Origin of the sequence: Streptococcus nasisuis (genome assembly GCF_040836615.1) — a bacterium.
Taxonomy (GTDB): domain Bacteria; phylum Bacillota; class Bacilli; order Lactobacillales; family Streptococcaceae; genus Streptococcus; species Streptococcus suis_V.
The window spans coordinates 2,359,978-2,417,648 of the sequence record NZ_CP162268.1 but is presented as its reverse complement, the minus strand read 5'-3'; the positions used below and the strand labels follow the sequence as shown (position 1 = coordinate 2,417,648).

The following is a 57,671-nucleotide window of genomic DNA, read 5'->3' as shown; positions in this document are numbered from 1 at the left end:
AGTTGTTTATCCTTATGCACCTAATGCTGTACTGATTGGATTCATTTCAAGTTTTGCAGGTGGCCTTGTTAGTATGGTGATTATGGCGTTTACTGGCGGTGTAGTTATCTTGCCTGGTGTAGTCCCTCACTTCTTCTGTGGTGCTACTGCAGGTGTTATGGGAAATGCTTCAGGTGGTGTCCGTGGCGCTGTTGCAGGTGCCTTTATGCAAGGTGTCCTTATTAGCTTCTTGCCAGTTTTCTTGTTACCGGTCTTGGGAGATCTAGGCTTTGCTGGTTCAACGTTCTCAGATGCAGACTTTGGACTTGCTGGTATTTTCCTCGGAACCTTGGCAAATAATGGCGGAGTTCTTACAGTATCAATTGGGATCTTTGCTGTCTTGGCAGGCATGATTGGACTATCTCTTGTGAAGAAAAATCAGAAAGAGGCTTAATATGACGCATAAGAGTCTAGAACTGAAGCAATTTGCGACAGATATTCGACGAAATATTCTAGAAACCTTAAACCAGCTAGGTTTTGGTCATTATGGTGGATCGTTATCAATTGTTGAAGTTTTAGCAGCTCTATATGGGGAAGTTCTGGATATTACTGTCCAGAATTTCTCATCTAAAGAGCGCGATCACTTCATATTATCAAAAGGTCATGCAGGCCCAGCGCTGTATAGCACCCTATATCTAAAAGGATTCTTTGATCATGACTTCTTGTGGTCGTTAAACAAAAATGGGACACGACTTCCATCGCATCCGGATAGAAATTTGACTCCGGGAATTGATATGACTACAGGTTCACTCGGGCAGGGAATTAGTGTAGCAACGGGTGTAGCCTATGCTAAAAAAATTCAAGATTCTCCTTACTTTACTTATACATTAGTTGGAGATGGTGAACTAAACGAGGGACAATGTTGGGAAGCTGTCCAATTTGCGGCGCACCAAGAATTATCTCATCTTATTACATTTGTTGATGATAATAAGAAACAGCTAGATGGGACAACTGCTGAGATTAGTAGAACATTTGACTTTGTTGATAAGTTTGCTGCCTTTGGTTGGGAGGCAGTTCGAGTAGATGGATCGGATATTGAAGCCATTATTGAAGCGATTCAAACTTTTAAAAATAGCTCGTCTAACCGTCCGAAATGTATTGTTTTAGATACTATCAAAGGACAAGGTGTTGATTTCCTAGAAACAATGGAGAGTAACCATCATCTGCGTTTGGATGCTGATTTGCGTGCACAATTAGAAGCTAGTGTCCATTCCTTAAAGCATAAGGAGGAGGTGTAGGATGAGACAAACGACAGAAATGCGTAAGGTTTATAGCCAATTTTTAGCTGAGGTTGGTCAAGTGAATCAAGAGATAGCAGCAGTGGAGGCAGATTTATCTAGCTCTATGTCTACCAACAAGTTGAACGAAGTTATCGGAAAACGGTATGTTAATGTTGGTATCATGGAACAGGAAATGGTGGGAGTTGCAGCTGGCTTGTCCTTGATGGGCTATCGGCCTTATGTCCATACATTTGGTCCATTTGCAAGTCGTCGTGTCTTTGACCAAGTCTTTATTTCTTTGGGATATGCCCAGTTGAATGCAACGATTATTGGTTCGGATGCCGGGGTCTCTGCTGAAATGAATGGCGGTACACATATGCCTTTTGAGGATTTGGGACTGATGCGTTTAATTCCTACAGCTCGCGTATATGAAGTGAGCGATGATGTTCAATTTAGAGCAGTTTTGGAAGAAACTCTTACTGTTGATGGTTTTAAATATATCCGAACAATCCGTAAGGCACCGACCGCCATCTATGAAGGTGGCGAGGATTTCAGTAAAGGTTATCGAGTAGTTCGTGAGGGCGACGAAGCTATAATTGTAGCGAGTGGAATTATGGTGGAGCAAGCCTTACTGGCAGCTGAAAGGTTAGCAGAAGAAGGAATTTCAGTCGGTGTTATAGACTTGTTTAGAGTTAAGCCAATTCACGAAGATATTCCTAAGCTATTATCTGGAAAAGTTGTAGTGACTGCAGAAAACCATAATAGAGTGGGCGGTCTAGGAAGCAGTATTTGTGAGTTGATGGCTACAGACCCTAGCACTGTGGTTCATCGAATTGGTGTTGATGAATCTTTTGGACAAGTCGGGCAACAAAATTACCTAATGGGTGTTTATGGTCTTACAGCTCATGATATTGTTGCTAAGGTTAAAGATAGTATATAGAAAGCTGGGTCCCTCCAGCTTTTTATCTTGTCGCCTTCTCACCTGACTTGGCTTGAAAAATTCCTTGAAATATGGGACACTAGGTCTATGGATAGAATACGTCGTGAATTTCAAAAGGTTTATTATAATCTGGATAAAATCCTGCTCTTGTTTTTTGTCTCCTTTACTGTTATGGAGTTTGTATGGATTCCGCTCAATTCCTGGTTGGCAGAATTTCTTCTGTCGCTGACAGGCCATGCCTACCTATCTCCAACAAATATCCTCCAAGTCCTATCTAGCAATCTTTTTGTTACTATTCTTTTTGCTCTGCTGGTCATTCTAAATATCTTGGTTGCCTATCTGGAAATTGCCCTCATCTTTACTGGGGTTAGGCAGTTGTTGGACAGTCGGGTCAAGCATTTGAGAGATTATATTAAGGATGTTGGACGGGATATGGTGGGGATTATTGGCCATGCCAGTCTCGCTAAAATTAGCTTTCTCCTATGCTATGCAACGGTGTTATTGCCCTTTTTGCGTAGGATTTTGAATATTTATTATTTTAATAAGCTAGTCATTCCTCAATTTGTGTTGGATTATCTTGAAAAGAACAATCTTGTAGCCTTAGTGATTGCTCTAAGTTTGTTGGTCTTTTCTTGGTTATCTGCTAGGCTCATGTATGCTATACCTAAGATTTATTTTGAACACCGTGGGGTCAAGGAATCAGTAGCCCATTCCTGGCATCAAACCCGGGGGCGGCAGCAGTTGGTAGCCTACGCCCGCCTCTTGTGGACAATGACCTTGCCTGGTCTGGTTATACTTGGTGTTGGGCTCACCCTCTATCTGTTCCAGCTTTTGGTGGACAAGACTCTGCCTTCCCTGGCCTATCCCCTGGCCTTGCTGAGCTTCATCCTCTTCAGGCTGACCTACTATGGGGCTATTGCCATGTTTATGACCAAGTTTGTGACTCTCTTGACTGGTCAGCATTTACCAAGCTACCGACGAAAGCGCCTGCGTCACCGCCTCCGTTTGCTGATTGTGGTAAGCTCTGCCTTACTCTTTGGTTTGGATGGGGCTCTCAGCCTTTATTATCCCTTTGAAAGCCTGCCAGTGACCATTTCTCACCGAGGTGTGGATGATGAAAATGGTGTCCAAAACACCCTTGAATCTCTGGAGTTAACTGCCCAGCTCAGGCCGGATTTTGTGGAGATGGACATTCAGGAGACCAAGGACGGTCAGTTTGTCGTCATGCATGATACGAATTTGTTGGCTTTGACGGGAAATACCGGAGGTACGCACGATTATAGCTTGCAGGAGTTGACCTCCATGACCGCCTCGGAAAACGGTCAGTCTGCACCAGTTCCGTCTTTCGACGCCTATCTGGATAAGGCAGACCAATTGGGTCAGAAACTCCTGGTCGAAATCAAGGAGACCAAGCAAGATAGTCCTGATTTAGCTAAGAATTTTGTCAAAAAATATGGGAAACGCCTCTTGGCCAAGGGACATCAGTTTCATTCGCTAGATTATCAGACCATTGTAGAAATCGAGAAGGTTCTGCCCCAGCTAAAAACCTATCTGATTTTGCCCTTTAACAGTATCTATCCTCAGACAGTAGCGGATGGCTACACCATGGAATATACTTCTCTGGACCAAAATTTCATGATGAAGTCTTGGTTACGCGGCAAGTCGGTCTATGTCTGGACGCCCAATTATGAGGACGAAATGACACGGATGGCTATGTTTCAGGTGGATGGGATTATCACCGACCAGCTTGAGAGCTTGCAGAGGGTTGAAGACAGTCTGCGGTCAACCACCCGCTATGCAGATTTGTTCCTCTTGCAGGTCGAGTCTTTGTTATATGGATTGTAAAAAACGTGAGTTCGGATGGAACCCACGTTTTTAATGTGAAATGGGAAGGAATTCCCATCAAAAGCAAGTTTTGAGAGCTTCATACTAGCCTAGGAGTTATGCCATTCTTCTCTGAGAATGCCGTATTTGACAGAGTCATAGTAGTATCCCTGCCAGTAGCGAACCTTGCGAATTTGTCCTTCTTTTCGCATGCCAATCTTTTCAGCTACCCGCATCATGCCAGGATTACCAGACCAGGTGGTCAGTCCGATGTGTTCCAGTTCTGGCATGCTTGTGAAAATCTGACGAATCCATTTCTGGAGGGCTAGAGTTGCGAATCCTTTTCCCCATTGGTTCTCATTATAGATTTCGATACCAACTTCTAGCCAGCGTGTGGCTTGATTTTCCCAATAATAACTAACCATTCCGATTGGCTCTCCATCTACCAAGATGCCTCGAACTTCTTCTGTTTGAAACCAAGGATAGCGCGGTGATTCTTGGAAATTGGTGAAGTCTTTATAAGCCTGATAGTCATCGAAATAGGGTGCTGCGAATTCTTTCCAGTAGGGTTTGTCGTCAGAGAAGCCTATTTTCCAAATAGTTAGGAGTGCTTGCTCTGTAAGAGGGAGGAGTTCTAGGTTGGACATGGGAGTACTCCTTTTTAAAATGGCAATTTCCCTGCGAAGGCACCGAGTTTCTTCTTGGTTGCCTCATCAATTTGTTCCAGCGCTGCATTAACCGCCTGAATGGTCATATCCTGCAAGGTTTCGATGTCGTCAGCGTCAACAACTTCAGGTTTGAAGTCGATGGCAACCAATTTCTTGTCGCCTGTCAAAGTTGCGGTGACCAAGTCTTGTGCAGAAGTGCCTGTAAACTGGGTTGCAGCCAGTTCAGCCTGGCTTTGCTCCATTTGCTTTTGCAATTTCTGGGCCTGTTTCATCATTTGTTGCATGTTCATCATAGTGTCTTTCCTCCAAAAGTATTCTGTAAGTATTATAGCATGAAAAGCGCCGAATTGAGTAGGAAAAAAAGTTAGACAAAATTAAAATATTAACCTACTTTAAGTTGACTTTGTGGAAAAAATCGCTTATAATAAAAGAAAAACTGGTTATAACCAGATAAAACAAGGAGGACCTATGTTCCGTTTAGCAAAAGAAGAACTTGAAAAGTTGGGTGCCCATATTACAGCGGGTGAGATTTTCCAACAGCCTGGACTCTGGCGCGAGGCCTACCAGCTCTATCTCGATAAGCTTGAAGTCATAGAGCGCTTTGTGGCTGACATCAAGGAGAAACATGATTTTGTCCATGTCATTTTGACAGGGGCAGGGACATCTGACTTCGTTGGTCAGAGCATCGCCAACTACCTCAATAATGTCAATGACTTGAAACGCATTCGCTTCTCAGCCATTGGTACGGTAGAATTGGTTGGTCGTCCGCATGATTATCTTCAGGCTGATGTACCGACTATCCTGGTATCCTTTGCCCGTTCTGGAAATTCTCCAGAGAGTGTGGCAGCGGTGGAAATTGCCAAGACACTGGTTGACACCCTTTACCAAGTAACCATTACCTGTGCACCTGAAGGGAAATTGGCTCAAGCGGCAGAGGGAGATGCAGACAATCTCTTGCTCTTGCAACCAGCCGGCTCCAACGATAAGGGCTTTGCCATGACAGGTTCTTACAGCTGTATGTCCTTGACGGCCCTGCTTGTCTTCTCGCCAGCTAGCCAAGAAGAAAAAGCTGCATGGGTCGACACCATTGCTCGCCTTGGCCAGGATGTCTTAGACCGTGAGGACTTCATCCAAGAGATCATTGATCTGGATTTTGAGCGCGTGATTTACCTGGGAGCAGGCGGTTTCTACGGGGTTGCCCACGAGGCTCAGCTGAAGATTTTGGAATTGACCGCTGGTAAGATTGCGACCATGTACGAGTCTCCGCTCGGTTTCCGTCATGGACCAAAATCCTTCATCAACGACAAGACCTTGATTTTCCAATTTGTCTCAAATGATGCTTATACACGCCAGTACGATGTGGACCTCTTGAATGAGGTGCATGGAGATGCAATAGCAGAGCGAATTGTTGCCCTTTCTGCATCGAAATTGGAAGGCACTGAGGCACCAAATTTCGTCCTCGCGGAAGGCGGAGCAGAGCTACCAGACGTCTTCTTGACCTTCCCATACGTGGTCTTTGCCCAAACGGTGTCTATCATGGCAGCCATCAAGTGCAAGAACTTGCCAGACACTCCGTCGCCAACCGGAACGGTGAATCGAGTGGTGCAGGGTGTGATTATCCATCCATTGGAGAAATAATTTTTATCGAAATAGACAGTCAAAAAACGAGTTGCGGTGGGCAGCTCGTTTTCTGGTTTATACGTACGGTAAATGTAGCTTGGACTGTGCCAAGTCCACTGTGATGCGATAGTCTGTGTTGTCGCGTACGGTGATTTCAAAGTCGGTCGTATAGAGGACCAGGCGGAGTTTATCGCCTTTTTTCAGCTTGTAAATGGTTGGCTGGAGTTCCCAGGCCAGGTTCATCCACTCATCTGGTGTGACGGACTCAACGGTCATCAAGTCACTGCGATTTTGCAGGTTAAGATAGCCTTTGGTGATGATTCGTTGTGGGCTTTCTTTGAATGGCAATTCGGTCAAATTTTCCTGAGCGTGGTAGCGACCGTTGTCTAAGCTAAGGCGAGCTAGCGGTGCTGGGATTGGTGCCAAGCGTTTTGCTGGTCCAAAGTCCAATACCTGGGCAGACAAGAGCCCTTTGGCTAGATTGGATTTGACACGGAGTTCTAAGCAGGCTCTACCGTTGAGCTGGACATCCTGGTCCAGTTCAATGTCCACCGTAATCTGATTGGCCTTGTCCGCAAACAAGTCTTGGTGGAAACTTGGATAGGATTTGCCGTATTTAGCAAAGGTTTCCTCATCATAGTTGTTTTGAATAGCTGTCTCAGCCTGTCCCAGACCCAAGCTGATTTGCTGGTCTCCGCCAAAGGTTTCCAGTGTGGTCCAGCTTTGCTCGCCAGTATTTTCCTGCCAAATGACGGTCGGAAGTTGGTAGGCATTGTCGTGGCCAAGGAGTTTTTGGCTGAGCAGGGCGTTCATGCTTTCACGGAAATCAATGGATTGCCAATTATTGATGTAAACGTGGGCACCGTTGTGGAAAAAGAGGTGCTTGTTAATGTGGGCTGGCAGAGCGTGGAACATATTCCAGACATGAATAGGCTTGACATTCCAATCCTGCGAGCCGTGGGTAAAAACGACCTCACACTTGACCTTGTCGGCATTGAGTAAATAATTGCGGTCCTGCCAATACTGATTGTAATCGCCTGTCTGACGGTCAAGGGCAGAGCGCTCAGCAGCCAATCCCTTCTCGTAGTCAGCCTTGTTGCGCAGGAAGTCACCTGCCTGCAAACTCTTGGAGTAGGTCAGAGCGGTCAGGCTGTCCAAGTCTTCTCCCGGATAACCACCGGGGCTGGTCACCAAACCATTTTCACGGTAGTAGTCATACCAAGACGAAATACCTGCCTCGGCGATAATTACCTCAAGTCCGTCAACACCTGTTGTCGCAAGGGCATTGGACATGGTACCTAGGTAAGACAAGCCAGTCGTCGCAACCTTGCCATTGGCCCAATCAGCCTTGACCTGCACGGTGCGCGTGTGGTCTGTGTAGGCTTTGGTGCGACCGTTCAGCCAATCAATCACTGCCTTGTACCCCTCGACCTGCTGGTAATCACCAGACGTCATATAGCCTGTAGAACCCAGTGTGCCGACACCAGAGATGTGGAGGCTGGCAAAACCGCGTGATAGGAAGTAGTCATTGAGTGAATAAGAGCCGATATGTCCCAGTTTTTCAGTCGCTGAGCTCGTCGGCAAGTCACGCTGGTCTAGCTCAAGGGTCTTGTAGCTTGGTGTGCCCACCTCAATTTTGCCGGGAGTCTTTTTAGCCAGCTCTGTTTCCATTTTGTGAAGAGCCTTATCGCTTGCGACATCATTGGTTCCTTGGTGATAAGGGCTATTGGTAATGATAGCGGGAATGCCCCCCTCGTGGTGAGGACGTAAAATAGAAACCTTGACAATGTCCGTCTGCCCAGTTCCTGCTGTGTCCACAGGCGTTTCAACATAGACGACCTCGCGAATGAGATTCTTGGTCGAGAAGGTCGCAAGGGCTTTGCCATTGAAGAAATGATACGCATTATCTTCAGGAATCAAATCATCCGCTACCAGCTGGTCAATCAAGGTATTGCCTGACTTGGTGCGCGTATTGAGCAGCTGATAGAGATTTTCAATGATGTCGCCAAAGACAATTGGGAAATTGGTTTTCTCGGCAAAAGCTGCAACATCAGTATAGTCAAAGTTTGGTACAAAGCCTAGCAATTGAAAGGCTACTTGGTAGAAAACTTCCGCAGTGACTTGGCGGTCCGACTGAAAGAAGGTCAAGAGGTCTGTCTCCCAGTCTGCAATCATATTAGACAGGGCAAAGTCTGTGTTGGTTGTCAGAAAATGACAGGTTCTTACGAAGATTTCCAGGATTTCTTTTATTTCTGCTTGACTATCGACCGCAAAGCCGATAGAATGGAGTTCGTTTACAATGGTTTCCCGATTTTGTGGGATGTATGAAAATTGATTAAAACGCATAGGAGCTCCTTATTTTCTGAAATTATCTACCTTCCATTATAGCGGAAAAGGGGCAAATTTGTCTAAGAATAGTTAGAAATTCTGTAAGGAAAAATGTCGAAATCTACGGGAAATCATTTGTAAAATTAAGTAATATTCTATATAATATCTAGGAATGATATTAGGAGGGAAATGATTGTGTTAAGGGAAAATCAAGCCGTAGTACCTGTGCTGCGGGTCAATAATAGAAGTGTTAATCAAGCCTTCCTAGAAGATAATTTGGGGATGAAAACCAAGCTGGAAGACGGCCCATTTGCGGAATTTGCTGGTCATCAAGACAGCGAGATTAAGCTGGTTTTGCAGGAATCGCCAGGCAATCGTAGCCGGGCTATTCGTGGACTGAAGAAGCTCAATAAAATCATTATCAAGGTCGAGAAGGTTCACGAAATTGAGGCTCTGTTGGCTAATGGAACGGTTTACAGCAAGCTCTACAAGGGGCACAATGGCTATGGTTTTGAGGCAGTATCGCCTGAGGGGGATACTTTTTTGCTCCACAGTGAGGCAAGCATCGATGATTTAACAGCTATTCTGCCACCAGTTCCTTTTAAGGGGGATGCTGATTTCGCTGGTTTAAGTCATTTTGAGGTGGAGTCTGTTTGGATTAACAGCCCTCATCCAGTAGTTAGCCAGGATTTTTATGAGACTATCTTGCCCAACCAGGTCTTTTTGCGTTTTGTTGGGGCAGAGGGTGAGGATTTACTGACACCAGCAGAAGAAATCTGGGACTTGGACAGCCTCCGTTTTGCGGTAGAGAGTGATTATGATTGGTCTGATTTGGAGAGCAAGCTAGATGTTCCATTTTTCAAAGACAAGAAAGCGATCTTTATCCAAACAACAGACCCAAGCGGTATTGGATTGTGGTTTGAAAAATGAGACAAGCAATTTTAGACAAGGTTTCAGAGCAGATTGGGCAGGGGGTCTATCCTGGTGCCAGTCTGGCTCTTTTTTCTAAGGGTCAGTGGCAGGAGTATTATCTGGGGACCCAGGACCATGTGACCCCAGTAGTAGCGGGTCTGACCTATGATTTGGCCTCCGTTTCTAAGGTCGTCGGTGCTGGCACCTTGGCTATTTTTTTGGTCAATAGCGGAGCTTTGGAGTTGGATAGGAGCTTGCAGTCTTATCTGCCTGCTTTTGCGGATAGCCATGTGACCATTCGCCAATTGCTGACCCATACCAGTGGCATCGATCCCTTTATTCCCAATCGTGACAGTCTGACAGCTGACCAACTCAAGGAGGCTATTCTGAAGATTGGTGTGACAGAAGATAAGTCTTTTTTCTATACGGATATCAATTTTCTGCTCTTGGGATTTTTGCTGGAGGAAATGCTGGGGGACAGTCTGGACCAGCTCATTAAACGCCGTATCCTAGAGCCCTTTGGCATGTCCCAAACCAGCTACGGACCAGTTAGCGAGGCAGTGCCAACCCTTAAAGGCGTCAAGGCTGGGCTGGTGCACGATCCTAAGGCGCGTGTCTTGGGGCGACATGCTGGAAGTGCTGGTCTTTTTTCGACGGTCGAGGACCTAGAAATCTTTTTGGACCAGTATTTGACGGCGGATTTTGCAGGTCAATTGACCCAAGATTATGGCTTTGATGCCAATCGTAGCCGTTCACTGGCTTGGGATAAGAAGGGGGATTGGCTCAGTCATACGGGCTATACAGGCACCTTCATCATGTACAATCGTCCCTTGCAGCTGGCGGCTATTTTCCTGTCTAATCGGACTTACGATAAGGACGAGCGGGCTCAGTGGAAGTTGGACCGCAATCAGGTCATGAAATTGATAAAACAGGTTTTGGAGGAGGAAGTATCGTGAGATATGTCTTATTACTGCGGGGCATCAATGTTGGCGGACGCAATAAGGTAGTCATGGCGGAGCTCCGCCAGCAGGTAGAGGCCATGTGCTACACAGATGTTGAGACCTATATCAATTCTGGGAATTTATTTTTCTCGTCGACCCATAGCAGAGCGGATATCGTGGCGGACTTTGACCAGTTTTTTGCGGCGAATTATCCTTTTGTTGAGACCTTTGCTCTTCTGAGCGAAGAAGATTACGGGGCGGAGCTAGCCCAATTACCAGCTTGGTGGCAGGAAGATTATTTCCGAAAGAATGTTCTCTTCTTTACAGAGAAACTTGAGTTTGACAAATTGAAAAACTATTTGGCAGACCTTGTGCTTGGAGCTGAGATTTTCCAGCTGACGGACCGGGCTATTTATTGGGCGGTGACTTCTGAGGAAGGCTACCATGGTACGGCCTATCATAAAAAATTAGCTGGTTCTCCCTTTTACAAGCAATTGACCATCCGAAATGATAAGACTTTTGAGAAATTGGGGCCTTATCTGAATCAGTAATGCATACAATTAGTTGACAGCTAGTCGCTTTTTTAGTAGACTAGTAAAAATTGTTAATAGCTTTAACTGTGTCCTGTGAGGCATAAAAGTGAATCAATGAGAGATGGAAAGGGTGTTTTTTCCACATTATTTTAATGCACTTTTAAGAGCAGGGACGGTAGTTCCTGTTTTTGTTTGAGCTTTTCTCAATTTTTAATAAAGGTGGTCTGTGAGCCACCATTAAAAAGGAGAATTATCTATGTTGGGTTTGAAACTCGATAAAAATAATCAGCGTGCCTTAGCGGCGGCCATTGTGGCTTCTGGAACAGACGATTTAAATGTCATGTTCCTGTCATTTTCTATGGCTAATATCATAGCAGAGCTGGGCATTTCTGGAGCCCAGGCTGGCTGGATTGCGACCATCACCAATCTGGGTATGCTACTGGGTGGATTAGTATTCGGTGTCCTTGCTGACCGCTACAATAAATTTAAGGTTTTCAAGTGGACCATTGTCATCTTTGCAGTTGCCACGGGACTCATCTACTTTACCAATAGCCTGCCTTACCTTTACCTCATGCGTTTTATTGCCGGCATCGGGGTCGGTGGTGAGTATGGTGTTGCTATTGCTATTATGGCAGGTATTGTCCCCAAGGAAAAGATGGGACGAATTTCTTCCCTCAATGGTATAGCGGGCCAGATTGGTTCTATCAGCTCGGCTCTCTTGGCAGGCTGGTTGGCTCCAAGTTTAGGTTGGAAGGGGCTCTTCCTCTTTGGACTCTTGCCTCTCCTTCTGGTCTTATGGATGCAAGTGGCTATAAAAGATGATGCTATCTTAGACCATTCTCCAGGCCAGGACAAGGAAGATACGGCAGTCGCTCATGTTAGTCAATTGTTCAAAACGCCTGCTTTGACAGCCCAGACACTGGCATTGATGGTTATGACAACGGTGCAAATCGCAGGCTACTTCGGTATGATGAATTGGTTGCCGACCATTATTCAAACCAGTCTAAATATTAGTGTCAAAGATTCTTCTTTGTGGATGGTTACTACCATTCTTGGCATGTGTATCGGTATGCTGGTTTTCGGCCATATCCTGGATAAATTTGGTCCTCGGCCAGTCTACAGTGCCTTTCTCCTTGCCTCGGCCGTCTGTGTCTATCTCTTCCAGTTTGCCAATTCCCAAGTGAATATGATTCTGGGTGGTATGATTGTTGGTTTCTTTGTAAATGGGATGTTCGCAGGCTATGGGGCTATGATTACCCGACTTTATCCACATCACATCCGCTCTACAGCCAATAACGTTATCCTAAACGTCGGTCGGGCAGTAGGAGGCTTCTCCTCTGTCATTATCGGTATGATTCTGGATGCTTCCAGCCCAGCCACTGTCATGGTCTTCTTATCTAGTCTTTACCTGATTAGCTTTGTAGCCATGCTCTCCATTCAAAATTTGAAGAAAGAACGGTATAGCCAATTTCAGTAGATGAAGAGAATTTGGTTGCTGAATGTGATTGATTTTTAGAATTACTATTCTACCGATTTCAGTCTGATTTTGACGATCTGTTATTCTATCAAAGTTGTTATGTTATCCATATCCTTCCGAAAATCCTCTCCCTATCCTTCCGTTTTTCACCTATCCTTCCGCCCCTCCGTGAGACAGGTATGGTCTTGCGCGGTTTGACCATTGACCAGAAACCTTTGAAAGGTCACCTTGAAGCCATTGGTCACAGGGAAGCTTTTGAGTATGTGCAGACCCTGGTGGCAGAGGGTGCACCCTTGACGGAGCAGGTCGTGAAGGATATTCACTCTCTGGTATTATCGGATAAAAAAGACGATAGGGGCGTCTATCGAAAAGTGCCGGTACGTATCATGGGAGCTGCAAATAAAACTGCCCAGCCTTTTATGGAGCAATGGCTGGTGGACTATGCTCAAAGTCAGGAAGACATCGTGACTAAGATGGCTCGTTTTAACATCGCCTTTGAAAGTATCCATCCCTTTATTGGATATAAAATTCTCAGATCGACTAGCTTACTACAAGGCCTTTGATGACTTTCATGCCAAAGGAAGTTTGTCAGCAATGGAAGATGTGTTTGTCCGTTATTTGAATGAGAGATTAGATATGTATTTATCTATCCTATCTCTTGATCATGTGGAATAGTTGCTAGAAAAAATATGGAGTGCCTATGGCTCGGTAGTATCTTCTTAATGATGCGGTGACGGAAACGAATAATTAACAAGGGAGCCCGTTGTTTCTTCAAAAGAAAAATTCTTATACAGCAAAAAGGACCTGCATTGCAAGTCCTTTTCAGTTTGTTTTGATTAAGCATTCACACCTGAAACTTCAGCTGCGTGGTCGTCCATTGAGAGAACTTCGTGGAAGACACGTTGGGTCAATTCCATTTTTTGCTCTTTAGTGAGGTATTTAGTGTTTACGCAGTATCCAGAGATACGAACGATAACGTCCTCACCAGCCATGATTTTCTCATAAACGTCGTTCAAGTCCATAACGTTCAAGTTAACGTGCTGACCCCCTTGTTCGAAGTAACCGTCAAGGATTGTCACCAAGTTTGTTACTTGCTCATCGAAGGTCTTACCAAGCGCTTTTGGAGAAACCTGAGTTGTCAATGAGATACCGTCGTTGGCATGGTTGAAGTCCAATTTAGAAAGGGTATTCAAGTTTTGCAACCAACCACCACGAGCTTTAGAAGTTGGGTTCGCACCTGGTGGGAAGAATTCTACTTTAGAAGTGTTGACTGAGCCATCTTCGTTGAGGAATACCCCACGGTGAACTGGTGAGTTACCAGTTTGCTTAGAGTAGGCAACGTTTGAAGTGATAGTCAAGATAGACACGGCAGCTTCCGCATTCTTATAGAGTTTCTTGCTTGCAAGACGAGTATAGAATGCTTCCATGAGCCATTTAGCAATATCATCTACACGGTCATCGTCCTCACCGTAGCGTGGGAAATCACCGATTACTTCATAGTCATAGATAAAGCCATCTTCGTCACGGATTGGTTTAACTTGTGCATATTTGATTGCTGACAATGAGTCGACTGTATTAGCAAATCCACAGATACCGAAGCCCATGTTTGCACGAAGGTGAGTTGGCAAGAAGGCCATTTGAACAGCTTCGTAGTTGTACTTGTCTGTCATGAAGTGGATAATATTCATGGCATCTACATAAGTATCTGTCAACCAGTCAAGGGCAGTTTCAAAGTCTTTGATGACACGGTCGTAGGTGAAGATTTCTTCTTGGTTTGGCTCAACACCGTCAAATACCTTGTATTCTTTGTGGACATCATCGTAACCAGCGTTCCAGCTTGAAAGAAGACCTTTCAAAACGTTGACACGAGCACCGAAGTACTGGATGTTGTGGCGTTTGTCTTCGCTTTCTGGGTCAAGTGGTGACACACAGCAAGAGATACAAGACATTTCGCCGTAGCCGTCTTTGGCCATGGTTGTTACACCTTCGTATTGGATAGAAGAGTGCTTGTGGCTCATAGCCATACAGTAGCGACGGAAGGCATACGGCAATTTGTCAGACCAGAGAACGGTCAAGTTTGGTTCTGGTGAGTTGCCGATATTGTCAAGCGTGTTGAGGAAACGGTAGTCCATCTTGGTAACACGGTGGCGACCGTCATTACCCATACCTGCCATAGAAGTGGTCAAGAAGGTAGGGTCACCAGAGTAGATTTCGTCGAATGATTTTGTACGAGCAAACTTAACGGTACGAAGTTTCAATACGAAATCGTCAACAAATTCTTGGATTTCTGATTCTGTAAATGTTCCGCGAGCCAAGTCACGTTCTGCATAGATATCAAGAACGATTGGTACACGACCGAGGGAAGTTGCAGCACCGTTGATGACACGACATACTGCCATGAAGGCGATGTTGGTCCACTGGATAGCTTCCTTGGTGTTCATGGCTGGTTTACGGACGTCAACGCCGTAGTGGTCACCCAAGCGAACAACTTGTTGGAGAGCTTGATACTGCATGTTGACTTCTTCGCGGAGACGGATGGATTCTTCATCAATCTCAGTGATAGCATTCCAGTCGGCTACCTTTTCTTCCATGAGGTAGTCAGCCCCGTAAAGTGCCAAACGTGCGTACATACCGATGATGCGACCACGAGAATAAGCATCTGGCAGACCAGAAACGTGGTGTGAGTGGCGGGCGCGGCGGATGTTAGCTGTATAGGCACGGAAGATACCGTCGTTTACAGTGGTTGCGTGTTTGGTGTAAATTTCATGCAAGAGTGGATCTGGAGTGTAGCCGTTTTCGATGAGAGTAGTCTCAGCCATACGGATACCGCCTTTTGGCATGAAGTTAAGCTTGAAGAGTTCATCATTTTGGATACCAAAGATGAGCTCATTTTCTTTATCGATGAAGCCAGGGCCAATATCAGCGATAGAAGTTGCACGGTCGATATCCATAGGGAAACGAGTGTCTTCGTAGCCTGCTTTTGTCTCCTCGATAATTTTTTTAATATGTAGTGAACGCTCAGTTGGGCCTGCAAGGAAGCTTTCATCACCATCATATGGCGTGTAGTTGGCTTGTACGAAACGAGTTACACTAGCCTTATCTTGCCAGTCGGTACCTTTGAAGCCTTCCCAGGCTTGGGCGAAAATGTCTTCAGTAACGTTTTTAGTTTTTACTTTTGTTGACATGAGGGTTCTCCTTTAGGATAGTTTTGTTTTTCACATATTTTAGTATATCATATGTAAGCACTTTCTGCAAGGTCAAAATACTTGAAAATAATTGAAAAATGTGGTAAATGGTTACAAAAAATGTGAAAAAATTATTAAACTTTCATAGAAAAAGATTTTTATCAAAAAAAAAAAACAAAAACAAAAACATGTTAACATATTGACATTGTGTAAGCGTTTTTGTAAAATAAAGCTGTATAAACCAATTTTCTCAACATATCATAAGGAGGTAAACAATGAGAAATTATTCGAAAGATTTGTTTTCTAAGAAAAATCACTACTCAATTAGAAAACTAACCGTTGGTGCAGCATCGGTCATTGTTGGAATGAGCCTGTTTTCTGGTGCTCAAATCAAGGCTGATGAAATAACTGTAGCAGAAGGTGCTACCAGAGAAGCTGTTCTGGCCCCTACGGAGGAAGCTGCGGCTGAAGAGGAGGTCGAAGAGAGAGCTGCGACAGAAACTGCAGAGGCAGCAGTAACTCCAGAACTCAACCTTGCGCCAGCAACAAACACAACGGAAGAAGTTGCAGCGGAGTGGACAGCTAGCTCCAATCCAGCAGGTACTGTTGAAGTTCGTGAAGAAGATGGTGTTCGTTACAACCGTTTGTCTTCTGTTAGTGGCCAAGATAACGGTGCTTCAACAGGTACATTTACTAGCCCTGATTTGAAAATGAATGCAGATGGTAGCGCGGCTATTTCTCTAGATCTTATTGAACGTTCAGATGCTGAAAAAGGTCGCTTCGGTGTCTATTTGAACCATACTGATGCTTCTAAACATATTTTAGTTGGCTATGATAATTTGGGATGGTTCTGGGAGTACAAGTCTCCTGCGGCAGCTAATGGCGGAACCTGGTATAGTGGAACTCGTGTCAATGAACCAGCAAAAGATACTGCTTATCGACTCAATGTCAACTTGACAACAGGAGGACAATTGTCTGCTTCGATCGTGTCTGCAGAGAATCAAGAAACAGCACTTTTCAATGCCATTCAAATTCCGGCAGAAGTATTGGCAGATCTTCGGACTAGCAATGCAGCCAAACTCAAAGTAACAAGCTATGGTGCAGATCGGACTATAGTAGATGTTAAGGCAACTAACCAGACTGGTCTCAATAGCGATGAAGCAAATACTGATGAACAACCGGTTGAAGAAACCCCAACACCAGCTGATATCCAGCCAGACTGGACATCTACTTCTGCCATCAAAGGAACTGTAGCCATCAAGGAAGAAGGCGGGGTTCGTTACAATGCACTTTCTTCAACGGCACAAAACAATAATGGAGATAGCATTGCCATCTTTGAAAAAGCTGGATTGGAAGCAAGCCCAGAAGGCAATGTCAATGTAAATTTGGAATTTGTAGAGCGTTCCGAAGACAACCAAGGCCGTTTTGGAGTCTTTGTCAAATACAAAGATGTTAACAACTTCCTCTTTGTTGGATATGATAATTTAGGATGGTTCTGGGAGTACAAGGTTAACGGTACAGGAAACTGGCTACGTGAACGGACAGTCACTACATCTCCTGTAAAAGATAGTAAAAATACTCTATCGATTTCATACAAATCAGATGGGCAGTTGAATGCTACTAACAATGATGTACAGTTGTTTGATACACTAAACTTGGAAACAGCTGTGAAAGAAGCCTTGTCAGCTGAAAAACGAGTTGCTTTGAAATTAGGTACATTTGGTCAGCAATTAACCAAGGTTGATATAAAAGCAGATGATCAAACAGGTGTGACCCCTGCAGATGAAAAAGAAGAAACACCTACAACAGCTTTTGTTGTCAATGATGCGGCAGTTGCCTATGATGAACTCAATTCAGGTGAATTGACTGCCAAGATTGACCAGGCCTTCCCACGTGTTAGAGAATATACTTTCAACGGGAACAAGGTATTTGGACAGGTTCATTCCCTCAATTCACTACGCATCAACAATGTGAAAGTGACGCCAACCGTTACCTATAACAAAGTTGACGACAAGACCGCTCACTATGTTTTGGATGTTGTGGATGAAGCTAACAAAATCAACGCTTCTATCAAGGTTCAAATCAAGGTAGAGGGTAAAGAACTTCACTTTGATGTTTTGGAAGTTAATAACCGCAACCAAGTGACCTATGGAGCAGAGATTGATGATGTTGCCAAGTTGATCCAAACCATTGCTTTTGATGAAAATAATTTGGTTTCAGTCGCTAGCCATCAAACCGATGCAAAATTTGATGGAAGCCGCATGTCGACCCACACCCATCGTACAGGTGATGAACATATTCAATTGCAAGATGGTGTGAATTACCAACGTCAAGGATACATGTATGGCTTTGTTTCAACAGATCAATTTGCGGCAGCAGTTTGGAGTAATTCACAAAATAGCTATGGTGGTGGTGCAAGTGACTTTACACGCTTGACAACAAATAGCCATCGATATACTGTTGATGGTGAAACTGGTGTTCATCTAGGAATTGCTTCCTCTCCATGGAGATGGGAGGGAGCCCACAACGGTGTCGTTTATCCAGAATATACTCTCGAATTGCCAAGTGCAAAAGTAGTTTTTGCAGCTGATGTAAACAATGATAATAAGGTAGACTGGCAAGATGGGGCTATAGCTTACCGTGACATCATGAACAATCCAAAAGGGCATGAATATGTACCGGAACTGGTAGCTTATCGTATTGCTATGAACTTTGGATCACAGGCTCAAAACCCATTCTTGATGACCTTGGATGGTATTAAGAAAATTGCCCTTCATACAGATGGCTTGGGACAAAGTATCCTCTTGAAAGGTTATGGTAGTGAAGGTCATGACTCTGGACACTTGAATTATGCAGATATTGGTAAACGTATCGGTGGCACAGAAGACTTCAAGACCTTGATTGAAAAATCACAACCATATGGTGCAAAACTAGGTATTCACGTCAATGCATCTGAAACCTATCCAGAATCCCAATACTTCTCTGAAGAGATTCTTCGTCGTCAGGCAAATGGGGACTACGCCTATGGTTGGAACTGGATTGATCAAGGTATCAATATCAGTGGTCATTATGATTTGGCCCACAACCGTTTGAAACGTTGGGAAGATTTGAAGAAAGAACTGGGTGACGGATTAGACTTTATCTATGTCGATGTGTGGGGTAATGGTCAGTCTGGTGGCGAAAATGCTTGGGAAACTCATGTTCTTGCCAAAGAAATCAATATGCAAGGTTGGAGAAATGCCTTTGAATGGGGTTATGCAGGTGAGTATGACTCGACCTTCCAGCACTGGGCAGCAGATTTGACCTATGGTGGCTTTACTCTGAAAGGTATCAACTCTAATATCGCCCGCTTCATTCGTAACCACCAAAAAGATTCATGGGTTGGTGATTATCCTGCATATGGTGGTGCTGCAAACTATCCACTACTTGGCGGCTACGATATGAAAGATTTCGAAGGATGGCAATACCTTGGTCTTGACCCGTAAGTCAAATGATGTTAACAATGCTGGCTACCGTCAACGGACAGTAACCTTGAATGGTCGTACGATTCAAGATGGAGCAGCTTACTTGGCGCCTTGGAACTGGGATGCGAATGGTAATGACCTGACTAGTGACAAACACAAAATGTACTACTTCAACGAAGAAGCAGGTGTCACAACTTGGACCCTTCCTTCAGATTGGACTGGTAATAAGGTTTATCTCTACAAACTTACTGAGCTAGGTAAGACAGATGTTCAAGAATTGGCAGTAACCAATGGTCAAATTACCATTCAAGCGGATGCAAATGTGCCGTATGTCCTCTATAAATCTCCACAGACAAATCCAGAGATGTCCTGGAGTGACGGCATGCATATCTATGACCAAGGCTTTAACTCTGGTAAGCTAGACCATTGGACAATTGATGGTGATACTAGCAAGGCTACTTTGGTCAAATCCCAAGGTGCCAACGATATGCTCCGTATCCAAGGCAATACATCCAAAGTTAGTCTCAGTCAAAAATTGACTGGTCTGAAACCAAATACCAGCTATGCAGCTTATGTAGGGGTAGACAACCGTAGTACTGCAAAAGCTAGCATTACGGTCAATACAGGCAGTTCAGAAGTTACAAACTATACAAATGAGTCTATTGCTCTGAACTATGTAAAAGCCTATGCTCATAATACATTGCCACAAAATGCAACGGTTGAGGATACAAGTTACTTCCAAAACATGTATGTATTCTTCACAACTGGAGACAATGTGGATAATGTACGTTTGACCCTATCTCGCGATGCAGATGATGCAGCAACCTATTTCGATGAAATTCGTGTCTTTGAAAATGACTCAACGATGTTTGCAGGAGGTCACAATACAACTGCTGGTACCTTCAAGCAAAACTTTGAGAGTGTTCCACAAGGTATTTTCCCATTTGTTATCGGTGGTATTGAAGGAGTTGAGGACAACCGTACCCACCTTGCAGAAAAACATGCTCCATACACTCAACGTGGCTGGAATGGTAAGAAGGTGGACGATGTCATTGAAGGCACTTGGTCACTCAAGACAAATGGTCTGACAGCTCGCAATAGCATTGTTTACCAAACTATTCCACAAAACTTCCGCTTTGAAGCTGGCAAGGCCTATCGTGTAAGCTTTGATTATGAAGCTGGTTCCAATGGAACTTATGCCTTTGCTATCGGTGAAGGACGTTATAACAATGATGCCGGTAGCCTAACACTGAATCCATTGAACAATTCATGGGAAGATAGTGATAAGGCTAAGAAAGCAAGTTTCTTAGTTACAGGTGCAGAGTCTGGCAATACTTGGGTTGGTATCTTCTCAACTCGCCGTGGTGGTGATACTAAGGGAGATACTGGTGGAAATGCCAACTTCCGAGGCTACAATGACTTTATGCTAGATAATCTGGTGATCGAAGAAGTTACCTTGACTGGTCACTTGTTGACAACAGATTACTATAACTTAAATACCCCAGTCTTGAATGAAAACTATACTCAAGCAAGTTTGGCGCCGTACAAAGAAGCTTTGTTAGCAGTGTCTGCAGCTCCTGAGGATATTAGTATCGAAGACGCTCGTACCTTGATTGCTACTGCCAATACAGCCCGTCAAAATCTTCAAGTGAAGAAAACAGCAATCACAAATGAAGATATTGGCTTGGCTCAGGCTAACGCTCAAGAAGGTGAAGAACTAGCTAAAGCCTTTGACGGCAATCCGTCTACTATCTGGCACACACCATGGAATGGCCGTCATATTAATGAGCCAGCGACAGTGAACCTTAGTAGACCAGTTGACATTCAACGTTTTGAATATGTGCCGAGACAATCAGGCCACAACGGTATCTTGAAAGCATTGACATTGGTAATTACTGATGATCAAAACGTGGAACATACCTTTACTGGTGCGGATTGGCCAGCAACAAGTGCTACTAAGACAATTGATTTCGGTAAGACAATTAAGGCTAAGAAGATTGTGATTACAGGTACTGCCTCATACGGTGATACTGCAGATCAATTTATGTCTGCTGCTGAATTCCGTTTCTTGACACCTGTTCAGGAAGAAGCCACCCTTGATAAGTCAGCATATGAAGCAGCACTTACTGCAGCACGTTCAGCAGGTAAGACAGCTCTTGTCAAAGAAGTGGAAGACTTTATGGCTTCTGTCGAAGCTGCAAATCTTTTGACAGCAAATATCTTAGATGCTATAGTTGCTCGCTTGAATGCTACCGAAACGCCAGCAAATCCAGGCACAGTTGATGAGCCAGTCAAACAAGATGAGGACATCGTCACTGCAAAAGGAGAAAGTACCAAAGCAGATCCTCTTCCGTTAGGGGAATTGCCACCGCTTGTGATTGCAAAAGGTGATAGTGTTAAAGCAGAACCATTACCTGCTTTCGATGGAGGCTTAGTTCCTAACTATGTTCCTACAGTAGCTGCTCTTCCAAGTATTGATCCTGCAAGCTTGGCGAAAGAAGCTGCTAGTCCAGGCACAGTTGATGAGCCAGTCAAACAAGATGAGGACATCGTCACTGCAAAAGGAGAAAGTACCAAAGCAGATCCTCTTCCGCTAGGAGAATTGCCACCGCTTGTGATTGCAAAAGGTGATAGTGTTAAAGCAGAACCATTACCTGCTTTCGATGGAGGCTTAGTTCCTAACTATGTTCCTACAGTAGCTGCTCTTCCAAGTATTGATCCTGCAAGCTTGGCGAAAGAAGCTGCTAGTCCAAAACCAGCCAAAGCTACTTCAGCTACTTTACCGCAAACAGGTGAAACAACTGAACAAGGCTTGCTCCTAGCAGCTGGTTTAGTAGGTCTAATGGCTATGGCGGCTCGAAGAAGACGATTTGAGTAGTCATTTCAGAAAAAAATAATTAGCTTGTTCTCCAAATACATTAGAGGTAGGTATCGGACCTGCCTCTTTTGTATGTACGACGGGCATGTCGTACATCTGAGGTGAAAGTCCTCCGTGGACACCCGCTACCGGTGAACCCCAAAGCGACTCCCAAGCCTGACTATCGTGAGGTAGCGGGGAGAGGAAGGGATAGCGAAATCGTGGCTCTACGAACAGAAACGTGATAACAAGGCGTATATAGGGGATGAGGGGGCATACAACTCTAAAGTCCAAAAAGGTAGTCGTAACCTATAGACGTAAATCACGAGAGTAAACGAGGAAAGATGTACGACTTATCCCGTGAGGTCTCATGAGCGTCAAAGACGTAGTAACAACGAATCATGAGAAGTCAGCCGAGGCCATAGTAGCGATGAAACTTCTGTAATAGAGGTGGAGCGAAGGGCTGAATATTTCAACAGTCAGGGGAGTGACTGTTGAAAGTTTGACATTGAAAATAAAGGCTGTCAAACCGAAGTATACCTACTTCACTTGTGTCTGTAAAACTAGCGGTCTGATAGAACTGGGTGCGGTCACGTATTGACTAGAGGAAAGTTCACCAATATAAGACGTCCCTCAGACACCGAAACAAGAAAGGAATACGCACATGTCACAGTTACTAGATAATATCCTATCTCGGTCCAATATGCTTGAAGCCTACAATCAAGTTAGAGCCAATAAAGGTTCAGCAGGAATTGACGGCGTAACTATTGACGAAATAGATGACTATCTCCGCAAACACTGGCGTTCAACTAAAGAACTCATAAAGCAGAGGAAGTACAAACCTCAGCCAGTCTTACGAGTTGAAATTCCCAAACCTAACGGCGGAGACCGTCAGTTAGGTATCCCAACGGTCATGGATAGAATGATACAACAAGCTATTGTCCAAGTCATTAGTCCTATTTGTGAGCCCTATTTCTCTGAGAGGAGTTACGGATTCAGACCCAATCGGTCATGCGAACAAGCTATTATCCAGTTATTAGAATACCTTAATGACGGTTATGAGTGGATAGTAGACATAGACCTGGAGAAGTTCTTTGATACCGTTCCTCAAGATAGACTGATGTCGCTTGTTCATAACATTATCCAAGATGGAGATACAGAATCTTTAATTCGTAAGTACCTTCATTCCGGTGTAGTCATCAACGGACAACGGTATAAAACACTAGTTGGAACTCCACAGGAGGAAACCTATCACCGCTCCTGTCCAATATCATGCTTAATGAGCTAGATAAAGAGTTGGAAAATCGTGGACTTCGCTTCGTTCGCTACGCAGATGACTGCGTCATCACAGTCGGTAGTGATGCGGCGGCTAAACGTGTGATGCATTCAATTTGTCGTTATATTGAAAAACGATTAGGTTTGAAAGTCAACATGACCAAGACCAAGATTGTGAGACCGAGCAAATTAAAGTACCTAGGATTTGGGTTCTGGAAATCATCTGAGGGCTGGAAAAGTCGTCCGCATCAGGATAGCGTACAGAGTTTCAAGAGAAAACTCAAGAAACTAACGGCCCGTAAGTGGAGTATTGACTTAGACAGCCGAATTGAGCGACTAAACTGGGTCATCCGAGGTTGGATAAACTACTTTTCTATGACGAACATGAAATCAGTCATGGAAAGCATTGATGAACGACTAAGAACTCGAATAAGAGTTATTATCTGGAAACAATGGAAGAAGAAATCTAGGCGATTATGGGGACTTCTCAAATTAGGAGTACCGAAGTGGATAGCGGATAAAGTATCTGGCTGGGGAGACCATTATCAATTAGTGGCTCAGAGGTCTGTACTGAAACGTGCCATATCAAAACCAGTCCTCGCTAAACGTGGACTGGTTTCTTGCCTAGATTATTATCTAAAACGACATGCGTTAAAAGTTAGTTGAACCGCCGTGTGCCGAACGGCACGCACGGTGGTGTGAGAGGGACTAGAAATTAGTCCCTACTCGATTGTTTATCGAAGCTTTTCGCAAACTTATAGCAAAATGGAATTAGAAACAGGACACGTCTAAGTTTATACATTTGAAAATTCTACTATCTAAAAATGCGAAGTAGTGGTGCTCTATCTGCATATGCGTCGCCTAGTCTGATTTTGAATTTCATTGAGTACTAATTGCCTGTCAATGTTCGCTTTATGAAAAAATTTGTTAGATAGGCTATAATATGTCTAGTAGGAAGGAGCAGAAAGGAGTGTTCATGTTAATTTTTCCTCTAATCAATGATTTATCTAGAAAAATTATTCATGTAGACATGGATGCTTTTTTTGCTGCTATTGAGGTGCGGGACAATCCCAGTCTCAAGGGAAAGCCTGTTATTATTGGAGCGGACCCTAGGCTGTCTGGCGGAAGAGGCGTTGTGTCGACCTGTAATTATGAGGCGCGTGCCTTTGGAATTCATTCGGCCATGTCTTCCAAAGAAGCCTATGAACGTTGTCCGCAGGCTATTTTCATTTCAGGAAACTATGACAAATACCAGGAGGTCGGTCTCCAGGTCCGCGAAATTTTCCACCGCTATACGGATTTAGTCGAGCCCATGTCCATCGATGAGGCCTATCTGGATGTGACAGAAAATAAGCTGGGCATCACTTCGGCTATCAAGATTGCCAAACTCATCCAGTACGATATCTGGAAGGAGCTACACCTGACGGCATCAGCTGGCGTCTCCTATAATAAATTTCTGGCTAAAATCGCCTCGGACATGGAAAAGCCGCATGGACTGACCCTGATTAAGCCGGAGGATGCGGTGCCGGTTTTGGCCAGTCTCCCTGTCGAGAAATTTCACGGAGTTGGTAAGAAGACCGTCGAAAAACTGCATCAGATGGGAGTCTATACTGGGGCAGATTTGTTAGATGTATCGGAGATGACTTTGATTGACACTTTCGGTCGTTTCGGTTTTGATCTCTACCGCAAGGCCAGGGGTATTTCCAATTCACCCGTAAAAACCAATCGCATCCGCAAGTCTATCGGTAAGGAGCGGACCTACCGCAAGTTGCTCTATCGCGAAGAGGATGCTCTGCAAGAGTTGGGCAAGCTCTGTCAGAAGGTGGCGGTTAGTCTGACCAAGCACCAGAAAAAAGGACGGACCATTGTCCTCAAAATCCGCTACGGAGATTTTTCGACCCTGACCAAGCGCCATAGTTTTTCGGAGGCGACTGACCAAGCCGATAGGATTGAGAAGGAAGTCCGCCAAATCTTTGAAGAAGTCGGCCAGCCAGAAAAGGGCATTCGTTTGCTGGGTGTGACCGTTACCAATTTCAAATAGGGAAATCAGAAAATTTCTGGTTTCTTTTTATAATTTTTTCAACCATATATCAATATATCTGTTATAATAATCATAGAACATCACATAAAAAAAGGAGATTGCTATGATTCATCTTGTCTGTCCCAACCCTGCTCTTGACCGAACCCTCTTGGTTGAGGCTATTGAGAAAAATATTCCCCTACGTCCCTTTGAAGTCCGGGATTATCCAGGTGGCAAGAGTTTCAATGTGGCCTATGCCCTCAAGGAAAACGGCCAGACAGACTATGTTATCCATACTATTTTAGGTGGAGCGATTGGTCGCTACATCGAGGAGCTCAATGCTGACAAGGGCAATGCCCTCAAGGTGGTTCAGTCTGGGCAAAACACCCGCACCTGCAATATCTACGTTGAAACATCGACAGGGGATGTGGTTCTCTTCTATGAAAAAGGCCTGGAATTGACTGCAGAACTCCTGGATCAATTTACTAAGCAAATCGAGGAAAGCCTGCAACCAGGTGATACCTTGGTCTTTTCAGGCAGTCTGATGAAGGGGATGCCGGATGATTATATCCAGCAGTTTATTGAAAAATTCCCTGCGGTCCGCACCATTGTGGATACCAGTGGTGCAGCCCTTCGTGCCGCTTACGAGGCTCGTCCAGCCCTGATTAAAATTAACAATGAGGAGCTCAAGGACATCTATCCAGAGTTGGATGAACATGACCCAGAAGATGTACTGCGCATCCTCAAAGAAGTGACTCCTCACGAAAATCTTATCGTGACCCTGGGCAGCAAGGGAAGTCTAGCCAAAATTGGTCAACGCTTTTTCCGTATCCAATCCCCTAAGAAAGAGGCTAAAAATCCAATTGCAGCTGGGGATTTCTATCTGGGTCTCCTTGTAAAGGGGATCAGCCAAAACCAAGAGCCAGAAATCTTCCTCAAGGAGGCTGCTGCCTATGCAACTGCCAACTGCCTCAATTATTTCCCAGAAGTTGCGCCAGAGCAATTTGCAGAAATCTTAGCAGAAGTTCGATTTGAAGAATTAGTCTAGTCATTCCTTATCGCATCCTCGGAAACGGGGATATTTTGCTTTATGTTAAAAATTTTCAAAAAAAAATAAAATTTCTTATATCAGCTCTTTTCCAATGATAAATGCTTGTTTTGACCAAGTAAATCAGCTATACTAGTAGAGTTATGACAAGAGAGAATGAGCAAAGAAAATCTCGGCGACAGGTTTGGACCAAGCCTGCCAAGAGAAAATATCCCCGAAGAGTTCCATCTAAGAGAAATCGTGGTCATATTCATCAGCGTTTTCCGAGAACAGTTGCGCTAGATCAGTCTAGAGAGAAGCGGATTGTACCAGGAAGACTTGCAGAAAAGCGTCTTCTTCCAACCACAGACAGGATTAAGGGAGTTGTCAAACCGACTGTGGATAAATTTCTTTCATTTTGGAAATTGCCAAAAAGAAGTAAAAAACGTGGGTCGCGGCATGGTAAAAAGCAGGTTTGGACAGACCATATTCCTATCGTTCTAGGTTTACTAGTCCTCCTTACGCTTGTTATGGTTGCCCTTTTCAATCTGGATTCGACCAAGAAAGGGATAGGCAAAGCCGATTCTTCCAACCAAGCAGCGGCGAGTGGATCGAAGGAAACAGAAACCAAAAAAGAAGTGGTCAAGCCTGTTCATAAGTCTCAGGAGGCCAAAGACTTGGTCATGCAGGAAGATTTGGCTTACATGAACAGTCTCTATCTCTATTATGATTATCCTAATCTGAGTTTAGAAGATACGGTTAAGGCCTATCTCTTGGAGCAGGGATTGGACCCATCACAGGTGGCCTTTACCTATAAGAATCTCAAAACCAATGAAGTCTTCTCCATGAACGATACCCAGCCTATGACAGCTGGCTCAACCTATAAGTTACCCCTCAATATGTTGGTGGTAGATGCGGTGGAAAAAGGTGAAGTTTCAGCGACAGAGGCTTACGATATTACCGGCACAACTTATGAATACAAGCCTGAGCATGACGCCTATGTTGCCAATTATAATGGGATGATGACGATCGCAGATATGCAATACGGCTCCATTGTAGTATCTGAAAATACTCCAGCCTATGCCTTGGCGGAGCGCATCGGTGGTATGGACAAGGCCTACACCATGTTTGGCCGCTATGGTAAATCGAAAAATCCTGACTTGCCAACTATTTCTGCTAATGGCAATCAGACGACAACGAGCTACTATTCGCAGGTCTTGGATTACCTTTATCAGCGTCAGGACAAATACGCAGACCTGATGAAGTACCTAGATGATGCCTTTCCGGGAACTTGGTTTGAAGAGTATGTTCACGGGGTGACCATCTACCAAAAATCCGGCTATGTCCGTGAAGCCCTCAATCTGGATGCCATTGTCATGGAGGAAACACCTTACAGCATTGCCCTTTATACAGCTCATTTTGGTGGTGCATCTGAGGACGATACCGAAATCGATCCTATGGGTTACAATCAAGTGGTCGCCCTCGCCTACGTCATCAACGAGTGGCACAGGGTCAATATGAATCCGGCCAAAGAAGTCCCGGCGCCAGAGGCAACAGAAACTTCCGAAGAAGCAAGCAATGGAAACTAGGTTTAGGCCTAGTTTTTTGATAGAAAAAAGCTCGACGGTTGTCGTCGAGCTAGGTTGATGATATTACTGGGTCTTGTCAAGGGTTACCATAGACTGAAAAGGTGCTGTCAAATCAATAGTTGTTTGAGAGGCATCTATTGCAACACCTTGCATAATAACCTTGTATTGTCCATTTTCTAGAATGAAGCCTGGCAAGAGTTGAAATCCAGCACCACCAATGCCTGTTACACCAGGAAGTAAAGCTACTCCGTCTCCTGTAGACTTGCGAACTAGGTAATGGTTTGGTTTAGGTGAAATCAAGTCTGTAATGACAGCAGTCCGGTGTTGAACATTCCAGTCGGTTACTTCCTCATCTTCGCTTTGACGGAAGTCCTGAGTAACAGTGAAAGTCCCATCAGCTGCGACGGTCACCTCGACCATACGTGCTTGTGGACTAGTGCCTGTCCAAGTACCGACAAGTTCTGTCGGAAGAGCCACTGATGGCAAGGCCAATAGCTGGTCTCCTGTCATAGTTGTTGAGCTAGGCTGGCTAGCAGTTTCTTCTTGCTTGGTCTGGCTTGAAGATGAGCTACTTTCTGCTTGAGACGAAGTAGTTGTTGCAGCATTAGATTCGGTTGCTTGGCTAGAGCTTGTATCAGTTTCTTTCTTAGTGGAATTGTCTGTAGCTTTTTTACTAGAGCTGGTTTGTTCTGTTTTCTCACTGGTCTTAATGGATGTAGCTGGGGTAGTTTCTTTTCCACAGGCTGTTAATAAAATAGCTGCAGATAAGAGTAGAATACCGTTTGTTATTTTCTTTTTCATATAAAAATCCTCCTGTTTGATTTTAGTATAGCAAAACAGAAGGATGGTGTCAACACGATTTTGTAACATTTGTAATATTTTTGTAACAAAAGTCGGTTTATTTGAAAAATAGAACAATATCTTCATCGGTCAGGCCAATCATGGGGTCGATGGTGAGGATATTTTTTTCGGTCAGAATGTAGCTAGTGGGCTGGATGGGGGTGTTTTCCACAGGTTCTTGGTCCAGTAGGGAAAGTTGGCTGGGTCCAGATACAGTTTTTTCCACAGGCACTTTGGTTGGTGCGGGCTGTTCAGACGAGATAGACTGGGCAGATTTTGTAGGCTGATTTGGTGAAATCTGCTCTGGCCGCTCTGCCCTTTCTTCAAGATCCCCTTGGAAACGGGGAACCAGATAGGTTTTGCGCAGGGTACCGGCATTCTTGACCGCGTAGTCAAAGGCGGAGATTTCACCCAGCAGGATGAGCTTGCTCTTAGAGCGGGTGATGGCCGTGTAGACCAGATTGCGCTGAAGCATGCGGTGGCTGGTGCGGGTGATGGGCAGAATGACCACCTGAAACTCACTCCCCTGAGATTTGTGGATGGACATGGCATAGGCAAGAGTGATTTTGTACCACTCATTGCGGGGGTAGGTCACTTCGCTACCGTCAAAATTGATGGAAATCTCGTCCTGCTTGCTGTCGGTATACTTGGCAGGCAGGAGGTCGGTGATGTAGCCCAAGTCGCCATTAAAAACATTGCTCTCAGCGTCGTTGACCAAGTGAATGACCCGGTCGCCTTGACGGAAAAGTTGGTCGTTGTGGGCAAATTCCAATTGACCCTCGCTTTTTGGGTTGAGCAGGTTTTGGGTCATGATATTGAGCTGGTCAATACCTGCTGCTCCTCGGTACATGGGTGCCAAAATTTGCACTTCCTGACTTGGGATGCCCGACTTGATGGCGGCACCGATAATGCGTTCAATCAGGGAAGGGATTTGTTCGTTTTGCACCTCGAAATAAGACCGGTCTGCCTTTTTCTCACGGAAATCAGCTGGAAGGCTGCCTTGCCGAATTTGACTGGCAAGTGTGACAATGGTCGAGTCGTCGGACTGGCGGTAGATTTTCTCCAGCGTTAGGCTGGGCAATTTTTTTATCTTGAGCAGGTCGGCCAGGACCTGACCGGGGCTGACCGATGGCAATTGCTCCGCATCTCCGACAATGAGGACCTGCGTCTGAGAGGAAATATTCTGGAAGAGCTGGTTGGCCAACCAAGTATCGACCATAGAAAATTCATCGATGATGATAAATTCCGCATCCAGATAATCATCGCGGTAGGATTCTTCTTGACCTTCAACCAAGCCCAGATGGCGGTGGATGGTCGCAGCCGGCAGGCCGGTCAATTCATTCATCCGACGGGCGGCTCGGCCGGTTGGAGCGGCTAAGAGGACAGGACATTCGTCACGGCTTTTTGTCAAATCAATCTTGTGCAAGATAGCGTAGACCGCGATGATACCGTTGATGACTGTGGTCTTACCTGTGCCGGGTCCGCCAGTTAGGATAAAGAGCGGATTGGTAATAGCTCGGACAATAGCCTCTTTCTGAATAGCATCGTAGGTCAGTGATGACATGCTTTCCAGCTCTGCAATAGCAGTCTCGACGTCCTTGCGTGGGAAGGGCTTGAAACCATTTTTGCCCATGAGGCGGCTGAGGTTCTTGTGAATGCCTTCCTCAGCAAAGTAGAGACTGTTGTCAAAAATTTTGGTGCCTGCCTGCTGGACCTTGCCGTCATTGATGAGACCGGTCAATTCCTGCGCTACGGCAGCCGGGTCCAACTCGACATGGCGGGATTTTTCCAGCACGTCAATGCTGGCCTCTAGCAAATCACGCGCCTCGACATAAGTGTCGCCCGTCTCCATAGAGCGCTGGAGCAGGCAATAGAGCATGCCGGCTCGGAAACGCTGTGGTGAGTCGCTCTCGATGCCCAGATTTTCAGCGATTTTATCGGCAATGGTAAAGCCCATTCCTTGGACATCTTCGACCAGTTGATAGGGATTTTCTTCAATAATCTGAAGTGTTTTTTCCTTATACTGGTCTTGGATTTGAAAGGCGAGTTTGTTGGGAATGCCGTATTCGGCTAGTTTGGACAAAATCATCTCTGTGCCGTAGTTGAGGCGGAGTTTTTCCACAAAAGCCTGCCGATTTTTGCTGGACAATCCTGTAATCTGGGTCAATTTTTCAGGTTCGGCTAGGATTTTATCAATGGTATCCTCGCCGTAGAGCTGGACTATTTTCTCAGCCGTCTTGCGGCCGATACCCTTGAAATGGTCGCTGGAAAAATACTTGACCAGTCCAGAAGCAGTTGGTCTACTGCGTTCGTAGCGGGAGATTTGCAGCTGCTGACCGTATTTGGGATGGGTAACCAAGTTGCCGTAAAAGCGGTAATCTTCGCCTTCAATAACGTCTGCGATGGTGCCGGTCACGATAATTTCGTAGTCGTCATAATCCGCATTGGTCTCCTCGATTTCCAAGAGCAGGATTTTATAAAAATTGCTGGGATTTTCAAAAATAATCCGGTCGATAGTTCCGGTGAAAGATACTTCTTGCATGATTTTTCCTTATCAAAAGGGAGTGGGACAGCTGTCTCACTCCTAATTAGTTTATTTTACGGTACCAATGCGGTTGAGGGGCCACATGCGGAAAACGACTTCTCCCTTGATATTGGCCTTGGTGAATGGACCAACATTACGGCTATCTAGAGAAACCAGGCGGTCGTCTCCCATGAGGAAGTAGTGTCCTTCGGGTACGACATAAGACAGGCTTGGGTAGCCATTGGCATCCAGTGTGAAGGCAGTAGAAGCTGCCGCACGGTTTTGGAAGCTCTTATTATAGGAGTAGATGGACTGGAGTTTATCCTCTTTAAAGGCTGCCAGGTACTCTGCTAAATAAGGCTCATCCACCACCTCTTCATTGATATAGAGAACATCATTCTCAAAGCGGATGGAGTCACCAGGCATACCGATAACCCGCTTGACAATCAGCTTCTCCTTGCCTTGCGAGTCCACTTCGCTGGCCACGACAATGTCAAAACGGTCAATGGTCGTCGTGCGCGCCATGATCAAGCGCTCCTTGTCATGAAGGGTTGGATCCATAGAATGTCCATCGACAGAAACAGGCTGCCAGATAAAGAGCCGTGAGAGCAAGAATCCGATAATAATCAGAGAGAAGATGCCCCACTCAGCTAGGAAGCGAGCAAGGGAATTTTTTTTAGTTGAACGCATGTGGTTTCCTCTTATTTCAATAATTTTTCTGCTTTTTGTGTGTTGGCAAAGTGGAGTTTGACGGCCTGGCTGAGCCCCGCCATTCCGTATCTCTGCAAAATCTTGGCTGCGACCTGGTCGGACTTGCTACCGGCACCGGATGGCAGATTCATGCCTAGTTGCTCCCCTAGTTGAGCCAAATTTTCCAAGAACATGGCGCGTGCGATAATGGATGATACGGCGACGGCCAGGTATTTGCCCTCAGCCTTTTCTTCCAAGGTGACAGGGTTGGCAAAGTGATTGGCCTCTTTTTTGAGATATTTCTGGTAATTTTGGCTAGATGTAAAAGCGTCAATGACGATTTTCTCCGGCTGTACCCCTTTTTGGAGTAGCAGGTAGATGGCCTGATTGTGGAGTGCCACCTTGACTGATACGGCATTGTAGCCTTGCTCGATGACCTCGTTGTATTTTTTCGGGGACAATAGCAGAGCTTGGTGGGGGATTTTCTCTTTTAGGAGAGGGGCGATTTGGCAGATTTTTTGGTCTGTCATTTTTTTAGAGTCATCAACGCCCTGCAACTTGAGAAAGGCATGGTCAGCAGGTGTGACGTAGCTAGCCACGACAGCCAGACCGCCAAAATAAGACCCGTTACCCACCTCGTCCGTCCCAATCATGGGCAGGTTCTGCCCGGAGATGGTCTGATCAGTCTGAGCCTGCTCATAGCCCCAACGACTGGCTTCCTGCTCTGCCATTTCTCCTTGGAAAACGACTTTTCCAGAAGTGTAGATGGAAAGGCTGGCGCCAGGAAGTTTGAAAAATGCTTCGATGTAAGGATTTTTACTGGCCTGCTGGTAGCGGGCGTAGTGGTGGAGCATCTGTGCCTTATCTGAGGCAGTCACTTTAAGTACAGCGGTCGTCATGTTCTTATTGTATCATAAATGCGACTTGGAGTGTGTGGAAAAGAGTAGAATCTACTATAATAGTTTTAGAACCTATATGCACAGTAAGAAACTTGACTGTGCATAGGAAAGTGAGGTTAAGATGGAAAATCAAGTTCAATATAAGTGGGCAACTCTGGGAACGGGTGTTATCGCCAATGAATTGGCCCAAGCTCTACAAGCAATGGGAGGGAATATCTACTCCGTTGCCAATCGTACCTATGAAAAAGGGGTCGATTTTGCAAAAAAATATGGCATAGAGAAGGTCTATGAGGACATTGATCAGGTGTTTGAGGATCCTGAGGTGGACATTATCTATATTTCTACCCCCCACAACACCCATATCAATTACCTGCGTAAGGCCTTGGCTGGGGGTAAGCATGTTCTCTGTGAAAAGTCCATCACGCTAAATAAGGATGAGTTGGCAGAAGCGATTAACCTTGCGGAGAAACACCATGTTATCCTAGCGGAGGCCATGACTATTTTCCACATGCCTATCTATCGTCAATTGAATGAAGTCATCGCATCTGGCAAGCTTGGGTCGCTCAAGATGATCCAGATGAATTTTGGTTCCTATAAAGAATACGACATGACCAACCGCTTTTTCAATAAGAACTTAGCTGGAGGTGCCCTTTTGGACATCGGTGTCTATGCCCTGTCCTTTGTTCGCTGGTTCATGACTGAAAAACCAAATCAAGTCGCTTCGCAGGTCAAATTGGCTCCAACGGGTGTCGATGAACAGGTCGGTATTCTCCTGTCCAATGATGCGGGTGAGATGGCTACGATTGCCCTCAGTCTCCATGCCAAACAGCCTAAGCGTGGGACCATTGCCTATGATAAGGGCTATATCGAACTCTATGAATACCCTCGCGGGCAGAAGGCGGTTATTACCTATACAGAGGATGGTCGGCAGGAAATGATTGAGGCTGGTGACACTGCTAAAGCTCTTTCTTATGAAGTAGCCGACATGGAGCGCGCCGTCTCTGGTCTCGAAAATAAGATGTATCTGGCCTACACGACCGATGTCATGGACATCATGACTCAACTGCGTGAGGAGTGGGGCTTGGTGTATCCGGAGGAGATGTAGTTAGTCTAGGTTTTGAGAGGTTGGAGAAGTCCAACCTTTTTTCTTTATGACAGGAGATAGTCAGTCTTGGTGCCACATATCAGGTCACTATGACAATCTTGTGACAAATATAATGCTCAAGTGACAATCAATTTGGTTTGTTTACAGCTTGTTTAAAAGCCTGGGAAAGGCTTGTTTTGCAAAAAAAATTCCGCTATCATAGGTCTATCTCAAAAGAAAGAAGGAATGTTTTGTGAAACGTAAACAGACAAACAAACCGATTTATATGAAAAGAAAGAGAAAAAGTTCTGTACTGAAAGAGAATAAGAAAATGTTCTACGCATCCTCTGTAGCCTTGTCACTCTTGTCAACTGGCCTGGCAGCTCCGACAATTTCCGCCTTGGAATGGACACCACGCAATGTCTCTGAGATTAGCACTGAATTGGTCAATCAAGGGGGCCAACTCACTTACACCATCAAGTATGGCGATACCTTGAGTGCCATTGCTGATGCCATGAATCTGGATATGGAAATCCTAGCCAAGGTCAATCAAATTACAGATGTCAACCTGATTTTCCCAGATACGGTATTGACCACGACAGTTGACCAAAATAACCAAGTGACCCAAATCGAAATTGAAGCACCTGCCCAGACAGCCAATCAAGAGCCTGTTCAAGCGACGGTGGATTTGCAGACAAACCAGGCGACCATCGACGATACAGTTGTTCATCTCGACGAGGTAGAAGTCCCTGCCGATATTCCAGCCGAGGTAGCTACAGTAGAAGTGCCCCAAGTTTCTATACCCGAAACAACAGAAGCGGTGGCAGCTCCAGCAGCAGAACAGGTTGCTCCAGTTGAAGCACCAGTGGCAGAGCCAGTAGCTGAAACTCCAGTAGTGGAGTCAGCAAGTGAGTCTGTTGTAGCAGCAGAGCCGGTGGTAGAGACTCCAGTGGTTGAAACAGCAGCACCAGTTGCTACGGTAGTTTATGACAATAGTGGTCTCCAGCCCCAGGTTGCAGCCTTCAAGGAAGATGTTGCCAATGCTTTTGGTATCACATCATTCTCTGGTTTCCGTCCGGGTGACCCTCAGGACCACGGCAAGGGATTGGCTATTGATTTCATGGTGCCAGTGAGCTCAGCCCTCGGTGACCAGGTTGCTGACTATGCCATTGCCAATATTGGTGCAAAGAATATCTCGTACATCATTTGGAAACAGCGTTTCTACTCTCCATACCCAAGCATTTACGGTCCCGCCTATACTTGGAACTTGATGCCAGACCGTGGAAGTGTAACAGAAAACCACTATGACCATGTCCACGTGTCATTTAATCCATAGTATGTAAAAACCAAACTCATTTACGAGTTTGGTTTTTAAAGGTATTCGTGCGATACAAGTAAAAGCTATTTATCTCCAAAACTTGTCATAGCCCTTCTTCTCGTCCATGTTAAAGGCGATGATAGTGCGGAGCAGGTCCCAGTTGACCTCTTGGTCTTCCTTAATTTTGAAGAGGTTGGAAGTCGCCTCGTAGCCCGCCTCCTTGATGTCCTGGGCAAAGGTTTCCATAGTAACCGTTTCAGGTGCGATGGAAATATGGGCCTTGGCAGTGGAGAAGCCGATAATAAAGGTTCCGTCCATGATAAACATGGGCTGATTCCGTTTGATTTCTGTGGTTAGACTTGGAAATTCCTGCTGGATTTGATTGAAAATGCCTTCTAGTTTGTCCTTCAGGACAGGATTCTTGACCTTGTTCAAAAATTCTTGGAGCATGATGTTTCCTTTTCTTTTTTATTTCATTGTATCACAAAAGAGGAGCGGGCTCCTCTTTTCTTGATTATTTCACTATAATCGCCAAAGCTTGATACGGCTTAAGGGTAATTTTCTTACCGAGTTTACTTTCAGGGTAATTGCTTATCAGGACTTGTCCCTGAGCATATTCATCAGTAAGATCTAGATTAACTTCTTCTGCAAAGAAATTGTTGAGGACCAAGAGTTTTTGACCGTCGTGGAGACGCTCAAAGGCGTAAACCTTGTCGCTGTCCTTGTAGGCAGCCTTGTAATCCCCTTCAGACACGATTGGTAATTCCTTACGAAGTCGAATCAAGTCCTGGTAGAAGGTGAAGATTGGGCCTGTTTTTTCGGTCTCAACGTTTATGGTCTTGTACGATTTACCAGCTTTTAGCCAAGGAGTACCTGTTGAGAAACCGGCATTTTCAGAAGCATCCCACTGCATGGGTGTGCGGGAATTGTCACGCGACTTGGCTTGGATAATCTTGAAGGCCACATCAGGTGTATTTCCCTGTTCCAAGAGCATGTCGTAGGCATTAAGGCTCTCGACATCGACATAATCATCCATACTATCGTAGTCTGGGTCAATCATGCCGATTTCTTCTCCCATGTAAATGTAAGGTGTACCACGAGACAGGTGGATAGAGGCCGCCAGCATGGTCGCCCCTTCATTGCGGAAGTTTTTAATGTCCACAAAGCGGTTGAGGGCGCGTGGCTGGTCGTGGTTGTTGTAGAAGAGGGCATTCCAGCCATTTCCGACGGACATTTCTTCACCCCAAGTGTGGAAGAGGTGTTTGAGTTCTTCAAAGTCAAAGTCCATGATGGTCCATTTTTGTCCATCCTTGTAATCCACCTTGAGGTGGTGGAAATTAAAGGCCATGGACAATTCTTCACGTTCAGGAGCTGTGTAGAGAATGCAGTTTTCAATGGTGGTGGCAGACATTTCGCCAACGGTCATAAAACCTTCTTCCCTTCCAAAGGTGGCATTGTTCATCATGCGGAGGTAGTCGTGGGTGATAGGGCGGTCGGTATAGGCAGGTTTGCCGTCGTTAAACGGGCAGTCAACCAAAACCTCGTCCTTACCAATCAAGTTAATCACGTCAAAGCGGAAACCCTTGACGCCCTTGTCTTTCCAGAAGTTGACAACCTTGAAGAGTTCCTCGCGGACATGGGGATTGCGCCAGTTGAGGTCGGCCTGGGTCACGTCAAAAAGGTGGAGATAGTATTTGCCTGTGTCGCCAAAGGGAGCCCAGGCGTTGCCGCCAAATTTAGATACCCAGTCAGTTGGCTCATCGCGCAGGATAAAGAAATCTTGGTAGAATTCGTCACCTGCCAATGCCTTTTGGAACCATTCGTGGTCAGTCGAGCAATGGTTGAGCACCATGTCCAGCATAAATTCAATGCCGTAGCTCTTTCCGACAGCGACCATTTCCTCAAAATCAGCCATGGTTCCGAAGTCAGGATTGACAGCTGTATAATCAGAAATATCGTAACCGTTGTCCCGTTGCGGACTTGGGTAGAAAGGATTGAGCCAGATCATGTCAATGCCCAATTCTCTCAGATAAGGAAGTTTTTCGATGATGCCTCGCAAATCTCCCACACCAGAACCAGTCGTGTCCTTGTAGGATTTAGGGTAGATTTGGTAGACGACCTTGCGTTTGTCAATTGTCATTTGTATCTTCTTTCTAAATTGTGCTGTCAATAACATAGGAGGAGCAGGTAGACCTGCCTCCTCCCATCTCATCTTAAATTTTTCTTGCAGTTAGGATAGCTTCACCTTGTGCGATTTCACGTGGAAGGCTTCCTACACTTCTGACGTCAAAGTCTGTATGGTTAGTGATAATCACTGGCGTTTCAGCGACCAAACCAGCATCTTTAATGACTTGCAAATCAAAGCTAATCAATTTGTCACCAGCCTTGACGATTTGACCTTGTTTGACGTGGGCTGTGAAACCTTTGCCTTCAAGATTAACAGTGTCCATACCGATGTGCATGAGGAGTTCAACACCGTCTTTTGATGTGATGCCAACTGCATGGTGGGTTGGGAATAGGACAGAGATTTCTCCGTCAACTGGAGCGACCAGTTCACCCTTGCTTGGCTCGATAAGAACACCTTGTCCCATAACACCAGATGCAAAGACAGGGTCAGTTGCTTGAGCTAGTTCCTTTACTTGACCAGTCAATGGGCTAATCAATTCAGTAGTAGTTGCCACAGAGGTTGTAGTTGGAGCAACTGCGACAGGGCTAGTCGCTACAGCAGCTTGTGCAGCCAATTTTTCGTCTTCTGCTTTGGTTAAAATACCTGCCTTGCGGAAGAAGAATGTTAATACAAATGGAACAGCAATCGCCACAGCCATTGCAAAAGTAAATGGTAACCAGTAAGGACCTTGGATTGAAAGGATGCCAGGAAGTCCCCCAACACCAATTGCGTTTGCTTGGACATTGAAAGTAACTGAAACTAGAGCCGCAAGACCGGAACCAATCATACCAGCGACAAAAGGATATACATATTTAACGTTTACACCAAAGAGAGCAGGTTCGGTTACACCGAGGTAGGCAGAAATAGTTGCTGGTAGAGAAATCTCTGCTTCACGTTCATTTTTACGATTTCTCCAATAGTAAGCGAGAACCGCAGAACCTTGTGTAATGTTTGAAAGAGCAATCATTGGCCAAAGACCAGTACCGCCAGTATCAGCTACCAATTGAGTGTCAATAGCATTCGTCATGTGGTGGAGTCCAGTGATAACCAATGGAGCATAAAGAGTACCAAAAATTAAACCAAAGAGCCATTTTACAGGACCAGTCAATCCAGCTAAAACAATTGTTGAAATCCATTGACCAATTGTCCAGCCAATTGGTCCTAGGACAGTATGTGCTAGAATAATTGCAGGAATGAGAGAAAGGAACGGCACCAGAATCATAGATACAACTTCTGGAATGCGTTTACGCCAGAAAATTTCTAGATAAGAGAGTGATAGACCTGCAAGTAAGGCTGGAATAACTTGAGCTTGGTAACCGATACGATTGATCGTGAAACTACCAAAATTCCATACCCAATCACTAGCGATAGTTGCTGCATCTGTACTTGGTACAGCGTAAGCATTTAGTAATTGAGGAGAAACCAAACAGATACCAAGTACAATACCGAGAATTTGAGTTGTTCCCATTTTACGAGAAACAGACCAAGTAATTCCTACAGGTAAGAAGTGGAAGATTGCTTCACCAGGTAACCATAAGAAATGATTGACACCACTCCAAAATTGAGAAACATCTACAATCGTATTATAACGTGGAGAACCGTCCGGCATGAATTGCTTGACTCCATCAATAACTTGTTGGCCCAACCATTCCATTTGAACGCCTTCTAAGAGGTTACGGAAACCAAGGATAAGACCACCTACGATAATAGCTGGAATAATCGGTGTGAAGATTTCCGCCAACATAGTCATAACGCGCTGAACAGGGTTTTGGTTGCTTTTTGCAGCAGCCTTAGCAGCTTCTTTTGACACGCCTTCGATACCAGAAACGGCTGTGAAATCATTGTAGAAGACAGGAACGTCGTTACCGATGATAACCTGGAATTGACCAGCATTGGTAAAGGTACCTTTTACAGTCGGCAGGTTTTCAATGGCTTGGATGTTGGCCTTGCTTTCATCTGACAAGACAAACCGCATACGTGTCGCACAGTGGGTTACTGCGTTGACGTTATCTTTTCCACCAATGGCTTGCAAGAGCTCTTTGGCTTCATCTTGATATTTTCCCATAAAATCTCCTTCTAGATGGTCAATGGGCTACCATCAATCCTATATTTTTGAAAATTTGTACGAACAAATTTTGTTTACAAAGACCATTGTATCCGATTTCAAAAAATATTGCAAGCGTTTTTAACATTTTTTAATAATATTTTATAAAATTTCTGTTATACTAGAGTAGTTGTATGATAAAGTGGCTACAAATTAAGGAGATATCATGAAGAAATACCAGGAAATTTACAATGACTTAAAGGAAAAAATCCGTACAAATACCTACCCTGCTGAAACCAGTCTGCCGACCGAGCAGCGTCTGCAAGAAATTTACGGTGTCAGTCGTGATACTGTCCGCAAGGCCCTGTCTATGTTGACAGAAAGAGGTATGATTCAGAAAGTTCAGGGCCGAGGTTCCCTAGTTCTCAAGCAAGAAATGCTGAATTTTCCTGTTTCTGGTCTGACTTCCTACCAGGAATTGGCTGAGTCTTTGCAGCTGGAGACCAAGACAGAAGTAGTCAGTCTGGATCAGATTGTTATCAGCAGCAACTTGGCGAATTTGACTGGGTTTGAACCTCATAGCAAGGTCTGGAAAGTTGTCCGTACACGTTATATTGATGGCAAGGTGTCAGTTGTGGATACTGACTACCTGTCTGCGGATATTGTGCCGAGTATTACCAAGGAAATTGCGGCATCTTCCATTTACAATTATCTTGAGAAGACCCTCAAGCTGGATATTGCCTATGCCCAAAAGGAAATTACTGTTGAGCCGACCAGTCGTGAGGAGCGAGAGCTCATGAAAAATGAAGATGATTATCTGGTTCTCATCAAATCCCGCGTCTATCTGGGAGATACCAAGCAATTCCAATACACTGAAAGCAAGCACAAAATCGACAAATTCCGCTTTGTAGACTTTGCGCGTAGAAAACACTCTATATAGTGGGAATTGGCGAAAATAGCCATTTTGAGGTATAATAGGAAGCGAGGTGTACTATGGCAAATCTGAATCGATATAAATTTACATTTGGTGAAAAACAATTAACCCTGACGACCGAGCATGACAATCGTTTTATGACGGAAGTGGAGAAGCTAGCCAAGGAAAAATACCAGGCCATCAAGGAGAAAATGCCCAAGGCAGACCCTGAAACCCTGGCCTTGCTGTTGGCTATCAATTCCCTCTCAGTCCAGCTGAGCCGCGAGATGGCCTTTGAAAAGACAGAGGCAGAATTGGCGGCCATGAAAGAAAAGGTCTTAAAAAAGAACGTGACCCTGCTGGACCTAGATGAGCTTGAGGAGTAGACATGGTATCAATTGCAATTCTTATCCTCCTAGCCTGGAGTTTTTATATCGGCTACAGTCGAGGACTGGTCCTTCAAGGCTTTTACGGTGTTTCTAGTCTCTTTGCTATCTTGGTGGCGGCCTTGACCTATAAGAAGTTGTCAGGGATTCTCTATCTATGGGTACCCTTTGCCAATGCAACCCAGGGTAGCTTTAACTATTATTTTGATGAAAAATACCTGTTTGATTTGGACCAGGTCTTCTATGCAGGCTTGGCCTTTCTAACAGTCTATCTCCTGGTCTATGCCATCATGCGTTTTGTTGGAATCTTTGTCCACCTCTTGGAAGCCTACAATCCTGATACAATCCAATCAAACCTTATCAGTGGTGCCATTGCGGTAGTGGTGGCCTTGCTTTCTCTGCAGATGGTCTTGGTCCTGGTGGCGACTATTCCTGTGGACCTGGTACAGGAGCAACTCCAGAAAAGTTTCCTAGCAAATCTGCTAATCCAGTACATTCCGACGGCTCATTTTTTCAAGGCTGTCTGGCTAAGTAATATTACAGGGTAGGGCAACCTACTCTTTTTCTAAGTAGGAAAGTATGAATCATAAAATTATTGAAACTCTTGAATTTCACAAGGTAAGACGAAAAATTGAGCCCTATCTGCTGACAGACCAGGGCTTGGACGAATTACGGCAACTGGAGCCCATGGTGGACATCAACCGTATCCAGCAGGCTTTTGATGAATTGACAGACATGGAGCAGATTTTTGTGGAAAATCCCTATTTCAGCCTGTCTGCTACTACAGACATCAATCCAGCCATGCGTCGTTTGGAGTTGGATACGGACCTCAATATCACGGAGCTCTTAGCTGTCAAAAAAGTCCTGGAGGTGTCCAAATCCCTCTTGGATTTTTATGGCAATCTGGAAAATATCCAGCTGAGCCAGTTGGACAAGCATTTTGAGAAAATCGAGCTCTTTCCGCATTTGCAAGGTTCTTTGCAATCGGTCAACGACGCTGGCTTTATCGAGGATTTTGCCTCTGAAAAATTGGCCCGCGTCCGTAGGAAAATCCGCGAGGCAGAGGATCAGGTTCGCCAGGTCATGCAGGATTTGCTTAAAAATAAGGCAGATATACTGTCGGATGCCATCCTTGCCAGCCGGAATGGACGCAATGTCCTTCCTGTTAAAAATACCTTCCGCAATAAGATTGCAGGTGTGGTCCATGATATTTCCGCATCAGGTTCGACCGTTTATATCGAGCCGCGGGCTGTGGTGACCTTGAATGAAGACATCAGCCATCTACGGGCTGAGGAGCGCCATGAGCTCAATCGGATTTTGGAGGAGTTGTCTGACATGCTCCGTCCTCATGCGGGTATTATCCGTAACAATGCCTGGGTGATTGGTCATTTGGACTTTGTCCGTGCCAAGCATCTTTTTGCCCGTGACCATGAGGCGGTTGTGCCCCTCTTGTCTGAGCGGCAGGATGTTGCCCTGCTCAATGTCCGCCATCCTCTGATTGTCCAGCCTGTACCGAATGACCTTTATTTTGGTAGTCAGTTGACAGCCATCGTGATTACAGGTCCCAACACGGGTGGTAAGACTATCATGCTCAAGACCTTGGGTTTGACCCATCTCATGGCTCAGTCGGGTTTACCAATCTTGGCAGACAAGGGTAGTCGGGTAGCGATTTTCAAGGAAATCTTTGCGGATATTGGTGATGAACAGTCCATCGAGCAGAGCTTGTCAACCTTCTCCAGTCACATGACCCACACGGTGGAGATTTTAAGAGCAGCTGATCAAGATTCTCTCATTCTATTTGACGAGCTGGGGGCTGGTACGGATCCGCAAGAGGGGGCCTCTCTGGCCATGGCTATTTTGGACGACCTGCGTCTGCGAGGTATCAAGACCATGGCAACTACTCACTATCCGGAACTCAAGGCCTACGGGATTGAAACCTCTGGGATTGAAAATGCCAGTATGGAGTTTGATACCAATAGCCTACGGCCAACTTATAAGTTTATGCAGGGTGTTCCTGGTCGCTCCAATGCCTTTGAAATTGCTCGTCGTCTGGGCTTATCGGACATCATCATCCAGTCAGCCCAAAATTGGACCAATACGGACAGCGATGTCAATCTGATTATCGAAAAATTGGAGCAACAGACTATTGAAAGCCGCCGTCGTCTGGATAATATCCGTGATGTGGAGCAGGAGAATTTCAAGATGAACCGGGCCCTGCGCAAGCTCTATGACGAACTCAATCGCGAGCGGGAAAATGAGCTCAATAAGGCCCGTTTGGAAGCTAGGGAAATTGTTGACTTGGCTCTGGCAGAGAGCGAGGACATTCTCAAAAATCTCCATGCCGCAGCCAGTCTCAAGCCGCACCAGATTATCGAAGCCAAGGCAGAATTGAAAAAACTGGCACCTGAAGTGGTGGATTTGTCTAAAAACAAGGTCCTGAAAAAAGCCAAAATCCAGCGTGCTGCCAAGGTGGGTGATGATATTGTCGTCACAGCCTATGGACAACGTGGTACCTTAACCAATCAGCTCAAGGATGGGCGTTGGGAAGCCCAGGTCGGCTTGATTAAGATGACCTTGACCAAGGAGGAGTTTGAACTGGTCAAGACGGATAAGGCAGAGCAGCCTAAGAAGCGTCAGGTCCATACTGTTCAACGTGCCCATGTGCGTGGTCCGAAAGCTCGACTAGACCTCCGTGGCAAACGCTACGAAGAGGCTATGATGGAGCTGGATGAATTTATTGACCAGGCCTTGCTCAACAACTTGGCTCAAGTCGATATTGTTCACGGTATTGGTACAGGGGTTATCCGAGAGGGCGTGACAAAATACCTTCGCCGCAACAAGCAAGTCAAGGAGTTCGGCTACGCCCCACAAAATGCTGGTGGATCAGGCTGTACCATTGTGACCTTTAAGTAAGGAGCTATGAGTAACATTATGATTATCAGAAACTATCAAACCAGTGATGAAAAGGGCTGGGTCTATTGCAAGGCACTCAGCTACCTCTTCTCTCCATTCTTTGATGATAGAGAAACAGAGAAGCCCGAACTAATGACAGACGTTTATGACTACCGTGTGGAATGGGTGGCTGAAGTAGATGGACAAATTGTTGGTCTAATCGACATCGATATTTACACGGAAGAGTGCAGCCGATCTTATATTTACGCACCAAGTAAGCGAACAGCTTATTTTACTAACCTAGCAGTCCACCCTGATTTTCAAGGGCAGGGCATTGCCCAGGCACTTTTTGAAAAAGCAGAGCAGGAGTTGAGAGAGCAAGGTGTAGAGAAACTAGCCATCTTTACCAGAGAGGGAGATGTAGCCAATCATTTGTATAGAAAATGGGAAGGACAGCTAGTGTGTTCAGATTACCTAGTCATCGGTACACCCAAAGACACACCTTATATCCGTTTTGGTGTTGACCTTCCCAATGCTAAATTGGCCTTTACAGATGAAACAGGTCAGCCAGCACCCTACTATCTTCGCGAAGGTGTCTATGTAGTTAGTGAAGAAACCGACTTGGAGCTCTTTGACATCGAAGATGTTTACCAAGAATTGACCTACGTGGTGGATTTAAAATAAAAAAGTTGAAACATTTTCAACTTTTTTATTTTGGCAACGAACCTGGCAAGTCAAAAGGCTGATTCATAATTATGCAGATCCCAAAGACCCTGTCAGTATGGTTGGGCGTGACCTAGACAAAGGAAGTTTAGATTCCGTTGGGATGGTTCACTTCGTGGAAAGTAAGGATATCGATCTTGGCAATCAGCACATGACCTATGGCTATCAGTTAGACTCTTCTGGCAATATTAAGGTCCTACAGACTTCTTCCACTTAATATATTTAAACCACTAAATTTATGCTATACTATGAGGTAAGAAATGCTCTTACTTGATAGGATTTCATAAAGGAGGTCTAGGATGAAAAAAGTAATGAAAGTTATTATCGGAATTTTGTTAGTAATCGGGATTGGAATAGGAGGAATTAAGCTGATGCAAAAAATTGAGCACGACCAGATGGTAGAGATTGTGAAGAGTGAGGAAGTGAGGGAGATCGTAGAAGAACAACTTAAATATCTAGATAATGAAGCTCTTTCAGAGGAAGGACTGATAAAAACATATGAAATCGATGATTCTTCTATCATTCATAGTCCGATGGGAGGGATAAGTTTTAATGTTTTCTTGAATTCAGATAGAAAGTTAAGAGTGGTGTTCGAATTAGAAAAGGATTCTAATACAGGAAAAATTGAATACTCCGGGGGAGGGTATTCTTCTGAAGTGAAAAAAATAGTCGGAGAAATAAACAATGACTGAAAAGTATGCTTTCAAATCACAATTGTTTAAGCATGTCTATCTCATTTCTCTTCCGTAGCAAATATTCGCATTCTCTTTTCTTTTGGTGTAGAATGAAAATAGAAAAACAGAAAAGGAGACGAATATGGTACAAGTAGTAACAGATGCAAACTTTGAAGTTGAAACACAAGAAGGCGTAGTCCTTGTTGACTTTTGGGCACCATGGTGTGGTCCTTGTCGTATGCAAGCACCAATCTTGGAACAATTAGCAGGCGAAGTGGATGAAGATGAATTGCGCATCTACAAAATGGATGTTGATGAGAATCCAAACACAGCTCGTCAATTCGGTATTATGTCAATCCCAACCCTTTTGTTCAAAAAAGATGGACAGGTTGTGAAACAAGTTGCTGGTGTTCACACCAAAGACCAAATCAAAGCTATCTTGGCAGAGATTAGTTAGATAAAAATACAAACAATAAATATAATATAGTAGGATTACAATATAATTTCTAAGAGTGGAGACTATGAAAAATAAGTATTTTTCAACAATGGAATACCGTAATAAGTTGTTTGACGAGTTAGACTTACAAACTCGTGATATATTTATCTTAATGTGTGCAATTTTTATTGCATCTGTAGGCTTAAATATGAATGCTATGGCAGTTGTTATAGGTGCTATGTTAATTTCCCCCTTGATGACTCCGATAGTTGGTCTTGGTTTAGGTTTAGCAATCTATGACTTGTCATTGATGAAAAAAGCCTTGAAGTTATTGACCGTCGAAGTTATCATCAGCCTATTTGTTTCGAGTTTGTACTTCTATCTTTCACCCATTACAGTGGCTAGTTCTGAGTTAACTTCTCGAATTTCTCCCACTGTTTGGGATATTTTGATTGCAATTGCTGGGGGTATAGCAGGTGTGATTGGTAGTCGGAAAAAAGAAGCAAATAATATCGTTCCAGGTGTTGCCATTGCAACAGCCCTAATGCCTCCAATTTGTACTGCTGGTTTCGGTTTAGCTCATGGGAATACTCAATATCTTTTTGGTGCTCTATACCTATTTTTGATTAACTGTATCTTCATCATGTTGACCACTTTTTTTGGGTCACGCTTTTTGATGAGACGGACGAAGGCAGTTGAGTTAAGTGATCTGAATCCTAAATTGAGATATGGAATGACTGCACTTGTTATTGCTTTAACTCTACCAAGTTTACTATCAGCGGGAAATTTGGTTGTAGATTATTCTCGTAGAGAGGCTATGAATCAATATATTAGTGAAAACTTTTCTTCATATACTATACTAAGTCGAACATATCTCAAGTCTAAAAATCAGTTGGAACTTACTATTATTGGACAGGAAATAACGCATCAGGAATTGGAAAGATTAGTACAAGAAAAATCAGGTTATGGTCTTGAAACATTATCGGTTAAAGTAAACCAAGTGGCTAGTTTATCCCAATCAGATGCTGAGGAGGTATATCAGTACATTGATCAGTATATTGAGCAAAAACTTTCCAAGGCAGATTCAGGAAGTGAGATAATTCAAGACGAGATAGAAATCGTGGATGAATAAATGTTGTAGGTGTTACTTGTGTCGACAATTAATATTGTGAGCTTTTCAAAAACGACATTGTGAAGGTTGACACAAGATGTTATAATAACCTTATCATTGTCATTCTAGAAAGGTTAGATATGTCAACTATTAGTTACAAACCATTAAATCTCTATCGTTTGAAGAAAATCTCCTGCCAGAAGATGTCATTCAATACATGACCCATACTTCAGGGACGACAGGTGTTCCAAAACTAATCTGCCACACAGCACAGACCATGGGCTGGCGAGTAGCTTGGCAACAGACTATTTTTGACAAGATGACGGAGAGAGGCTTGCTGGCCTTCCATATCTCTCCTGTTCATTCGCGCTATAATATCGGCGTGTCGTCGGCGATTGGGCTAGGATTCCCCCTCTACCCGCTTTCTTCTGCAAGAAAAGATGAAGTTGAACGGGCGCTTGCTCTTCATCGTCCAAGTGCTCTGGAAACTCATCCTAATAACTTTGTGCAATGGGCAAGATTGGCCAAGGAAAAACCAGAGGTCTTTAGCAGCATTCGTTATTACCATTCAACCTTTGATGCTATCAATATTGGTACGCTTCGCGCCTTCTTGGAGGCTTCTAAAGAGCAATATCCAGTCTTTATGCAGGTTTATGGTCAAAGTGAATGTGGTCCAATGATTTTACGGTACCATCGTTTGGAAAATCTAGGAACAGTTAGCGGACGTGATATGGGGCTTGGTCTGGAAGGTTTCACAGAAGCACGCATCACAGATGCCCAAGGGAATCCTCTCCCAGCTGAAGAAAACGGCCATATCCAGTTCCTGTCAAAAGGCCGTGCTGTGACTTACTACAAAGAAGATGCCCGCTTCCAAGATAATGTGTACGGTGCTTGGTGGGATAGTGGTGACTACGGCTGCATGACTCCAGAGGGGACGCTTCTTCTAAAAGACCGTCAGGTTGACCTCATTGAGCACATCGACAGTAACCTTGCCTTGGAAGATTTATTGCTGGATAAATTGGACTTTTTATCAGAAGTCGTGATTATCCGCGATGTCAATGGTGCACCGCAGCCGATTATCGCTCTGGCAGAAGATGCTGAGATGAACTAGGAAGTTTGGTGGGCCATGGTTGCAGACCTACCGCTATTGAAAGAGCCTATCTTGATGGCTTATGACGACATTCCACGTACTGCGACCATGAAGGTTCAACGCCTCAAAATGGAAGCAGAAATGAAAGAAAAAAATCTGTAAGAGTGATGAAATCACGCTTGCAGACAAGAAGGAGTTCACATGAAAGAAATCTACCTAGCAGGCGGTTGTTTCTGGGGCATGGAAGGTTACTTTTCCCAGATCGATGGTATTCTTGACACTAGCGTTGGCTATGCCAATGGACAGGTGGAGACGACCAGTTATCAACTCCTCAAACAAACAGACCACGCAGAAACTGTGTATCTAGCCTATGACCCGACCCGTATCAGTTTGCGGGAGATTCTCCTCTATTATTTCCGAGTCATTGATCCCTTCTCTGTCAATCAGCAGGGACCTGACAAGGGGCGCCAGTATCGGACTGGTATCTATTACACGGATGAGGCTGATTTTCCGACCATCGAGCAGGTCATGACGGAGCAGTCCCAGCTCTTTGGTGGACGTCCCCTAGCCGTTGAAGTGGAGCCGCTCGCACATTACATCCCCGCCGAAGACTACCATCAGGATTATCTCAAGAAAAATCCCCAAGGGTACTGCCATATCGATCTTGGGCAGGCAAAAATCCCTCTGATTGATGTTGCAGACTACCAAAAGCCAGACCAGCAAGTCTTAAAAGACAGCTTGACCGACCTTCAGTATCAAGTCACTCAAGAAGCTGCGACGGAAAGGCCCTTCGAAAATGAGTTTTGGAATAGTGACCAAGCTGGCATCTATGTCGATATTACGACTGGCGAGCCCCTCTTTCTCTCAACGGACAAATTCGACTCAGGCTGCGGCTGGCCCTCCTTTACCAAGCCAATCAGCAAGGAAGTCGCGACTTATTTCCAAGATCTTTCCCACGGCATGAACCGTATTGAAGTCCGAAGTCGGGCTGGACATGCTCATCTTGGCCACGTCTTTGATGACGGACCGCGTGACAAAGGTGGATTACGTTACTGTATCAACTCAGCAGCCCTTCGTTTCATACCGAGAGAGGAAATGGAAGCAGCAGGATTTGGCCTGTTTTTGGACTTATTGGGATAATTTTTTTGAAAATATTCTTGATTTTTTCTAAAAAATAACCTAAAATAGAGCGAGATAAAACTGAATAACCGGTTGATAGTGGGCAGAAAGGCAACTGACTGTCCAAAGGACGGAACTCTGGAGAGACCATAAGGCACCGAAGGGGCAAGGCAAGTCTATTTACAAAATCCTAGATTTTATAGATAGATGTGCTGAAACTCTCAGGTAAAAGGACAGAGCGAAATCAAAGCGGGGTTAGCCTGTATTTTCGCGTTCCAGAAGTTGATTTCGTCTTTCTATTATGTTTATTGTGGTGTCAAGTTTCCTTGCCTCCTTCTAAACGTAAAATAGAAGACGAAGATTCGATTTCTGGTTTTTTATTTTCCAGCTGTTTTATCAGGAAAAAACCGGAGGATTCTATGTTAGAACTATTTAAGGGCATCAATGATATTGTCTGGGGGCCGCCCTTGCTCATGCTTTTGGTTGGAACGGGTGTATATTTTACCCTTCGTTTGGGAGTGTTTCAGGTCAGCAAGTTACCGACGGCCTTTCGTTTGATTTTCTCCAGTGACCAGTCTGGTCAGGGAGATGTGTCCAGTTTTGCGGCTCTGTGTACGGCCCTTGCGGCAACGGTTGGTACGGGAAATATCGTTGGGGTGGCGACTGCCATTACTACAGGTGGTCCAGGAGCTCTTTTCTGGATGTGGGTGGCAGCCTTCTTTGGTATGGCAACCAAGTATGCGGAAGGATTTCTAGCAATCAAGTACAGAACCAGGGATGCTGATGGTCATGCGGCAGGTGGACCAATGCATTATATCACCATTGGTATGGGACAGAAATGGAAACCCCTAGCAATCTTCTTTGCCATTTCTGGTGTTTTGGTTGCTCTTTTGGGGATAGGGACATTTTCACAGGTCAATTCTATCACTTCTTCATTAGAAGCGAGTTTTGGATTGTCTCCGCAACTTATTAGTGTCCTCCTGGCCATTCTAGTGGCTGTCATCATTTTTGGTGGCATTGAGACGATTTCCCAAGTATCAACCAAAGTCGTTCCATTCATGGCCGTTCTCTACATTTTAGCAACAATTGTGATTTTAATAACACATGCAGATCAGTTGATTCCTGCGTTGAAATTAGTAGTTAGTTCAGCACTGACTCCTTCTGCAGCTGTTGGTGGTTTTGCTGGGACAACAGTAAAAGAAGCAATCCAGAGAGGAATTGCTCGTGGTGTATTTTCTAATGAATCTGGTTTAGGTTCTGCTCCCATTGCCGCAGCTGCAGCCAAATCAGACAATGCCGTTGAGCAAGGTTTGATTTCTATGACCGGTACTTTCATTGATACCATTATTATCTGTAGTTTAACAGGTTTATCTATTTTGGTGACTGGTCAGTGGACGGTGGAAGGACTTGAGGGTGCTCCGCTGACTCAGGCAGCATTTGCAACTGTTTTTGGTAATCCAGGGACAATTGCCTTGACTATTAGCTTGGTTCTCTTTGCATTTACAACGATTCTGGGTTGGTCATATTATGGTGAGCGCTGTATTGAATTTCTTTTCGGAACAAAGTCCATCTTACCTTATCGTCTAGTCTTCATATTGATGGTAGCTCTCGGTGGTTTCCTGAAGTTGGATTTGATTTGGACGATTGCAGATATTGTCAATGGTCTCATGGCCTTACCGAACCTGATTGCCTTACTGGCCCTATCTCCAATCATTATCAAGGAAACGCGGGAATATTTTAAAGAGAAGAAATAGAGAAAAAGACAGTTCGGCTGTCTTTTCTGCTATAATAGTGTCATGAATGATTTTATCAACAAATACTTATCCCAATTTAATCTAGAAGATCTATTGACCAAGGGGCTCAATAAGGTCCTGTCCCTGGTTCTACTTTTCCTGGCCTTCCTGGTCATCAAAAAGATTGCCAAGGGCTCAGTCAAGCGGATTTTGATTCCCTCGCTCAAGGTTTCTACCCAGGATATTGGTCGTCAAAAGACCATTAGTCGCCTGGTTGAGAGTATGCTTAGCTATCTGCTTTATTTTATCCTGATTTACTGTATTTTGAGTATTCTCGGTCTGCCAGTAACCAGCCTTCTAGCTGGAGCTGGGATTGCTGGTGTGGCTGTAGGTATGGGGGCGCAAGGCTTTCTATCGGACCTAGTCAATGGATTTTTTATTCTAGTGGAGCGTCAATTTGATGTGGGAGATGTGGTTAAGCTGACCAACGGACCGATTACCATTACTGGAACGGTTGTTAGTATGGGCATTCGGACCAGCCAGGTACGGGATGCGGACGGGACCCTGCATTTCATTCCCAACCGAAATATCCTAGTCGTCAGCAATCAGTCTCGTGGTGACATGCGGGCCCAGGTGGACATTCCACTCAAGTTTAATACGGATTTGGACCGGGTTGCCCAGGTCATCGAAGAGGTCAATCGTCGCGAACTGGGCAAGAATGACCAGATTACAGGTATCACGGTTCTAGGACCGCAGAATACAGCTACTGGACAATTTGTCTACCGGATCAACCTCTTTGTGGCCAATGGTCAGCAGAGCAAGGTCTATCATCAATTTTTAGGATTTTATCAAGATGCCCTACGCCAGGCAGGCATCGACCTGCCTACAGCCAGCTTGAAATAAGGAGTTCCTATGCAGCAGAAAGATTTCGTCGTCGAAGACGGCTATATGTACTATCCTAAGAAAGCTCTCTACAAACAGCCCCTCTTTTGGACCACCATAATTGGCGCTGTAGCCAGTCTTGTGCTGGGGGTGATTTGCTTGTTACTCATCATTGGTCTTGGCTTTAGCGAGCTTTCTCTGGACCAGCCTTCTACGGAATTTGATAGCACCAGGACCTATCGAGAGCACGAGGTCGGAGAAAGTGTTGACTTTGCGGATGGCCTGCGCGTGACGGTGAAATCCATGGGACAAGACGACAGCGTGGATCTGGTGGATGATTATTACCCTTCGGCCTATGTGGTAGATTTGGAAGTGGAAAATCCTGGTCAGGAAGATATTTACTTTGACGAATATTATTTTAACCTGATTGACCTTTCAACGGACTTCCCTTTGCCCCTGGACTTACGGATCTATGATGTCAATCTGGCTGAGAAAATAAAGGCCGGTGAGAAGATATCTGTCCGTCTTATCTATGGTTTGGACGGTGAGACCAATCTTGGTTTTGTCTATGATGATGTCATGTGGACGGAGCAGCTGATTGGCCAGGGGATTTGATACTCTTCGAAAATCATCTTATCCGTTATCAAGAGCCTTGGTGAGTGAAAAGATCCGGGGGAGGTTTTCAGCCTGTCGACTTGAAACGAGAGAGCGACAGAGTTCTACCTTCGGCGTTTTTGAGGCGAACAAGTTCGCTCTATTTCCAGCCTTCAACTGTTCCCCAAACAGTTGAAGCTGGGCTAGATTGATTTTCATTGAGTATGAGTAAAGTGGGTAATTGACATAAAATTATATGCAAACTAAAAAGCTGAAACTTCAGCTTTTTTTCAACACTTTTTCAAAACTGTCCGACTGTGCCTCGACACTGATTGTTTCAAGGGTCAGTGGGTGGGTCAGGCTGAGGCGGGCTGCGTGGAGCATGAGGCGGGGAGCGCTGACTTTGCTATAGAGTGGGTCGCCAATAAGGGCATGACCGTGGTGGGCTAGGTGGACGCGGATTTGGTGGGTGCGTCCAGTTTCTAAGCGACAGGAAATTAGGCTGTTCTTGCCGACTTTTTCCAGTTGTTTGACATGAGTGACAGCCTCTTGACCCTTGCGGTGATCGACCAATCGTTTCCTGCGATCATGACGGTCGCGCCCGATTTTGTCTGTAATGGTCCAACTCTCCTGCTTGAGATGACCTTGGCAGAGGGCTAGGTAGTCACGGTAGATGACTTTGTCTTCCAAGAGCCGATTGAGAATGGGCAGGATAAAGGGATTTTTGGCAAAAAGAATGGCTCCGCTGGTCTCCATATCCAGCCTGTGGACCACATAGCAGGTTTGACCGACATAAGCTGATACATGGTTGAGCAAGGCGATTTCCGTCGGCTCATTGCCGTGGGTTTTCATTCCTTCGGGCTTGTTAACGATAATCAGATGCTCATCTTGATAGAGCTCTTCGACCAAGTCTGCCTGCCCCATAGGAATCGTCTTTTCCGGATAATCTTCCTCATCAAAGGTCAATTCTAGCAGGTCACCGGGAGCAATGGAACTCTGCCAGTTAACGGTTTGCCCATTGACGGTGACGTGTTTTTTGGTGCGGAGGAAGTGGCGGATTTTTCTGGGAATGAGAAAATAATCTTCCAAGACTTCCTTGACGGTCAATTCTGGAAAGGCTTGGGGAATGCGAATGTCAATTTTCATCATAGGCTGGTTGAGTGTTTTGGTTGTACTTTTTCGTTTGGATTGATGTAGTTCATGGCATTGTTGACGGCAGTCGGAGCCTCGCCAAAGCCTGTAGCAATCAGGTCAACCTTGCCTTCGTAGTAGCAACAATCTCCGATAGCATAGACGCCGGCCTGCGAGGTTTCCTGTTTGCTGTTGACTAAAATGCGGTGACGATGCAGGTCCAATCCCCATTCTTTCAGGGTTCCGACCGATGATTTGAAACCGTAGTTGACAAAGAGGTGGTCGAAGTTCAGGGTGAGCTGGTCCTCGCTCTTGACCTTGTCGAAACGAATAGCAGTAGCTCTGCCATTTTCCCCAGAAAGTTCCTTAGGAACATAGGGAGTGTGGATGGCGACGCTAGACTTTTTCAGGTCCTCGACGCTGTGCTCTAGGGCACGGAAATTGTCGCGTCGGTGGACGATGCTGGTGGTTTTGGCGATTTTTTCAAAGGCCAGAGACCAGTCAACAGCGGAGTCGCCACCACCCAAGACAACGACGTCCTTGTCTGCGTACTGCTGGATATTGGACACATGGTAATGGACGTTTTCATAGCTGTCAGCTCCGTCAATCTCCAGAGGACGGGGCTTGAAGGCGCCACCACCCATTGCGATGATGACCGACTTGGTTTGGTGGGTGTCCTTGTTGGTTGTCAAAGTGATGACTTCACCCGGTTGGATAGCTGTCAGGGTTTCATTGAGGCAAATAGTGGTGTCAAATGGGGCTAATTGGGCAAGCAGGTTGTCCGTCAATTCTTGACCAGTCAGGCTTGGGAAGGCAGGAATGTCCAGGATGGATTTTTCAGGGTAGAGGATGGCGGGTTGTCCACCGAGTTGGGGCAGCGAATCAATCACTTTGACCTTGGCCTGGCGCAGATGGGCGTAGAAGGCAGCAAAGAGCCCAACAGGACCACCGCCGATAATGGTAATGTCGTAGATTTCAGTCATAGTCTTTTCCTTATCAATAGAGAATAGTCCTATTCTACCATATTTTCAGTCCTGAGACCGATTTTATGGGCTGTCACAGTTCAACCAAAGGATTGGTAGCTGAAAAATTTGGGCCGATATAGTATAATAGTCCAAAACTAGAGAAAGAGGAGGGGGCATGGACAAGGACGATTTGCAGTTTGATCCCATTGAAGTGCCAGAGGATTTCGAGTCTCTGGACCAGACCAAGGCCTATACTAGCGACCAATTTACAAGCGCAGAGTCTGACATGGGAGAAACGAAAAACATAGACCTGCCAGGTTTAGAAAGTGGGAAAAAAACCAGATTTAGCCGTCGCTCAGCCCGGGGCGGTCGTGACAGGTCCGATAAACCTAAAAAGGAAAGTCGGATTCCAGAGCCTGTTCGCAAATTTTGGCGCCGTTACCAGCTGACTAAAATTCTGCTGATTATCCTGGGGGTTCTGATACTGACGGTGGGAGGCTATCTCTTCTTCCTAGCCAAGACCGCAAATGTTGGCGATTTGCAGGAGGCCCTCAAGGCCAAGACGGTTATCTATGACAAGGACGGTGTGGAAGCTGGTACCCTGTCGGGGCAGAAAGGAACCTATGTGGAGCTGGATGCCATTTCGGATAATCTGGAAAATGCCGTCATCGCTACGGAAGACAGGACTTTTTATGAAAATTCTGGTATCAACTACAAGCGGACCCTGCTGGCCTTCCTTACCTTGGGCCGGTCTGGCGGTGGTTCGACCATTACCCAGCAGTTGGCCAAAAATGCCTTCCTGACTCAGGACCAGACCATTAGCCGGAAGGCTAGGGAGTATTTTCTGGCTCTTGAAATCAATAAAAAATATAGCAAGCAGGAAATCCTGACCATGTACCTCAACAATGCCTATTTTGGCAACGGGGTCTGGGGGGTTCAGGATGCTAGTCTCAAGTATTTTGGGGTTAATGCTAGCGATTTGAGTCTGGAGCAATCGGCTGTTTTAGCCGGCATGCTCAAGGGCCCTGAGATTTACAATCCTTATTATTCCATTGAAAATGCGACCAACCGCCGTAATACTATTTTGCAGGTCATGGTGGATGCCCAGTTTATTGATCAGGCAACTGCTGATGCAGGAATGCAGGTGGACGTGGGCAGTCAGCTCTACGATGCCTATGCGGGCAAGGCTAGCAACTATGCCTATCCCTCTTATTTTGATGCGGTTATTGCAGAGGCTATTGACCGATATGGATTGAAAGAAAGTGACATTATCAACAACGGCTACCGGATTTATACGGAGATGGATCAGACCTCTCAGGCCAATCTCCAGGTGATTTTTAATGACGAGAGTCTCTTCCCGCAGTCTGCCTATGATAGTTCCTATGCACAGGGGGCAAGCGTGGCCCTGGATCCGTCTACAGGTGGCGTTCGAGCGCTGGTTGGGCGGGTTAATTCATCCGAAGATTATGCCTTCCGTAACTTCAATTTCGCGACCCAGGCCAAGAGAAGTCCGGGTTCGACCATCAAGCCCTTGGTTGCTTATGCTCCGGCAGTGTCGGCAGGCTGGGAAATTGATAAAGAGCTGGACAACCACACGACGACCTACGGGACCTATACCTTGCAGAATAATGACCTGTCTACATCGGAATCTATTCCCATGTACCAAGCCTTAGCCCTGTCTTACAATTTGCCTGTGGTATCCATTGTCGACACCTTGGGGATTGACACCGCCTTTGAATACGGGAAAAAATTTGGCCTGAACATGAATAAGGTTGAAAAGGTACTGGGAGTGGCTATAGGATCTGGTGTGGAGACCAATGCCCTGCAAATGGCCCAGGCCTATGGCGCCTTTGCCAACCATGGGACCATGAAGGATGCTCATCTGATTAGCCGTATTGAAACGGCCAATGGCAAGGTCATCGTGGACCACCGTTCTCAGTCGACCAAGGTGATCGATAAGTCAGTGGCAGACAAGATGACCTCTATGATGCTGGGAACTTTTACCAACGGTACAGGGGTCAATGCGGATGTCCACGGCTACAATCTAGCCGGAAAGACGGGGACGACCGAGACCAACTTTGATGTCTCTCTTATCAATGACCAGTGGATTATCGCCTATACACCTGACTTGGTTATCAGCCAGTGGGTTGGTTTTGAAAAGACTGACGAGACCCACTATATCGATGCCAATAATTCCTGGAAAGCGCCTGTGCTCTTCCAAACAGTTGCGGCCAATCTCTTGAGTCAGACCAGCGGGACACCATTTACAGTGGACAATGCTTACGCCATGAATGGCATTGTGCCTATCAATCAAGTGGAGACAGTACCGACAGAGCCGGTCATCAGCCCAGAGCAAATCCAGGAAATCAGTGACCGAGCAAGACAGCTTCTAGAAGAAACCAAGCAACAAATCATTGATGCCCAGCTACCTGAGCGAGCACGCACCCTCATAGACAATATAAGAAGTTGGTTTGAGTAGTTGTCAAATGAGCTAAAACATGATAAAATAAGGTTAATTGGAGGGCTATATGGCACTAAAAAAAGCAAGCCTAGCCTGTACAGTTTGTGGATCTCGTAACTATTCTATTTCCCTATCGAGCAATCCCAAGCCAACACGGTTAGAAGTAAATAAATTTTGTAAACACTGTGGTCAGTACACGGTCCACAAGGAAACTAGATAGGAGTAGCAGGTGAAATTCGTCGCAGATATTTTCCGTATTTTAAAAGACACTGTCTGGCCAACGCGCAAGCAGAGTTGGAAAGATTTCTTCTCAGTCGTAGAATACACAGCCTTCTTCGTGGTACTTGTGTATATATTTGACCTCATTTTGTCCAAGGGCTTGATGAGCTTGATTAATCTTTTCTAGTAAAATACTTGCCATTTGTAAAATGGAAGTGGTATAATAAAGAAAAGCGAAAGCCTTCGGGCTTTTTTTTAGCGTCTTCAATACAGCTTTCAAAAGAAAGGAACGACTATGTACGATAGTTTTGACAAAGGCTGGTTTGTCCTACAAACCTATTCAGGATACGAGAACAAGGTAAAAGAAAACCTTCTCCAACGTGCGCATACCTACAATATGTTGGAAAACATCTTGCGCGTGGAAATCCCAACCCAGACGGTTCAGGTAGAAAAGAACGGCGAGAAGAAAGAAGTGGAAGAAAACCGCTTCCCAGGTTATGTCTTGGTAGAGATGGTCATGACTGACGAGGCTTGGTTCGTGGTTCGTAATACGCCAAACGTTACAGGTTTCGTGGGTTCTCACGGTAACCGTTCCAAACCAACTCCACTCTTGGAAGAAGAAATTCGCCAAATCCTGGTATCTATGGGACAAACAGTCCAAGGAGATATCGATGTCAAGGTGGGCGACACAGTCCGCATCATTGACGGTGCCTTCACAGACTACACTGGTAAAATCACTGAAATCGATAATAACAAGGTTAAGATGGTTATCTCCATGTTTGGTAATGATACCATTGCAGAAGTGAATTTGAGCCAGATTGCAGAATTATAATATCCATCAGACAGAACAGTCAACA

Annotated in this window: 43 protein-coding genes, 4 pseudogenes and 1 riboswitch (1 of these 48 running past the window's edge); of the genes and pseudogenes, 34 read left to right on the top strand and 13 right to left on the bottom strand. The window is 45.1% G+C overall.

Annotation, left to right across the window (positions count from 1 at the left end; all coding sequences use genetic code 11):
- The 4 genes from AB1F57_RS12180 to AB1F57_RS12165 form a co-directional block, all read left to right on the top strand.
- On the top strand, positions 1 to 433 hold the 3' end of the coding sequence (locus AB1F57_RS12180; protein ID WP_170242431.1) for a PTS ascorbate transporter subunit IIC. It extends 914 nt beyond the left edge of the window; 433 of the gene's 1,347 nt are visible here — the last part of the coding sequence; the start codon falls outside the window, past its left edge; the stop codon is at positions 431 to 433.
- A gap of 1 nt (position 434) precedes the next feature.
- On the top strand, positions 435 to 1,277 hold the full coding sequence (locus tag AB1F57_RS12175) for a transketolase (protein ID WP_170242432.1): 843 nt from the start codon (positions 435 to 437) through the stop codon (positions 1,275 to 1,277).
- Between the two features lies 1 nt (position 1,278).
- On the top strand, positions 1,279 to 2,199 hold the full coding sequence (locus AB1F57_RS12170) for a transketolase family protein (RefSeq protein ID WP_367985798.1): 921 nt from the start codon (positions 1,279 to 1,281) through the stop codon (positions 2,197 to 2,199).
- Positions 2,200 to 2,286: 87 nt separating this feature from the next.
- Positions 2,287 to 4,044, top strand: a complete 1,758-nt coding sequence (locus AB1F57_RS12165; RefSeq protein ID WP_367985797.1) for a glycerophosphoryl diester phosphodiesterase membrane domain-containing protein — start codon at positions 2,287 to 2,289, stop codon at positions 4,042 to 4,044.
- A gap of 89 nt (positions 4,045 to 4,133) precedes the next feature.
- On the opposite strand, the gene AB1F57_RS12160 is transcribed toward AB1F57_RS12165, so the two are convergent.
- On the bottom strand, positions 4,134 to 4,670 hold the full coding sequence (locus tag AB1F57_RS12160; RefSeq protein ID WP_105137474.1) for a GNAT family N-acetyltransferase: 537 nt from the start codon (positions 4,668 to 4,670) through the stop codon (positions 4,134 to 4,136).
- 14 nt (positions 4,671 to 4,684) lie between these two features.
- The gene (locus tag AB1F57_RS12155; protein ID WP_125266523.1) at positions 4,685 to 4,984 is read right to left on the bottom strand and encodes a YbaB/EbfC family nucleoid-associated protein; all 300 of its coding nucleotides are present in this window, start codon (positions 4,982 to 4,984) and stop codon (positions 4,685 to 4,687) included.
- Between the two features lie 175 nt (positions 4,985 to 5,159).
- On the opposite strand from AB1F57_RS12155, the gene AB1F57_RS12150 reads away from it, so the two are divergent.
- The gene (locus tag AB1F57_RS12150) at positions 5,160 to 6,329 is read left to right on the top strand and encodes an SIS domain-containing protein (protein ID WP_105137472.1); all 1,170 of its coding nucleotides are present in this window, start codon (positions 5,160 to 5,162) and stop codon (positions 6,327 to 6,329) included.
- Between the two features lie 57 nt (positions 6,330 to 6,386).
- Here AB1F57_RS12150 and AB1F57_RS12145 read toward each other — a convergent pair whose 3' ends face one another.
- Entirely contained in the window at positions 6,387 to 8,657 is a 2,271-nt protein-coding gene (locus AB1F57_RS12145; RefSeq protein WP_367985796.1) for a Xaa-Pro dipeptidyl-peptidase, read from the bottom strand.
- A 171-nt stretch (positions 8,658 to 8,828) separates the two neighbouring features.
- Here AB1F57_RS12145 and AB1F57_RS12140 point away from each other — a divergent pair, with 171 nt between their 5' ends.
- From AB1F57_RS12140 to AB1F57_RS12120, 5 genes and pseudogenes are all read left to right on the top strand, one after another.
- Positions 8,829 to 9,569 (top strand): CppA N-terminal domain-containing protein, encoded by a 741-nt coding sequence (locus AB1F57_RS12140; RefSeq protein ID WP_209306918.1) that lies wholly within the window; start codon positions 8,829 to 8,831, stop codon positions 9,567 to 9,569.
- Positions 9,566 to 10,507 (top strand): serine hydrolase domain-containing protein, encoded by a 942-nt coding sequence (locus AB1F57_RS12135; RefSeq protein WP_105137470.1) that lies wholly within the window; start codon positions 9,566 to 9,568, stop codon positions 10,505 to 10,507. Before AB1F57_RS12140 ends, AB1F57_RS12135 begins: the two co-directional genes overlap by 4 nt.
- A complete protein-coding gene (locus AB1F57_RS12130) occupies positions 10,501 to 11,043 on the top strand; it encodes a DUF1697 domain-containing protein (RefSeq protein ID WP_167785130.1) in 543 nt (180 codons plus the stop codon). The genes AB1F57_RS12135 and AB1F57_RS12130 overlap by 7 nt, the downstream gene beginning before the upstream one ends.
- A gap of 238 nt (positions 11,044 to 11,281) precedes the next feature.
- A complete protein-coding gene (locus AB1F57_RS12125; RefSeq protein ID WP_170239272.1) occupies positions 11,282 to 12,502 on the top strand; it encodes an MFS transporter in 1,221 nt (406 codons plus the stop codon).
- Positions 12,503 to 12,666: 164 nt separating this feature from the next.
- Positions 12,667 to 13,177: pseudogene (locus tag AB1F57_RS12120) on the top strand (Fic family protein); the annotation flags it as partial.
- A gap of 161 nt (positions 13,178 to 13,338) precedes the next feature.
- Here the strand turns inward: AB1F57_RS12120 and pflB are convergent.
- Positions 13,339 to 15,687: a formate C-acetyltransferase gene (pflB, locus tag AB1F57_RS12115; RefSeq protein WP_105137039.1), complete on the bottom strand. Its 2,349-nt coding sequence runs from the start codon at positions 15,685 to 15,687 to the stop codon at positions 13,339 to 13,341.
- A 275-nt stretch (positions 15,688 to 15,962) separates the two neighbouring features.
- Between pflB and AB1F57_RS12110 the strand changes: the two are divergent.
- The 5 genes and pseudogenes from AB1F57_RS12110 to AB1F57_RS12090 all read left to right on the top strand — a co-directional run bounded on the left by AB1F57_RS12110 (position 15,963) and on the right by AB1F57_RS12090 (position 27,919).
- Positions 15,963 to 22,029: pseudogene (locus AB1F57_RS12110) on the top strand (endo-alpha-N-acetylgalactosaminidase family protein).
- A gap of 643 nt (positions 22,030 to 22,672) precedes the next feature.
- Positions 22,673 to 23,949, top strand: a pseudogene (ltrA, locus tag AB1F57_RS12105) (group II intron reverse transcriptase/maturase).
- A gap of 310 nt (positions 23,950 to 24,259) precedes the next feature.
- Positions 24,260 to 25,324: a DNA polymerase IV gene (gene dinB / locus AB1F57_RS12100; RefSeq protein WP_367985795.1), complete on the top strand. Its 1,065-nt coding sequence runs from the start codon at positions 24,260 to 24,262 to the stop codon at positions 25,322 to 25,324.
- A gap of 103 nt (positions 25,325 to 25,427) precedes the next feature.
- Complete coding sequence (locus tag AB1F57_RS12095) at positions 25,428 to 26,351, top strand: PfkB family carbohydrate kinase (protein WP_167785132.1); 924 nt, start codon at positions 25,428 to 25,430, stop codon at positions 26,349 to 26,351.
- A 143-nt stretch (positions 26,352 to 26,494) separates the two neighbouring features.
- Positions 26,495 to 27,919 carry a serine hydrolase gene (locus AB1F57_RS12090; RefSeq protein WP_367985794.1) on the top strand — a complete coding sequence of 475 codons (1,425 nt, stop codon included), beginning with the start codon at positions 26,495 to 26,497 and terminating at the stop codon, positions 27,917 to 27,919.
- A gap of 63 nt (positions 27,920 to 27,982) precedes the next feature.
- Here the strand turns inward: AB1F57_RS12090 and AB1F57_RS12085 are convergent, their stop codons facing one another.
- The 4 genes from AB1F57_RS12085 to rnhC form a co-directional block, all read right to left on the bottom strand.
- Positions 27,983 to 28,720: a hypothetical protein gene (locus AB1F57_RS12085; protein ID WP_105137043.1), complete on the bottom strand. Its 738-nt coding sequence runs from the start codon at positions 28,718 to 28,720 to the stop codon at positions 27,983 to 27,985.
- Positions 28,721 to 28,817: 97 nt separating this feature from the next.
- Positions 28,818 to 31,301 (bottom strand): ATP-dependent RecD-like DNA helicase, encoded by a 2,484-nt coding sequence (locus tag AB1F57_RS12080; RefSeq protein WP_367985793.1) that lies wholly within the window; start codon positions 31,299 to 31,301, stop codon positions 28,818 to 28,820.
- 51 nt (positions 31,302 to 31,352) lie between these two features.
- Entirely contained in the window at positions 31,353 to 31,973 is a 621-nt protein-coding gene (lepB, locus tag AB1F57_RS12075; RefSeq protein WP_367985792.1) for a signal peptidase I, read from the bottom strand.
- Positions 31,974 to 31,984: 11 nt separating this feature from the next.
- Positions 31,985 to 32,872: a ribonuclease HIII gene (rnhC, locus tag AB1F57_RS12070; protein WP_367985791.1), complete on the bottom strand. Its 888-nt coding sequence runs from the start codon at positions 32,870 to 32,872 to the stop codon at positions 31,985 to 31,987.
- Positions 32,873 to 32,993: 121 nt separating this feature from the next.
- On the opposite strand from rnhC, the gene AB1F57_RS12065 reads away from it, so the two are divergent.
- The gene (locus tag AB1F57_RS12065) at positions 32,994 to 33,977 is read left to right on the top strand and encodes a Gfo/Idh/MocA family protein (RefSeq protein ID WP_367985790.1); all 984 of its coding nucleotides are present in this window, start codon (positions 32,994 to 32,996) and stop codon (positions 33,975 to 33,977) included.
- Between the two features lie 232 nt (positions 33,978 to 34,209).
- Entirely contained in the window at positions 34,210 to 35,292 is a 1,083-nt protein-coding gene (locus AB1F57_RS12060) for a LysM peptidoglycan-binding domain-containing protein (RefSeq protein WP_367985789.1), read from the top strand.
- A 69-nt stretch (positions 35,293 to 35,361) separates the two neighbouring features.
- On the opposite strand, the gene AB1F57_RS12055 is transcribed toward AB1F57_RS12060, so the two are convergent.
- From AB1F57_RS12055 to treP, 3 genes are all read right to left on the bottom strand, one after another.
- Complete coding sequence (locus tag AB1F57_RS12055; RefSeq protein ID WP_367985788.1) at positions 35,362 to 35,724, bottom strand: iron chaperone; 363 nt, start codon at positions 35,722 to 35,724, stop codon at positions 35,362 to 35,364.
- 64 nt (positions 35,725 to 35,788) lie between these two features.
- Positions 35,789 to 37,414, bottom strand: a complete 1,626-nt coding sequence (gene treC / locus AB1F57_RS12050; RefSeq protein ID WP_167785138.1) for an alpha,alpha-phosphotrehalase — start codon at positions 37,412 to 37,414, stop codon at positions 35,789 to 35,791.
- A 73-nt stretch (positions 37,415 to 37,487) separates the two neighbouring features.
- The gene (treP, locus tag AB1F57_RS12045) at positions 37,488 to 39,506 is read right to left on the bottom strand and encodes a PTS system trehalose-specific EIIBC component (RefSeq protein WP_167785139.1); all 2,019 of its coding nucleotides are present in this window, start codon (positions 39,504 to 39,506) and stop codon (positions 37,488 to 37,490) included.
- Positions 39,507 to 39,711: 205 nt separating this feature from the next.
- On the opposite strand from treP, the gene treR reads away from it, so the two are divergent.
- The 13 genes and pseudogenes from treR to AB1F57_RS11980 all read left to right on the top strand — a co-directional run bounded on the left by treR (position 39,712) and on the right by AB1F57_RS11980 (position 52,059).
- Positions 39,712 to 40,425 carry a trehalose operon repressor gene (gene treR, locus AB1F57_RS12040; RefSeq protein ID WP_105138709.1) on the top strand — a complete coding sequence of 238 codons (714 nt, stop codon included), beginning with the start codon at positions 39,712 to 39,714 and terminating at the stop codon, positions 40,423 to 40,425.
- A gap of 53 nt (positions 40,426 to 40,478) precedes the next feature.
- Positions 40,479 to 40,784: a hypothetical protein gene (locus AB1F57_RS12035; protein ID WP_167785140.1), complete on the top strand. Its 306-nt coding sequence runs from the start codon at positions 40,479 to 40,481 to the stop codon at positions 40,782 to 40,784.
- A gap of 2 nt (positions 40,785 to 40,786) precedes the next feature.
- Positions 40,787 to 41,332: a CvpA family protein gene (locus AB1F57_RS12030; protein WP_105111744.1), complete on the top strand. Its 546-nt coding sequence runs from the start codon at positions 40,787 to 40,789 to the stop codon at positions 41,330 to 41,332.
- A gap of 31 nt (positions 41,333 to 41,363) precedes the next feature.
- Positions 41,364 to 43,697, top strand: coding sequence for an endonuclease MutS2 (locus AB1F57_RS12025; protein WP_167785141.1), 2,334 nt, complete (start codon positions 41,364 to 41,366; stop codon positions 43,695 to 43,697).
- 18 nt (positions 43,698 to 43,715) lie between these two features.
- On the top strand, positions 43,716 to 44,360 hold the full coding sequence (locus AB1F57_RS12020) for a GNAT family N-acetyltransferase (RefSeq protein ID WP_105138705.1): 645 nt from the start codon (positions 43,716 to 43,718) through the stop codon (positions 44,358 to 44,360).
- Positions 44,361 to 44,698: 338 nt separating this feature from the next.
- Positions 44,699 to 45,091 carry a DUF1310 family protein gene (locus tag AB1F57_RS12015; RefSeq protein ID WP_167785142.1) on the top strand — a complete coding sequence of 131 codons (393 nt, stop codon included), beginning with the start codon at positions 44,699 to 44,701 and terminating at the stop codon, positions 45,089 to 45,091.
- 124 nt (positions 45,092 to 45,215) lie between these two features.
- Entirely contained in the window at positions 45,216 to 45,530 is a 315-nt protein-coding gene (gene trxA, locus AB1F57_RS12010; RefSeq protein WP_167785143.1) for a thioredoxin, read from the top strand.
- 64 nt (positions 45,531 to 45,594) lie between these two features.
- Positions 45,595 to 46,641: a DUF389 domain-containing protein gene (locus AB1F57_RS12005; RefSeq protein ID WP_167785144.1), complete on the top strand. Its 1,047-nt coding sequence runs from the start codon at positions 45,595 to 45,597 to the stop codon at positions 46,639 to 46,641.
- Between the two features lie 151 nt (positions 46,642 to 46,792).
- A pseudogene (locus AB1F57_RS12000) lies at positions 46,793 to 47,872 on the top strand (AMP-binding protein); the annotation flags it as partial.
- 39 nt (positions 47,873 to 47,911) lie between these two features.
- Positions 47,912 to 48,850, top strand: coding sequence for a peptide-methionine (R)-S-oxide reductase MsrB (gene msrB / locus AB1F57_RS11995; protein ID WP_105137718.1), 939 nt, complete (start codon positions 47,912 to 47,914; stop codon positions 48,848 to 48,850).
- A 107-nt stretch (positions 48,851 to 48,957) separates the two neighbouring features.
- Positions 48,958 to 49,076: riboswitch (glycine riboswitch) on the top strand.
- Positions 49,077 to 49,248: 172 nt separating this feature from the next.
- Positions 49,249 to 50,583, top strand: coding sequence for an alanine/glycine:cation symporter family protein (locus AB1F57_RS11990; RefSeq protein ID WP_367985787.1), 1,335 nt, complete (start codon positions 49,249 to 49,251; stop codon positions 50,581 to 50,583).
- 42 nt (positions 50,584 to 50,625) lie between these two features.
- Complete coding sequence (locus AB1F57_RS11985; protein WP_105122381.1) at positions 50,626 to 51,465, top strand: mechanosensitive ion channel family protein; 840 nt, start codon at positions 50,626 to 50,628, stop codon at positions 51,463 to 51,465.
- 9 nt (positions 51,466 to 51,474) lie between these two features.
- Complete coding sequence (locus AB1F57_RS11980; RefSeq protein WP_367985786.1) at positions 51,475 to 52,059, top strand: DUF4352 domain-containing protein; 585 nt, start codon at positions 51,475 to 51,477, stop codon at positions 52,057 to 52,059.
- A 258-nt stretch (positions 52,060 to 52,317) separates the two neighbouring features.
- Here the strand turns inward: AB1F57_RS11980 and AB1F57_RS11975 are convergent, their stop codons facing one another.
- Positions 52,318 to 53,184, bottom strand: coding sequence for an RluA family pseudouridine synthase (locus tag AB1F57_RS11975; protein WP_367986360.1), 867 nt, complete (start codon positions 53,182 to 53,184; stop codon positions 52,318 to 52,320).
- Positions 53,184 to 54,152 (bottom strand): NAD(P)/FAD-dependent oxidoreductase, encoded by a 969-nt coding sequence (locus AB1F57_RS11970; RefSeq protein ID WP_367985785.1) that lies wholly within the window; start codon positions 54,150 to 54,152, stop codon positions 53,184 to 53,186. The genes AB1F57_RS11975 and AB1F57_RS11970 overlap by 1 nt, the downstream gene beginning before the upstream one ends.
- 157 nt (positions 54,153 to 54,309) lie before the next feature.
- Between AB1F57_RS11970 and pbp2a the strand changes: the two genes are divergently transcribed.
- The 4 genes from pbp2a to nusG all read left to right on the top strand — a co-directional run bounded on the left by pbp2a (position 54,310) and on the right by nusG (position 57,646).
- Positions 54,310 to 56,613: a penicillin-binding protein PBP2A gene (pbp2a, locus tag AB1F57_RS11965; RefSeq protein WP_367985784.1), complete on the top strand. Its 2,304-nt coding sequence runs from the start codon at positions 54,310 to 54,312 to the stop codon at positions 56,611 to 56,613.
- A gap of 49 nt (positions 56,614 to 56,662) precedes the next feature.
- Complete coding sequence (rpmG, locus tag AB1F57_RS11960; protein ID WP_002940258.1) at positions 56,663 to 56,815, top strand: 50S ribosomal protein L33; 153 nt, start codon at positions 56,663 to 56,665, stop codon at positions 56,813 to 56,815.
- A 9-nt stretch (positions 56,816 to 56,824) separates the two neighbouring features.
- Positions 56,825 to 57,001 carry a preprotein translocase subunit SecE gene (gene secE, locus AB1F57_RS11955; protein ID WP_167785151.1) on the top strand — a complete coding sequence of 59 codons (177 nt, stop codon included), beginning with the start codon at positions 56,825 to 56,827 and terminating at the stop codon, positions 56,999 to 57,001.
- 108 nt (positions 57,002 to 57,109) lie between these two features.
- Positions 57,110 to 57,646, top strand: coding sequence for a transcription termination/antitermination protein NusG (gene nusG, locus AB1F57_RS11950; RefSeq protein WP_105111755.1), 537 nt, complete (start codon positions 57,110 to 57,112; stop codon positions 57,644 to 57,646).
- Positions 57,647 to 57,671 lie beyond the last annotated feature (25 nt).

Coding starts and splice junctions, on each gene's coding strand:
- AB1F57_RS12175 (WP_170242432.1), top strand. CDS start 435: ATGACGCATAAGAGTCTAGAACTGAAGCAATTTGCGACAGATATTCGA.
- AB1F57_RS12170 (WP_367985798.1), top strand. CDS start 1,279: ATGAGACAAACGACAGAAATGCGTAAGGTTTATAGCCAATTTTTAGCT.
- AB1F57_RS12165 (WP_367985797.1), top strand. CDS start 2,287: ATGGATAGAATACGTCGTGAATTTCAAAAGGTTTATTATAATCTGGAT.
- AB1F57_RS12160 (WP_105137474.1), bottom strand. CDS start 4,670: ATGTCCAACCTAGAACTCCTCCCTCTTACAGAGCAAGCACTCCTAACT.
- AB1F57_RS12155 (WP_125266523.1), bottom strand. CDS start 4,984: ATGATGAACATGCAACAAATGATGAAACAGGCCCAGAAATTGCAAAAG.
- AB1F57_RS12150 (WP_105137472.1), top strand. CDS start 5,160: ATGTTCCGTTTAGCAAAAGAAGAACTTGAAAAGTTGGGTGCCCATATT.
- AB1F57_RS12145 (WP_367985796.1), bottom strand. CDS start 8,657: ATGCGTTTTAATCAATTTTCATACATCCCACAAAATCGGGAAACCATT.
- AB1F57_RS12140 (WP_209306918.1), top strand. CDS start 8,829: ATGATTGTGTTAAGGGAAAATCAAGCCGTAGTACCTGTGCTGCGGGTC.
- AB1F57_RS12135 (WP_105137470.1), top strand. CDS start 9,566: ATGAGACAAGCAATTTTAGACAAGGTTTCAGAGCAGATTGGGCAGGGG.
- AB1F57_RS12125 (WP_170239272.1), top strand. CDS start 11,282: ATGTTGGGTTTGAAACTCGATAAAAATAATCAGCGTGCCTTAGCGGCG.
- pflB (WP_105137039.1), bottom strand. CDS start 15,687: ATGTCAACAAAAGTAAAAACTAAAAACGTTACTGAAGACATTTTCGCC.
- dinB (WP_367985795.1), top strand. CDS start 24,260: ATGTTAATTTTTCCTCTAATCAATGATTTATCTAGAAAAATTATTCAT.
- AB1F57_RS12095 (WP_167785132.1), top strand. CDS start 25,428: ATGATTCATCTTGTCTGTCCCAACCCTGCTCTTGACCGAACCCTCTTG.
- AB1F57_RS12090 (WP_367985794.1), top strand. CDS start 26,495: ATGACAAGAGAGAATGAGCAAAGAAAATCTCGGCGACAGGTTTGGACC.
- AB1F57_RS12085 (WP_105137043.1), bottom strand. CDS start 28,720: ATGAAAAAGAAAATAACAAACGGTATTCTACTCTTATCTGCAGCTATT.
- AB1F57_RS12080 (WP_367985793.1), bottom strand. CDS start 31,301: ATGCAAGAAGTATCTTTCACCGGAACTATCGACCGGATTATTTTTGAA.
- lepB (WP_367985792.1), bottom strand. CDS start 31,973: ATGCGTTCAACTAAAAAAAATTCCCTTGCTCGCTTCCTAGCTGAGTGG.
- rnhC (WP_367985791.1), bottom strand. CDS start 32,872: ATGACGACCGCTGTACTTAAAGTGACTGCCTCAGATAAGGCACAGATG.
- AB1F57_RS12065 (WP_367985790.1), top strand. CDS start 32,994: ATGGAAAATCAAGTTCAATATAAGTGGGCAACTCTGGGAACGGGTGTT.
- AB1F57_RS12055 (WP_367985788.1), bottom strand. CDS start 35,724: ATGCTCCAAGAATTTTTGAACAAGGTCAAGAATCCTGTCCTGAAGGAC.
- treC (WP_167785138.1), bottom strand. CDS start 37,414: ATGACAATTGACAAACGCAAGGTCGTCTACCAAATCTACCCTAAATCC.
- treP (WP_167785139.1), bottom strand. CDS start 39,506: ATGGGAAAATATCAAGATGAAGCCAAAGAGCTCTTGCAAGCCATTGGT.
- treR (WP_105138709.1), top strand. CDS start 39,712: ATGAAGAAATACCAGGAAATTTACAATGACTTAAAGGAAAAAATCCGT.
- AB1F57_RS12035 (WP_167785140.1), top strand. CDS start 40,479: ATGGCAAATCTGAATCGATATAAATTTACATTTGGTGAAAAACAATTA.
- AB1F57_RS12030 (WP_105111744.1), top strand. CDS start 40,787: ATGGTATCAATTGCAATTCTTATCCTCCTAGCCTGGAGTTTTTATATC.
- AB1F57_RS12025 (WP_167785141.1), top strand. CDS start 41,364: ATGAATCATAAAATTATTGAAACTCTTGAATTTCACAAGGTAAGACGA.
- AB1F57_RS12020 (WP_105138705.1), top strand. CDS start 43,716: ATGATTATCAGAAACTATCAAACCAGTGATGAAAAGGGCTGGGTCTAT.
- AB1F57_RS12015 (WP_167785142.1), top strand. CDS start 44,699: ATGAAAAAAGTAATGAAAGTTATTATCGGAATTTTGTTAGTAATCGGG.
- trxA (WP_167785143.1), top strand. CDS start 45,216: ATGGTACAAGTAGTAACAGATGCAAACTTTGAAGTTGAAACACAAGAA.
- AB1F57_RS12005 (WP_167785144.1), top strand. CDS start 45,595: ATGAAAAATAAGTATTTTTCAACAATGGAATACCGTAATAAGTTGTTT.
- msrB (WP_105137718.1), top strand. CDS start 47,912: ATGAAAGAAATCTACCTAGCAGGCGGTTGTTTCTGGGGCATGGAAGGT.
- AB1F57_RS11990 (WP_367985787.1), top strand. CDS start 49,249: ATGTTAGAACTATTTAAGGGCATCAATGATATTGTCTGGGGGCCGCCC.
- AB1F57_RS11985 (WP_105122381.1), top strand. CDS start 50,626: ATGAATGATTTTATCAACAAATACTTATCCCAATTTAATCTAGAAGAT.
- AB1F57_RS11980 (WP_367985786.1), top strand. CDS start 51,475: ATGCAGCAGAAAGATTTCGTCGTCGAAGACGGCTATATGTACTATCCT.
- AB1F57_RS11975 (WP_367986360.1), bottom strand. CDS start 53,184: ATGAAAATTGACATTCGCATTCCCCAAGCCTTTCCAGAATTGACCGTC.
- AB1F57_RS11970 (WP_367985785.1), bottom strand. CDS start 54,152: ATGACTGAAATCTACGACATTACCATTATCGGCGGTGGTCCTGTTGGG.
- pbp2a (WP_367985784.1), top strand. CDS start 54,310: ATGGACAAGGACGATTTGCAGTTTGATCCCATTGAAGTGCCAGAGGAT.
- rpmG (WP_002940258.1), top strand. CDS start 56,663: ATGGCACTAAAAAAAGCAAGCCTAGCCTGTACAGTTTGTGGATCTCGT.
- nusG (WP_105111755.1), top strand. CDS start 57,110: ATGTACGATAGTTTTGACAAAGGCTGGTTTGTCCTACAAACCTATTCA.